Genomic DNA, 56,824 nt, shown 5'->3' on the forward strand with positions numbered 1-56,824 from the left:
TTGGCCGTTCCTTCCGCCTACGGCTTGGCGCGCTTTCGGATCAAGGGCAAAAAAATGTTCATTTTACTGTTTCTCATCACGCAAATGCTGCCTGCCACCGTTGTTTTGACTCCGCTGTTTATCGCCTTTAATCAGCTGAACATATTAAACACGTATATCGGACCGATTTTGACGGGAGCAACGCTCGGCGTTCCTTTTTCGGTATTAATGCTCAGAACTTTTTTTCTCGGGATTCCCAAGGACCTTGAGGATGCGGCCAAAATCGACGGCTGCAGCCGTTTTACCGCATTCATCCGCATTATTTTGCCTATCAGCGTACCCGGGATTGCCGTCAGCGGAGCGGTTTCCTTCTTTTTCGCATGGGGAGATTTGATTTACAGCATGACATTCAACCGAAATCAGGAGCTGTGGCCGCTGACGGCCGGCATTTACAATGTGATCAGCCAATACGGAATCCAGTGGAATGATCTGATGGCATTTGCCGTTTTATCGGTTTTGCCTGTCATCATCATTTTTATACTGCTTCAAAAGCAGCTTGTTAAAGGTCTGATCAGCGGATCCATCAAGTAAAAATAGAAAGGGTGTTTTCGATCATGAAATTTTCAGACGGCTACTGGCTGACGCGCGAAGGATATCACATCAACACGCCAAAAGAAGCCTACGCCCGAATGATTGATCAGCAATCATTGACTGTATACGGGCCTGTCAAAGCGGTTCAAAAGCGCGGGGACACGCTGGACACCCGCATGCTCACCGTCAGATTTTCGAGTCCTCTTGAAGACGTGATCCGTGTGCAAGTGTCCCATTTTCAAGGGGAAACGCCTCGCAAGCCCGAGTTTCAGCTGGATATGACAGACGTTGAGCCGGTTATCTCCGAACAAGATGATGCGCTGACCTTCCAAAGCGGCAGCCTGTGCGTTGAGGTGAGCAAAAGCGGTTGGCGCTACCAATTTTCACGTGATGGACAGAGCCTGACCGCAAGCGAATCGAATAGCCTCGCCTATATCACGAGCAATGACGGGCGCACCTTTATGAGGGAACAGCTCAACATCGGCGTCGGCGAATTGATCTACGGTCTCGGCGAGCGTTTTACGGCATTCGTGAAAAACGGCCAAACCGTAGACATCTGGAATCAGGACGGCGGCACAAGCACGGAGCAGGCGTATAAAAATGTGCCGTTCTATTTGTCAAACAAAGGGTACGGTGTTTTTGTCAATCATCCCGAGCTCGTTTCGTATGAAATCGGTTCTGAAGTCGTATCCAAAGCGCAGTTTTCGGTCGAAGGGGAAACGCTTGACTATTTTATCATCAGCGGTGCTGAACCGAAGGATGTTTTGAAACGCTATGCGTCGTTAACGGGAAAACCGGCGCTTCCCCCGGCCTGGTCTTTCGGCCTCTGGCTGTCCACATCGTTTACAACCGACTATTCTGAGGAAACCGTGACACGTTTCATCGACGGGATGACCGAACGCGGCATCCCGCTCAGCGTGTTTCATTTTGACTGCTTCTGGATGAAAGAATTTGAATGGTGCAATTTCGAATGGGATGAACGATATTTTAAGCAGCCTGAAGCTATGCTCAGCCGCCTGAAAGATAAGGGGTTGAAAATATGCGTCTGGATCAACCCTTACATCGCCCAAAAATCGAAGCTTTTTCAGGAAGGAAAAGAACACGGCTACTTTTTAAAAAACAGCCGGGGGGATGTGTGGCAGTGGGACCGGTGGCAGGCCGGCATGGCAATCGTCGACTTCACCAATCGAAAAGCGCGTGACTGGTATTGTTCAAAACTTGAAAGCCTGCTCGACATGGGCGTCGACTGTTTCAAGACCGATTTCGGAGAACGGATTCCGAGAGACGCGGTTTACTTTGACGGATCAGACCCCGACAGAATGCACAATTATTATTCTTTTTTATACAACAAAACCGTATTTGACCTGTTGAAGCAAAAGCGCGGCGAACGGGAAGCGGTCGTGTTTGCAAGGTCGGCGACGGCCGGAGGCCAGCAATTTCCTGTACACTGGGGCGGGGATTGTTTTGCCAGCTATGATTCAATGGCTGAAAGCCTTCGCGGCGGCCTGTCGCTTTCCCTTTCAGGCTTCGGCTTCTGGAGCCACGATATCGGCGGATTTGAAAGCACGGCAACAGCCGATTTGTATAAGCGCTGGACCGCATTCGGCCTCTTGTCGACGCACAGCCGCCTGCACGGGAGCGAATCATATCGCGTTCCGTGGCTGTTTGACGAAGAAGCGGCCGATGTGATGCGGTATTTTGTCAAACTGAAGCACAGGCTGATGCCTTATTTGTACGCCGCCGCGCATGAAGCGCACGCTGAAGGCATTCCGATGATGCGGGCGATGCTCCTCGAATTTCCCGGGGACAACACTTGCCACTGGCTTGACAGACAGTACATGCTCGGCGGAAGACTCCTCGTCGCTCCCGTTTTTCAGGAAGACGGTGTTGTCCGTTATTATTTGCCAAAAGGCACCTGGACACACCTTTTGACGGGAAAAGAGACGGAAGGCGGAGAATGGAAAGAAGAACAGTACGGGTATATGGGGCTTCCCCTGTTCGTCAGGGAAAATACGCTGCTGCCGCTCGGGCAGGAATCCGGGCGACCTGATTATGATTATCTCGACGGTGTGACGTTCTGCCTTTACCAATTAAAAGACGGCTGCACAGCCGAACAGACGATTTACAATGAAAAGTGCGAAGCAATGACAGTCAGAGCTTCACGGCATGAAAATACGATTACCGTGAAAACAACAGGCGTCCAAAAGAAATGGAAGCTGCTCATCCGCGATCTGTCTGTCACTTCTGTCATAAACGGCGCAGCGGAAGCGCTTCAGGAGGGAACAGCAATTCAGCCAAAAGAAAAGGACCGGGATGTCTTCATTTTTTTCTAAAAGGAGTGATCAGGATGCTGAAAACGGTCCGCACCATCATGTTGGCGGCAATGTGCACGATCCTTTCCGCCGCCGCTGTCAATCCGCCGCCCGCGGCCGCTAAAACCCAGGCTGATGAATATGAATATCCCTTTCAAGATCCAAGTCTCCCTGTTCAAAAAAGGGTCAGCGACTTGCTTTCTCGACTGACCCTTGAGGAAAAAGTGTCGCTGATGCATCAATATCAGCCTGCCATTCCCCGGCTGGGCATTCCCGCTTTTAAAACAGGCACAGAAGCGCTTCACGGCGTTGCCTGGCTCGGGGAAGCGACCGTTTTCCCGCAGGCTGTCGGGCTCGCACACACATGGGACCGCTCTTTAATCAAACAAATCGGCTCAGCGGTCGGCGATGAAGTCCGCGGCTTCCACCACCTTGATCCCGCGGCAAACGGAGTCAATGTCTGGGCGCCGGTCGTTGATCTGCTGCGGGATCCAAGGTGGGGTAGAAATGAAGAAGGCTATTCCGAAGACCCTTTTTTAACAGGGGAAATAGCAACCGCCTATGCCTCCGGTTTAAGGGGCGAGCATCCCTTCTATTTGAAAACAGTTCCTACCTTAAAACATTTTCTTGCCTATAACAACGAAACAGACCGGGGATTCAGCTCCTCAAGCATTGATCCCAGGAACATGAACGAGTATTATTTGAAGCCCTTCAAAACGGCAATTTCCGCAAAAGCCGCGTACAGCCTGATGCCAGCCTACAATTCTGTCAACGATAAACCGGCCATTTTGAGCCCGCTGCTCAACAGCACAGTCAAAGGAAAATGGGCCGGAGACGATTTCTTCATCGTCAGCGACGCCTTTGATCCTTCAGGAATCGTCACTGACCACAAGTATTATGACAGCCACGAAAAAGCGCATGCCCACGCCGTAAAAGCCGGCATTGACAACTTTACAGATCAGGGAGAAAATCCCGGGCTGACGAAAACCGCCTTAACCGGCGCCTTAAAGAATGGCCTTATGTCTGAGAAAGACCTTGATCAAGCCTTGGCCAACACATTCAGCATCCGTTTTCGAACAGGCGAATTCGATCCGGACGAACTCAATCCGTACAGCCGCCTGACAGATGGCGTCATCAACAGTCCAAAGCACCGGCAGCTTGCGAAAAAAGCGGCTGAAAAAGCCATTGTTTTACTGAAAAACGACCGGAATCTGCTGCCCTTCAATACCCGAAAAAATGAAAACATCGCAGTTATCGGACCGTTCGGAAATGCGCTTTACGAAGATTGGTACAGCGGAACGATGCCGTATCGGAAAACCCCGCTTGACGGAATCGCGGACAAAATCGGCAAAGACCGCGTCTCCTTTGCCGAAGGGCTGGAACAAAGCGGGTTCAAATCCGCCCTGACAGGAAAGTTTGTAACCGCAGGCCGGGACGGCAAACAACCGCTCACAGCATCGGCTGACAAGCTTGAGAAAAGCGCGGCATTCGATGCGGCGGATTGGGGAGAAAGCATTTTCACCCTCCGCGCCCAAGCGAACGGTCTCTATGTCTCGCTTCAGGATGACGGCAAACTGATCGCTGATCAGAAACAGCCGAACGGCTGGACCGTCAAAGAAACTTTCCAGTTTGAACAGCAGCCTGACGGGACATTCGCCATCAAAAATACGGCAAACGGCAAATATCTCACCGCTGGAAAAGACGGGACATTAACAGCCGCTGCCGAAAAGCCGGCGACAGCAGCGGAAAAGTTTTCAAAGGCGATCATCAAGAGCAGTACGGAGGAAGCGGTTCGACTGGCAAAAACCGCGGACAAAGCCGTCGTGTTTGTCGGCAACAATCCTTACATCAACGGCCGGGAAACCGAAGACCGGAAAGACATTACACTACCTCCGGCCCAGGAAAATCTGCTGAAAGCTGTTTCTAAAGCCAATCCCAATACGGTGCTTGTCGTAACGAGCAGCTATCCGTTCGCTCTCAACTGGGCTAAAGCGCACATTCCTGCGATCATATACTCCGCACACGGAGGCCAGGAGGCGGGAAGCGCATTGGCGGACATTCTCTTTGGAGATGAAAATCCGGGCGGACGGCTGACGCAAACTTGGCACACGTCAGTCAAAGAACTGCCGGATATGATGAATTACGATATCATCAAAGGGAAAAGAACCTATAAATATTTCGAAGGCAAGCCGCTGTATCCGTTCGGCCACGGGTTATCCTATACAGCGTTCCACTACAGCGGTTTAAGCGTTTCCTCTGACAGCATCAAAAAAGACGGCTCCGTCACGATCCGCGTCAACGTCACCAACACAGGCGGAAGAAAAGGAGATGAGGTCGTTCAGCTCTATACTTCTCCTCTGTTTAACACGCGGGTTAAACAGCCCAATCTGGACTTGAAAAACTTTCAGCGCGTTGAGCTGGCACCGAAAGAAACGAAAACCGCGACATTCAAGCTGAAACAGGCAGACCTTGCCTTCTGGGATGTAACGAGCGAAACGTTTGCCGTTGAAAGAGGCGCATACAAAATAGCGGTCGGGAGCTCGGCGGCGGACATCCGCAAGACAAAGCGGATTTTCGTCCAAGGTGAAACGATTCGAGAACGGAACTTGCGGCGGCAGACAAACGCTGAAAACTACGACGACTACAAAGGCGTGCTCATCACCGAAGAATCCAAATACGGCGGCGATGCGGTAAAAAGCAGTACAGCAAACGCGTGGATCGCCTTCCATGATGTCCGCTTCAAAGGCGAAAAAAGGATAAAAGCAAAGGTTGCAAGCAGAGGCGGCGGCGAAATCGGCATCTTCCTCGATCATCCTCAAAAAGGAAAGCAAATCGGCTCGTTAAAAGTGCCTGACACATCCGGATTGCATAACTGGAAAACGATAAAAGCTTCCGTCCGAAAATCGGCAGGCACCCATCGCATCTACTTTGTCTTCAAAGGGAAAGTCGCAATCGATACGTTTCAATTTGAACGATAAACCGGCACAGAAGAAATTTTTTTAAAGCCATGCAGCTTGATCTGCATGGCTTTTACCGTTTTTCAGCAATTTTAGTGCTTTACAACTTAGGAATGATATATTAGAATTCAATCAAAAGTTGCATTAGGTAAAAAAAATGTCTTAAGGCAATAAAATATTACCGCAACAAAAATATTGTATTCAGGTTAACTTTCATATAGACATAGAAAGGGGTTAATGAACCTATGAAACCCGCGATTACTGTAAAAGATTTATATGTTTCTTATCACGGCGCAGAAGCGCTTCGCAATATCAATTTCTCGCTTGATCAAGGAATGATGGCGGGCGTTATCGGACCGAACGGCGCAGGAAAATCAACACTGTTAAAAGCCATGCTCCAATTGATTCCAAAAGATAAAGGCGACGTCCGTCTGCTCGGAAAACCGCTCAAACATGTACGCAAGCAAATCGCCTATGTTCCGCAGCGGAATGATATGGATTGGACGTTCCCGATCAATGTGCTCGACACCGTCATCCTCGGCACGTATCCTGAACTCGGCCTTTTCAGACGTCCGAAAAAACGCGATAAAGAATGGGCATATCACTGTCTTGAAAAAGTCGGGATGGAAGCATACGCCAAGCGCCAGATCGGTGAACTGTCAGGCGGGCAGCAGCAGCGCGTTTTTCTCGCCCGGGCGCTCGCCCAAAAAGCAGAGCTGTTCTGTCTTGACGAACCGTTCGTCGGAATTGATGTGACGAGTGAAGAAATGATCGTCAGCATCTTAAAGGAACTTCGTGATGAAGGAAAAACCGTTCTTGTCGTCCATCACGATTTGAGCAAAGCGGACAGCTATTTCAATGAATTAATTTTGCTGAACAAAGAGCTGATTCAAAAAGGCCCGGTCTCCGACATCCTCAATCCCGACGTGATGATGAAAGCCTACGAATCTCAGCTTCCGTTCCTGCAATCGAAAAGGGGTGCGATGTGATGGAATTTATCCATGGTTTGATGGAATATTCGTTTCTGCAAAAATCGCTGTTCACATCGATTATGGTGGGCATCATTTGCGGCGTCATCGGCTGCTTTATCATTCTCAGGGGAATGGCGCTGATGGGAGATGCGATTTCACACGCGGTCCTTCCCGGCGTCGCCATCTCTTATATGCTCGGCGTCAATTTTTTCTTCGGCGCCGTCTTTACGGGCATCCTGACGGCTCTCGGAATCGGCTATGTCAGCCAAAACAGCCGGATTAAAAACGATTCGGCCATCGGTATCGTCTTCACAGCCTTTTTCGCCGTCGGGATCATTTTGATCACGCTTGTCAAAAGCTCAAGCGATCTGTACCACATCTTATTCGGAAATGTGCTGGCCGTTCGTTCATCCGACATGTGGATCACGCTCGTCATCGGAGTCATGATTCTTACCGCCGTCTTTTTGTTTTACAAAGAGCTGCTCATCACCTCTTTCGACCCGACGATGGCGGCCGTCTACGGCTTGCCGAACCGGCTGATTCACTACTTTTTAATGACGCTTTTAACGATGGTCACGGTCGCATCGCTTCAGACCGTCGGCATTATCCTCGTCGTCGCGATGCTGATCACGCCTGCCGCAACCGCTTATTTATTAACGGACCGACTGTGGGTGATGATCTATTTGTCCGCTTTCCTCGGCGCTTTGTCAGCGGTCGTCGGTCTTGGATTAAGCTATACGTACAACCTCTCCTCAGGAGCGGCGATCGTGCTCGTGGCTACGATTTTGTTCGGACTTTCCTTTACATTTTCACCGAAACAAGGCGTGCTTTGGAGAGCTTTGAAATCAAGAAGAAAGCGGGCAGCACTTCAATAATCCACAATATAAAGGGGGAACACAAAACATGAAATGGAAGCAAACATTAGCCATTGCGGCGGCATTGATTCTTGTTCTCGCCGCCGGCTGCTCATCGAAAAGCAGCAGTGAAGAAAACGGAAAGCTGAAGGTCGTCACCACCTACTCCATTCTCTATGACATCGTCAAACAAGTCGGAGGAGATCACATCGATTTATACAGCATTGTACCTGTTGGAACAGACCCGCACGAATACGACCCGCTGCCAAAAGACGTGCAAAAAACGACGGACGCCGATGTCATCTTTTACAACGGCCTGAATTTGGAGACAGGAAACGGCTGGTTTAACAAGCTGCTGGAAACAGCTGAAAAAGACGGCGATGACGCCCCTGTCTACAAGCTGAGCAAAGGGGTCAAGCCAAAGCATCTCACTGCCAAAGGTAAAGAAACGGAAGAAGATCCCCATGCATGGCTCGATATAGAAAACGGGATTCAATATGCCAAAAACGCGAGAGATGCGCTGATCAAAAACGATCCCGACCATAAAGAAGATTACGAGAAAAACGCTGAAGCCTATATCGGCAAGCTGCAAAAGCTTCATAATGAAGCGGTGAACCGCTTTAAAGATATACCGAAAGAGCGCCGCGTCCTTGTGACGAGCGAAGGTGCTTTTAAATATTTCGCTTCGGCCTACGGCGTCGACGCGCAGTATATTTGGGAAATCAATACCGAAAATGAAGGAACTCCCGGTCAGATGAAAAAAATCGTCGACACGGTGAAGAAAAAGGAAGTTCCGGCCTTATTTGTGGAGACAAGCGTTGACCCGCGGAGCATGGAAAGCCTGTCAGCGGAAACAGGCGTGCCGATTAAAGCAAAAGTCTTCACCGATTCGATCGGAAAGCCTGGTGAAGCGGGAGATTCCTATTATAAGATGATGAAAGAAAACCTTGACCGGATCCATCAAGGTCTCGCCGAATAACCAAAACTGCTGTACAGGATGTACAGCAGTTTTTTTCGCATGTTTTCCCGATTTTAAAGCAGGGTACAACGAAGGGAAAACGCAGAAAAAAGGAGTGTATTTCGTGAAATCTGTATACGAGGAATGCATCAAAGCCTGCCGGGAATGCCTTGAAGCCTGCAATCACTGCTTTGACAAATGTCTGATGGAAGAAGACGCGGGGATGATGGCCGAATGCATCCGGCTTGACCGGGAATGCGCTGAGATGTGCGGATTCGCACTTCAAGCCATGACGCGCAACAGCCCGTATGCCGAAGACATTTGCCAGCTTTGCGCAAAGGTTTGCGAAGCTTGCGGCAATGAATGCAGCCTGCACAAGCATGACCACTGCCAGCTTTGCGCTGAAAGCTGCTTTGCATGTGCTGAAGCATGCAGAAAAATCGCTTCTTAACTTGAAATATCCGGCTCTCGGGCCGGATATTTTTATGTCGGAAACGTTTATTTTTTCTCCTCCCCCCTTACTAAACTGATACAATATGACTATAAAAGGGGGTTTTAATATGAAAGACAGCGTGTTTCAAATGACTTCTGACACATATCAGTCGCTCAGCGATTCAGAACGGCATTTGCTCGAGTACATTTATCAGCACTTAGATGTCATCGCCACTTTATCGATTGTAAAATTAAGCGAGGATGCAAATGTTTCAACAGCCACGATTGTCAGGTTAATGAAAAAGCTCGGTTATGACGGCTACACTTCTTTTAAGTACGCATTAAAAGAAAAACACCACCTCGGCCACGCTCCGCTGATGGATGATATCGACAGCCAAATTAAACAGGCCGTGCTCAAGAATGAAAGAGAAGTTCTGGATACGATTAAAATGCTTGATATCGGGTTGATCGAAGATGCCATTCAAAAAATCAGCAATGCCGAAAAAGTTTACATTTTCGCAAGGGGATTGTCTGAAATGATTGGGACCGAGATGACGATCAAGCTTCAGCTGCTCGGCAAAAACTGCGAGATGCACAGCGACCCGAATATTATCAGAGGCAAGTCAAAAACACTGGCAAAAAAAGACCTCGGCCTTTTTGTTTCCCTGAACGGCGAGACAGAGGAGCTTGTTGAAGCCGCGCAAAATTTCAAATTGCAAGCCATTTCCACCATTACATTAACAACAAGGATCGATTCGCGTCTTGCGAAATTATCAGAGATCGTACTAGTCGGGTTTAAAGGTGAACAATCATTTTTTCCCGATTATGAAGTCCGCTCGCGCCTCCCTCTGCAAGTCCTCTCCCGCATCATGCTGGACTCATACGTCATCCGCACCGCTCATAGCTGAAAACCTTTACACAACCTGTAAACATCCCCCCTTTTATCTGTGACATAATGTCTGTGAAGCCACAGATAAAGGGGGGATACAGCATGATCTATACATGCACGATGAATACCGCGGTCGACTTATTCGTTGAAACCGACGAGCTGCTTCCCGATGTCGTCAACCGCACTAAAGATGAAGATTATCAGCCAAACGGAAAAGGTGTCAATATTTCTTTTATGCTCAAGCGCCTCGGCCTTAACAATACCGCGCTTGGATTTACAGGCGGATTTACCGGGCGTTTTATTGAAAATGAACTGCTGAATGAAAAAATCGTCACAGACTTTGTCGAAGTCGAAGGCATCTCACGGATTAATATTTTTATTAATGCCACCCGGGAATTCAAAATCGTAAACAAAGGTCCGCTCATATCTGAAGGCCGAAAACAGGAGCTGATCAACAAAATCCGTCAAATTCCGTCCGGCCGCTTTTTATTTGTTTCAGGCAGTCTTCCGAGAGGAGTCCCGGATGACATGTACCTTTCGCTTTCCGAGATTGCCGCCGAAAACAAACTGAAGTTGATCTTGGATATCAGCTCTCCCGTCCTATTAGATTGTCTTTCATACCATCCTTACCTGATTAAACCGAATGAACAGGAGCTTGCCGCTTTTTTCAGCCGGAAGAAAGCGCTGTCTGAAGAAGAAATCATCCACTACGGAAAGGAGCTCCTCAATCGCGGCGCTCAAAGGGTTCTCATCTCACGCGGCAAAGACGGCGCCCTTTATTTGGACCGCCAAAGAACCTTAAAAGCGACAGCCGCCAAAGGCAAAGTTGTCAATACCGCGTGTGCCGGCGATGCCATGCTTGCCGTGTTCGTCGGAAAACAGGAGCTGGGCTGTTCTGTTCCTGAAGCACTCAGACACGCCTCTGCCGCCGGATCCTTGACGGCTTTCTCGAAAGGCCTCGGAGATGTGTCCAAACTCGATCAAACAGCTTCACAAATTCAAATCACTCATTTATAAAGGGGGTTTTCTTATGAAAAAGTTCAAAATCATCGCGGCAACCGGCTGTCCAACAGGCATTGCCCATACATTTATGGCTGAAGAGGCCTTAAAACAGGCCGCCGCCAAACTGGGTGTAGAAATCAAAGTCGAAACACACGGACAAATCGGAGTTCAAAACGAACTATCGCCAGAGGACATTAAACAAGCCGACGGAGTCATTGTCGCGGCTGACAAAGATGTAGGCGCCGAGCGTTTTGCAGGCAAACGCGTCCTTGACGTCCCGGTTGCGCGGGGCATCCGAGATGCGGAATCTTTAATTCGGGCGCTGCTGAACGGCGAAGCGCCGATTTACCGCGAACAAACAGCGACAAAAACAGAGGATGAACTCCAAACAGGCGAAGCCGCTTCCATCGGCCGTAAAATATATAAACATTTGATGAACGGGGTTTCCCACATGCTCCCATTTGTCGTCGGCGGAGGGGTTTTAATTGCACTTTCCTTTTTATTCGGCATCCATTCAGCAGATCCTGAACATCCAAGCTACAACGCTTTTGCCGAATTGCTGAATAAAACGGGCGCATTCGGCTTCCAGCTGATGGTTCCGATTTTATCCGCTTATATCGCCGCTTCAATGGCCAAACGTCCCGGCCTGATTGTCGGGTTTATCGGCGGCATGATCGCCAGCACGGGGGGAGCGGGTTTTCTGGGCGGCATCGTATCCGGTTTTTTGGCGGGACTGATCATTTACGGTCTCTCGTATGCACTTAAAAAAATGCCTCAATCCCTTGAAGGGCTAAAAGCAATTTTTCTTTATCCGGTTATCGGCATTTTTCTGATCGGTGCGGTCATGTTTTTCCTCGTGGAGCCGATGACGGCCATCAATGAAGGGATGAAGGACTTTTTAGCCGATTTTCAAGGAGCGAATCCCGTCATTCTCGGCTTAATTATCGGCTGTATGAGCGCATTTGACATGGGCGGTCCGGTCAATAAAGCCGCTTATGTCACCGGCACTGCTCTTCTCGCTGAAGGGAACCAATATTTCATGGCAGGCGTTTCCGCCGCGTGCATCACACCGCCGCTTGTCATTGCGTTTGCCACTTTGCTTTTCCGCAAATATTTCAGCCAGCAGGACCGAAATGCAGGGCTTGTCAATTTTATTCTCGGCGCCACTCATATTACCGAAGGTGCTATCCCGTTCGCCGCAAAAAAACCGATCCCTGTCATTCCGATTTTGATGATCGGCTCTTCGATATCGGCGATATTAACATACTCATTCGCAGTTCAAGTACCTGCCCCGCACGGCGGATTCCTTGTACTTCCCGTTGTCACAGGAGCCTTTCAATGGGTGTTGTCGATTATCATCGGATCGCTTATCGGCGCCTTCTTATACGGTTTTTATCAAAAACGGACATATGAAAAACAGAAAGGCTGATCAAACATGGGCACAACAGCTTTAATCAAAAAAGAGCACATCTATCTTCAAGAAACGTTATCTTCCCAAGCGGAAGCATTTGACCGGGTGGCTCAGGTCGCATATGAATCGGGAGCCGCCCAAACAAAACAAGCGGTCATACACGGATTGGCACAAAGAGAGGCTGAAAGTACGACCGGCTTCATTGAAGGCTTTGCCATTCCCCATGCAAAACTGAAGGACATCACAGAAGCATCTGTCATCATCATTCAAAACCAGATGGGCATCGAATGGAACGCGCTTGATCAAAACCCTGTCACATTTATCATTGCTTTATTGATACCAGATGCCGAGGCAGGCAGCACACATCTCAATCTATTATCATCGGTGTCTCGCATGCTTGTTCACGAAGATGCGAGGCAGCAGCTGATTAAAGCCTCGAGTCCTGACGACATTCTGAACACCTTTTCGAGCTATATATCCTAATTTTGATCAGAAAGAAGGAATCGATATGCTGACAAATACGAAGAAAATGCTGTTGGACGCACAGACAAACGGCTATGCGGTACCGGCCTTTAACATTCACAACCTGGAAACCGTGCAAGCCGTGACAGAAGCGGCTGAAGCCCTAAGGTCCCCCGTGATTCTTGCGGCTACTCCCGGAACCTTCAGCTATGCAGGCCGCGACTATATTCAAGCGATTGCAGAAACGGCCGCAGCGCGCTGTTCAATCCCGGTCGCCCTCCATCTCGATCATCATGAAGAGATTGATGATATTCGCGAGTCTTTATCATTAGGGACAAAATCGGTGATGATTGATGCTTCGCACCATCCATTTGCCGAAAATACCGCAATTGTAGCGAGCGTCGTACAATATGCCCGGCAAAAAGATGCCACTGTAGAAGCCGAGCTCGGAAGGCTCGGCGGACAGGAAGATGATTTAATCGTGGATGAAGCCGACGCTTATTACACCGATCCGGATGCAGCAAAAGAGTTCGTCGAGAAAACCGGAATCGATTCGCTTGCGGTGGCAATCGGTACAGCCCACGGGCTTTACTCAAAAGAACCCAATATCGATTTTGACCGGCTGGCCGCGATTCAAAAACGGGTTTCAGTTCCGCTTGTCCTGCACGGCGCCTCAGGAATTCCGCAAGAAGATGTAAGAAAGTGCATCAAGCTCGGCTGTGCAAAAGTAAATATCGCGACTGAATTAAAAATTCCTTTTTCAGATAAACTGCGCCGTTATCTGCATGAACACACTGATGCAAGCGATCCAAGAAAATATATGGCCCCCGCCAAAGAAGCCATGAAAGAAATCGTTCAGGAAAAGATTTTGATGTGTATGAGCAATAACAGATACTAATGCAAAAAGCCGGATGTTCTTTAACATCCGGCTTTTTCAAATCATTTGGCATGCTCTTCTAAAGCATGACCGTCATGAGGCTTTTCATCGGGTATCGGTTCCTGAGCGGCCAATATGCTGTATACGAGCATGACAATTCCTACATAAACAACCGCCGAAACCGTCCAAACGAGCACTGTTTTATCCTTCAAGACGGATTCCTCCAATCAAGCTTCACCTTTTGCAGCCTGAGTGCATTCAGAACGACCGAGACCGAACTGAACGCCATCGCGGCACCTGCGATCCACGGGGCCAAAAGCCCGACGGCCGCGAACGGAATGCCGATGCTGTTGTAGGCAAACGCCCAGAAAAGGTTTTGTTTAATGTTTTTGATCGTCAGCCTGCTCATGAGGATCGCATCGGCGATGCTGTTTAAATCGCCGCGGATCAAGGTGATATCGGCGGCTTCCATGGCGACGTCAGTCCCCGTTCCGATCGCCATTCCGGTATCGGCTGCCGCCAGTGCCGGCGCATCATTGATGCCGTCGCCGACCATCGCGACGTTTTTGCCTTTTGCCTGGATTTTCTTCACTTCATCTGCTTTTCCTTCAGGCAGGACTTCTGCAATGACATGCTGAATGCCGGCTTCAGCAGCAATCGCTTCTGCCGTCCGCCGGTTGTCTCCGGTGATCATGACGACTTCAAGCCCCATATCATGCAGCCTTTTCACCGCTCTCTTCGACGTGTCTTTTATCGTATCGGCGACGGCGATCAGCCCGGCAAACCGACCGTCGATGGCGGCAAGCATCGCTGTCTTTCCTTGTGTTTCAAACTTCTCCATTTCGCTGTGCGCCTCTTGAATGTCAATATCACGGCTTTCCATCAGCCGTCTTGTGCCGATCAAAATCCGTTTTTCATTGACTGCGGCTTCGATACCATAACCGGGTATCGCTTCAAAGCTGTCTGCGGAGGCCGGTTCTATCTCTCTCTTTTTAACGCCTTCGACAATGGCTTCAGCAAGCGGATGTTCAGAGTTTTTTTCCGCAGCACCGATAAGCTTGAGAAACGATGTTTCATTGATCCATGGTTCAGTGCGCACATCTGTGAGCTGAGGCTTTCCATTTGTGACCGTCCCCGTCTTGTCAAGCACGATCGTCTCCAAGCGGTGAGCCGTCTCCAAATGTTCGCCGCCTTTGAATAAAATTCCGAATTCAGCCGCACGGCCCGATCCGGCCATGATCGAAGTCGGTGTTGCCAAACCGAGCGCACACGGACATGCGATCACAAGCACCGCAATCAGCTTTTCCAGCGCCGTGCCGAATTCACCGGGGCTAACCGCCAAATACCAGACGAAAAATGTGATGACTGCGATCGCCACGACAATCGGCACAAAAACCCCGGAAATCCGGTCTGCGAGCCGTTGAATCGGAGCTTTTGAACCTTGCGCCTCTTCCACGACTTTTATAATCTGCGCCAGCGCAGTATCTTTGCCTACTTTTTCTGCTCTTACTTTTAAAAATCCATTTTTATTGATTGTAGCACCGATAACCGGATCTCCAACCGTCTTGTCAACAGGGATGCTTTCACCGGTGATCATTGATTCATCCAGCGCAGAACGTCCTTCGACAATCTCTCCGTCTGCCGGTACTTTTTCACCGGGCTTCACGTACATGATGTCGCCTGCCAATACGTTTTCAATCGGCACGGTCATCTCTTCGCCGTTTCTGACGACGGTCGCCGTCTTTGCCTGCAGCCCCATCAGCTTTTTGATCGCTTCGGATGAGCGCCCTTTCGCTTTCGCTTCAAACAGCTTTCCTAAAATGATCAAGGTTAAGAGGATGGCGCTTGTTTCATAATAAAGTCCGTCCGGATGCCGGTTCGTGCCGAGGCTTTCAATGCTTAAATACAAGCTGTAGAAATACGCGGCAGACGTGCCGAGAGCGACCAGCACATCCATGTTCGCGCTTTTGTTCCGAAGCGCTTTATAAGCCCCTGTGTAAAACTGTTTCCCGACGATAAACTGAACCGGTGTCGCCAACGCGAACTGAACCCAGGGATCCATGAACATCCCCGGCAGCCATATAAATGACGTGAATTTGAAATGGCTGACCATTGCCCAGAGCAGCGGAAAAGATAAAATGGCCGAAAAAATAAACTTGCCGGTTTGACGCTGAATGCCTTTTTCTCTTTGTTCCGCCGCTCCATCCGCAGTTTGGTCTTTTTTCAGCTCGAGTTTGTAGCCGAGCTTTTCAACGGCTTCGATCATTTCCTCCGGCGAAACCGCACCGGTATGATAGTCGACTGCCGCAGTCTCTATGGCAAAGTTGACGGCGGCGTTTTTGACGCCCGGCAGCTTGTTGAGGCGCTTTTCAACCCGGTTGGCGCAAGCCGCACACGTCATGCCGGAAATTGCGAATTCGGCTTTTTCCGCTGGAACTTGATAGCCGAGCGATTCGACTTTTTCAGCCAGCTGTCCGACTTCGATTTGCCCCGGATCATAAACGATTTTTGATTTTTCCAGCGCCAAGTTCACATTTGCGTCCTGAACGCCGTCAAGCCTTTTCAACCCTTTCTCGATCCGCGCCGCACAGGCGGCGCAGGTCATGCCAGAGATTTGGAGGGTGGCTTCTTTTTGTCCGTCCATATCCTTCACTCCTTATATACCCCTTATAGGTATACATTAGCCTGCGACATCATACCCCTGATCTTCGATCGTATCGATGATTTCTTTCAGCGATACTTTGCCTGAATCAAACGAAACTTCGACCTTGCCCTCGCTTAAATTCACTTTAACGGACTCTACTCCGCCAAGCTTTCCGACGTTTCCTTCTACTGCCTGAACACAGTGGTTGCAAGACATGCCTTCGACTTTCAGTGTTTTTTGTTCCATATTGAAAACCTCCTATGGTTTGATGATATTGATCGGTTTTATATTACCATACCCCTGTAGGGTATTTCAAGAAAACGATTTTCCCTTTTTTCGTTCACGACTTTGAAAAACGCTTAAACACATCAAGCAGCTCCTCGATGGCCTCTTCGCCTTCACCGCTTTTAATCGCGTTTGCGACACAATGGTGGGTATGATCTTCAAGCAGGCTGAAAGCCACCTTTTGCATCGCGGCTTGCACAGCTGAGATTTGAACAAGAATATCGACGCAGTAGCGGTCATTTTCGATCATGTTTTGAATGCCTCTGACCTGCCCTTCAATCCGCTTTAAACGGTTTGTGATTTGTTCTTTTCCTTTAGAACTTTTGGGATTTAATGTGTGTTCATGATGATCTGCTGACATCGGAGCACCTCTCTTTCCATTGTATTTTGTCCAAGTTACCCGTTTGTACCATTATAAAATGCGAAGCGAAACATGTCTAAAAAAAAGAGACAACCCCAATTTTCTGCGGGGTCGTCCCTGCATATTATTTGTTTAACGCTTTAAAAAATTCTCTCATAAACTCCGGCAGATTGGACCAGTCATGGCCTGAGACCAGATTGGCGTCGACATGAAGCTTCTCCTCTACATAAGTCGCGCCCGCGGCTTCGACTTCCGGTTTGCAGGCGATGTAAGCCGTCAGCTCCCGACCTTTCAGATGTTCTCTCAGGCTTGTGAAAATCAGGCTCGCGTGACAAATCGCGCCGACCGGTTTATTTTCCTCAAAGAAATGAGCAACAATTTTCAGCAGGGAATCGTACATCCGGATAAATTCCGGCGCGCGTCCGCCCGGAATGATGATGCCGTCGTATTCGGACGGATCAATCTCATCAAATGAAGCATGCGCGTCAATTAAATAGCCCGGCTTTTCGGTGTATGTATCCCAATCCAGAAAGTCATGAACAACCGTATGAATCTTTTTCTTTTTCGGTGCGGCGATCGTCGTTTCATAGCCCTCTTCAAGACAGCGGTAATAAGGATAATACACTTCCAGCGCTTCAACTGCGTCGCCCGTTACGATCAAAATCTTTTTCGCCATCAAAAACATCTCCTTTCCTTTTTTACTCTTCTATTTTATCCCATTTGCGCCTGATTTTAAAATCAAGTGCTTGAGGAGCTTGATTTCAGCCGACGATCGTGATGGTCTCTGTAATGTCTTTCAAGAGGGCAAGGTTTGCTTTGTCAATTCCTGAATCTGTGATGATCCTGTATCCGTTATGAAGGCGGTCGATTTGCGAGAAAGCACGGGTCCCGAATTTGCTGCTGTCCGCCATCAAGATCGTTTCGTCCGCAATCTCGATCATCCGTTTTTTCAACAGCGCCTGCATTTCGTTTGAATCGCTCAAACCGCTCGCAGGGTCGACGCCTTTGCAAGACAGAAATGTTTTGTTGACGTGATACATATCAAGGGAGCGCTCAGCCAAAGGACCGACATATGACATCGATTGCGGCAGCAGCATCCCGCCGGTTGAAATGACCGTCACCTTTTCTTTTTTGCTGAGTTCAATCGCGACTCTGACTGAATTGGTGATGACGGTCAGCGGGATGTTTTCAAGCGCTTTTGCCATGTACCATGCCGTCGTGCTGGCGTCAAGAATTATTCGTTCCCCGCTTTTCACGTGCTTAACGGCTTCAAATGCAATCATCTTTTTTTCGTTTACGTTTGTAATTTCGCGCTCGCGAAAATGCACCTCCGCTTCTTCGGTCTGTACGCTGACAGCGCCGCCATGACTTCTTTTCAGCTTATTTTCCTTCTCAAGCTTTTCCAGATCGCGCCTGATCGTTTCTTCCGTGACGGAAAAAAGCTCGCTCAGTTCTGTGACGCGTACGCTCGAGCGCAGATTGACAAGCTCGACGATTTTTTGGTGTCTTTCAGCTACAAGCATCCGTTTACTTCCTTCCTTTTTTGGTAAAAGTCACTGTTACTTTCATGATAGCGCATCAGCGCCGATACAGGAAATGTTTTCAGCGGGAAGCGGCGCCGAGAATCTGACTTGTATAGCGGCGGTATGCCGCCTCCCACGCTTCTGTATCTTCCGGTACATACGTTTTTTGAGGGAAGGAAGTCCTGATCGCTTTTCGGGCGCTTTGAATATCCCAAAACATGTCGAGTGCGATAGCCTGTACGGCAATGTTGCCGATGGCGCTCGCCTCTGACGGTCCGGCCCATACATTTCTGGCCAGTACATTCGCCGTGTATTGGCACAGCAGTTCATTTCGAATCCCTCCGCCCGCCATGTGAAGTCCGTCATATTCTTTTCCTGTCAATGTTTCAATCCGTTCAAGCGTAAACCGGTATTTAAACGCAAGGCTTTCCAGCACGCAGCGGATCATCTGTCCGGGCGTTTCCGGCACGTGCTGCCCAGTTGCACGGCAATACTCCCTGATCGCCTCAGGCATATGCACGGGATTAAGAAACACCGGGTCATCCGGGTCAACCGCCGACCTGAATACTTCCGACTGTCCGGCAAGTTTGACAAGCTCAACGCTCGAATAGCTGACCCCGTCTTTTTCCCAATCCGCCTGACAGCGCTGGAACAGCCACAATCCCATAATGTTTTTTAAAAAGCGGAATGTACCGCCGGCACCGCCCTCATTTGTAAAATTCCAATCGAGCGCCTGTTTTGACATCAGCGGAATGTCAAGTTCAGTTCCAATCAGCGACCAGGTGCCGCAAATCAAATATGCAAAGTCTTCCGTTTCAGCGGGAACGCCGACAACTGCAGAAGCCGTGTCATGTTCGCCGACGGCAATGACCGGTACGGCAGGCACCGACAATTCGCTGCACACTGATTGTGACAGCCTCCCCGCTTCGCTTCCTGGTTTTGCTATATCCTTCGGAAAAATATTGGCCGGGAGTCCCATAAGGCTGATGAGCTCCCAATCCCAATCTGACGTTTTCGGGTTGAACAGCTGAGTTGTCGTCGCATTTGTAAACTCGCTTTTTTTCTCGCCCGTTAAAAAATAGCGCAGCAAATCAGGAATCATTAAAAGCGTTTCCGCGTGTTCCAACAGCGGAGAATTCGCTTTTTTCAGTGCCCGGAGCTGAAAGATGGTGTTGAACGGCAAAAGTTGAATACCGGTTCTTGAAAACAGCTCTTCTTTTCCGATTTCATTCAGCACCTCCATCATCATTCCGTCCGTGTAAGGGTCTCGGTAATGATAAGGGTTCCCCAACAGCTCTCCGTTACGATCGAGAAAGCCGACATCAACCGCCCATGAATCGATTCCGATACAGCTGATTCGTCCGCAGCCGTTTTTCGCCTTTAAAATGCCTTGTTTGATTTCATGATAAAGCCTGAGAATGTCCCAATAAAGGTGTTTTCCCGCCTGAACGGGCTGATTTGGAAAACGGTGAATTTCCTCCGCTTTGATCAGACCGCCGTCCACATGACCTGCATAAGCTCTGCCGCTCGACGCACCAAGATCAAAAGCGAGAATCGTCACCAGCTTGCACCGCCTTTGCCGCGTGCCAGTATTTTCTCCGCATACCCGCTTTCCGCATAAGCTTTGAGCGGATCAGGCGGGACGTTCATTTCCTCCCGCACGGCGTAAAGGAGCGGTTTGACGTCAATTTCAAATGCTTCGCGGATCGCAGCCTCTGCGGCAAGAACGTCATGATTTTCCTGCGCTTTCTTCACTTCATCGAAGTTGATCAAAAGCGCTTTTGCAAATTGAGTCTGCACATTCATGACCGAGCGCAGTACAGCCGGGATTTTAGGTTCGAGATAATGGCATTGATCAAGCATATACGAAATATGTTCGGCCGTCTTCCGGACACTCGGGTCGGAATCGCGGCAGGCGTCCAAAATTTGATAAAAAATGAGAAACAGTTCGTACGGGTTGTGCGCGCCTGCGATCAAATCGTCATCAGCGTATTTGCGGCTGTTGAAATGAAAGCCTCCGAGACGTTTTTCGTCAAGCAAATAAGCGACAATGTGCTCGATGTTCGTCCCTTGGGGATGGTGGCCGGTGTCGACGAGCACCTCAGCCTTCGGCCCGAGCTTTTGCGCCAAATTGTAAGCCATCCCCCAATCCGCCAGGTCTGTATGATAAAATGCCGGCTCAAAAAACTTGTATTCAATCAAGAGCCGCATATCATCGTCAAGCGCTTCGTATACTTCAGCCAGACACTCATACATCCAATTTTTCCGTTTTCTGATGTCGCCCTGACCGGGATAGTTGGTTCCGTCGGCAAGCCAGAGGCTGATTTCCTTGGATCCTGTTTGTTTTGCAATATCGACGCATTCGAGCAATTGCTCAGTCGCTTTTTGGCGAATGTCCGCTTTAACGTTTGTGACGCTTCCGAATTTGTAGTCATCGTCCTGGAACAAGTTCGGATTCACGGCGCCGACGGCAAGGCCAAGCTGCTCGGCGTGCGCTTTCAGCTTTCCGTAATCATCAACTTGATCCCACGGAATATGGATGGCGACGGAAGGACAAGTTCCGGTTAATTTGTGAACGACTGATGCATCTTCCATTTTTTCAAATGGATCCCTCGGTACGCCCTCTTGCTGAAACACTTTGAAGCGCGTGCCCGAGTCCCCGTATCCCCATGAAGGCGTCTCGATTTTAAGCGCTTTCAATTTTTCCTTTACTTCAGAAAGGCTGATGCCTCTGTCTTTCTGCTGTTCTTCAAATAAAGCGTAAGCCCGGTCATTCATCATGTACACCCTTCCCCCTTGTTTTTAACGGATATGCCATGGTTGACATTAACGCAAGTTCCGGCTGGGTTGTGTCCAGCCGGCTGTACTGGACGATCACAGGTACATCGCTTGCGATCTCGATCGCATAAGGAACATTTTCAGGAATGCGTTCTCCTGCTCGGTGCAAAGAACTTGTGCGAATATGCTTCGTTCTCTTGCCCTGAACCGTCTCGGGAATGCCTTCGAGCGGCGGACGGTCTTCAAAGTATACTGTGATCGCAAGGTTTGCGTCTTCTTCATGGCAATTTAAAACACAAATGGCTTCATGGCTCGTCAAGCTTCCGGAACTTTCCGGAGGAATAAAACCGTCCGGTATGATCCAGTGGGTCTCGCCCTTCATCTCCCTTTTCCCCCTTTGTTTTCTGAAAGGACGGCCGAAGCCGTTCCTTTCCAATTACCTTGAAAATGCGGCCGGCACTCCCCCGTCAACCGTCAGCATGCATCCCGTCGTTTTTGCCGTTTTTTCTGAAGCGAAATAAGCGATCGCTTCGGCGATGTCGGCGGGATAAATGTTGACGGAAAGAGTCGTACGTTTGCGGTAATGCTCTTCAAGCCGATCGGGTTCAATCCCGTAGGCGGCGGCTCTTTCTTCGCGCCACTTGGAGTCCCAGATGGCCGACCCTTGAAGCACCGCATCCGGAAGCACTGAATTCACGCGGATTCCATACGGTCCGCCTTCAGCGGCGATGCATCTCGCCAAATGAACCTCAAGCGCTTTTGCAGAGCTGTATGCCGAAGCGTTTTTGCCTGCATAAACGGAATTTTTCGAGCCGATAAACACCATGCTGCCGCCTGAACCCTGTCTTTTCATTTGCTTAAAAGCTTCTCTGGCGACGAGAAAATATCCTGTTCCAAGTACATTCATATTCAAATTCCATTCTTCGAGAGTCGTTTCATCAAGCGGGCTGGATGTCGCAAGCCCCGCGTTGTTGACGAGAATGTCGATCCCGCCGTAATTAAGGACGATTTCCTCGAATGCCGCCTGAACGTCCTCTTCTTTCGTCACATCCATGCGGACGGCGGATGCTCGTTCCGCACCGTATTGTTCATTAATCTCTGCGGCTGTTTTTTCTGCGCCTTCTATATTAATGTCAGCAACAGCAACATGCGCACCTTCTGAAGCAAGGCGGCGGCAGGTCTCGCTGCCGATTCCGCCCGCTCCTCCCGTCACAAATGCGATCTTGCGGGAAAATTCGGCTTCCGGCGGAGCAAGCGTTAATTTATAAAGCTCAAGCGGCCAATATTCGACATTGTAGGATTCTTCCTCATTTAGAGATACAAAGTTTCCAAGGACTTCTGTTCCCTTCATGACAGCAATCGCCCGCCGATATAAATCTCGGCTGACCTTTGCCATCGCCAGGCTTTTACCTGCTGCCACCATGCCGATTCCCGGGATTAGCATCACGCGCGGCGCCGGTTCAAACATCTCGTCTCCTTCATGCCGGTTTCTTTGAAAATAGGCGGCATACGATTCTTTAAACCTAGCAATCTCGGTTTTGATCCGTTCGACCAGCTTCTCTGTGTCCTGTTCAGCGGGATTCCACGGAATATAGGCAGGCGTCCGCTTTGTATGCACAAGGTGATCCGGACATGCTGCGCCGACCTGTGAAAGCGATGGAGCGCGCCTGCTGTTCGTGAATTCGAGTACATCATCAGCATCGCACCATGTGAGCAGCATGCGTTTCTCTCCGCTGACAGCGCCGCGGATAATTGGCAAGATATCGGCTAAAATCCGTTTCCGGTCCTCCGGTGCAAGCGGCTCGACCATCTGTCCGCCAAACGGCTGATGATCTTCTGAACGGCTTTTAATGTATGCTTCCGCTTCGCGAATCACAGCAATCGTCTGATCATAGCTTTCTTTCGCCGTTTCCCCCCAGGTGACGAGCCCATGCTTCTCCATTAAAACAAGCTCTGCATTCGGGTTGTTTTTCACACCTTCTGCTATCAGCTTCGATAAAGCGAAGCCCGGTCTGACATAAGGCACCCATACAAAGCGGCTGCCGAATATCTCCTCTGCGATCTCTTTTCCATTATCAGCGCAGCAGATGCTGATGATCGCATCGGGGTGGGTGTGATCGACATGCGGAAACGGCAAAAAAGCATGAAGAAGTGTTTCGATCGACGGCCGCGGGTGCTTTCCGTCCATCATGCAATGGGACAAATATGCCGTCATTTCTTCATCGGTCATGCTGCTCCGTTCCATCAGCGGACGAATATCATCGAGCCTCAGCCCGGTAAATTGGCCCGCTGACATCGTCGCCAAGTCCGAGCCGCTGCCTTTCACCCACATCACCTCGATGTCCCTGCCCCTGAAATCCTTTTCCGTCGTTTTCATCGATGTGTTTCCCCCGCCCCAGTTGCAGACCGATCGGTCAGAGCCGATCAGGTTGGAACGGTAGACGAGTTCGTCAAGACCCGGACGCAGCGATGCAGCCTCAGTTTCTGACCATAAATATTCCACCATACGTATCACTCCGTTTTTGTTTGTTTATTTTTGAATATGTTTGTTTAAAGAGTAACATATTTTGTTTTGTTTTGTAAGCGCTTTTTTCAGAAGCCATTTTATGATAGAGCTGTTTCAATCGGTCTATAAATAAAAAACCCCCAACAGCAGGCAGCCGTAGGGGGGGCAGGAATGTGGAATGTTTTAACCTTTGAAAATAAAACGTCAGATTTTAAGAAAGCGCTGGCATCATGATGATGACGCTTTTTGTCCCGACGGCTAACCGTTTTGGGAACATATTGATCCACAACAAACGGTTGAAAATCGGCTTTTAATCTTTTAATATATAAACTCATGTTTTTTAAAAGGAGGGGTCAGGATGAATAAAACACTGCACGCACCAGTCAAACTGATCATCGCAATTTTTATGATTTGCACATTTTCTATCGGCTTTACAGAGTATGTCGTTATGGGTATATTGACTTCCATTTCAAAGGATCTCTCTGTTCCGATTTCATCTACTGGCTTATTGGTAACGGCATATGCGGGAAGCGTTTGTCTGACGGGGCCGATCGTCACCATATTGTCGGTCAAAATGCCGCGAAAACCGGTATTGATCGGCTTGATGAGTGTGTTTGTACTGTCGAATGCGCTCAGTTTCCTGGCGCCGAACTTCACCGTTTTGTTGATCTCAAGAATCCTATCCGCTTCCATTCATGGCGCATTTTTTGCAACGACGATGGTGTTCGTCAGCGAAATGGTACCGCCCGAAAAGCGGGCCGCCGCTGCCGCTTCAATGAACGGCGGCTTGACCATCGCCCTGATGCTCGGCGTTCCGTTCGGTTCTTATTTAGGCGACCTTTTCAACTGGCGGATCGTTTTTCTGATGATCGCATTCCTCGGATTGATCGGCCTCGCCGGCATTTGGCTGACGGTGCCGCACAGAAAACCGAAAGTCGTCCCTAAATTGATCCATGAATGGGATGTGTTTAAAAATAAACAAGTTCTTTTCTCTTTTGCTATCACAATTTTCGGCTATTCAGGTGTATTCATCGCCTACACGTTTATTGAACCGATGCTGCGGCATTCTGCCGGTTTTGGCAGCCTCGGCATTACAGCCGCCCTTTTCGCCTACGGATTTGGCGGAGTCGTCGGCAATTTCTACGCCGGAAAGGTGCCGTTTCACCTGTTAACCCGCTCCATGATCGGCGTGATGATCGCGCTCATGGCGATCCTTGCGGCCTTCCCTTTTGTCAGCGGACACCCTGCCGGCGCCATCATCGTGACGTTTTTATTCGGAGCCGGCGCTTTCGGAACGGTGCCCCTTTTGCAAACAAAGGTCGTGGCTGCGTCTGAACACGGAACAACGATCGCCACCTCTGTCAGCATCGCTGCATTTAACTTGGCCAACGCGCTCGGCGCATGGATCGGCGGACTCATTCTTCATGCATCAGAGTCCTACACATACCTTGCCACAGGCGGTGCGCTTATGACCATGTGCGGACTGACGCTGACGATGTTCGCCTTTGTGTCTGAGAAAAGACAAGTGAAAGAAGAAATGTGGAGAACGGATCTGTAATTAAAAAAGCTGCCCGGTTTTAAGACCTGGCAGCTTTTTTGTTTGGTTCTTGCAGCGTCTTTGTCTGAGCTGCTTTCCGCATGATCGCGAACATCAAAAGGGCGGCCGCGGCATAGACGATGCCGAAACAGCCGAAAACGAAAACAGAAGATGACATTCCTAATAACACGCCTGATAGAACAGGACCGCAGGCCATTCCCGTATACCTGATAAAATTAAACATGCCCATCGCACTGCCGCGGTTCTCATCAAATTCATTTGCCATCATCGTAGAGAACAGCGGCGGGATCAGCCCCATTGTGACGCCGAAAAGAACGAGGGCCGCCGACAACGCGAAAAGTGAAAACGAGTGGGTAAAGCCAAAACAGACGACGCTGGCCGCGGCGGTCAGATTGCCGATCAGAAACAGGCGTCCGAGCGACAATCTCTTTTGTATCCACTTAAACAGCACGCTGCCGGCAACTGTACTGACCACTATCGGCAAATACAGCAAGCCGACGATCTGCAGATCAAGGTGATAATGATCAGTCAGCAAAATCGGCAAATATACGATCACTGAAAAATAAATAAAGAAAAGAAGATAGCTTAATATCAAAACGGCATTTCCTGTCCTGTTTTTGAAAATATCCTTATAATGCGACAACAGGCTGCCGGCGCTGAGATTGGTCTTTTTCTCCGCATGGCTCTGCGGAAAGCAAAACGCATTTCCGAAAAGCAAAAGAACAGACAAGACTGTCAAAAACCAAAAAATTCCCGGATAATTATAGCGCTCCCCGATAAAACCGCCGAGAATAGGCGCCGCTGCCGGTGCAAGGGAAAGCAGCATTTGATAAGTCCCCATCGCACTGCCCCGCTTCGTTCCCTGGAACAGAGATCCGATTGTGGTTGCCGCAATTAATGGAAGCGCTGCCGTCCCTAAAGCCTGCAGCACCCTAAAAAAAAGAAACAGTCCAAAATCCCTTGCGACGGCGCAGCCGATTGTAGCAATGACCGTTACGATCATGCTCGCCATCATCACAAACCTCGATCCTTTAAAGTCGACAATTGAGCCTACAATGATTTGCATCACAGCTGTAATGAAGATGAACAGCGAGACGGACAGGTTGACCATCGATACGGAAACGTGAAACGAATCTCTGATTAACGGAATGATGGGTGAATAAATATTTTGATTCAACGATGCGAAAAAGGCGCTGATACACACAAAATACATAATGAAAGAAGCATTTAATTTCATTGGTCTCATGTCAAACCGCCTGCCTTGTTTTTGTTTATTCGTTAACAATTCCTTCAATATCGTTCACCAGTTAACAATATTAATTGTAGATGACTCCTTTATCAATGTCAACGAACATTTCTTACTGCAGCTTTAAAGTTTTTACAAATTTTTTACTTATCGGGTTTCTTCACTCGAAAAACGCCTTAAAAAAAGGTTCCTTCTGATCAAAATTCCTCAGATTCACAAAAAACGTTACGAATATTTTCATATTTTGAATTTGATTTGTGTTGACAACTGGAAAAGATAGGGATAAAATGACTATTGTTTACTAGTAAACTTTCATGCTGTACCTTGCCTGATTTTGAGCTCAAACTCTTGCCCTGCTTTAACTATTGAACAAATGTGATACCCCTTCATCATGACCCGCACCATCGCTTATTCTTCTCGATTCATCGTGAAGTTGAGACCAGCCTATTCCCAGCTCGATAAACCGCACGTATCCCATCATTGATTGCAAAAGAAGTCATTCTATGTCCGTTAAGGAGGAAATCAATGACAGAGCTTACAATGGAGAGCAAACACCGGCCATTCAAAACTGAAACTCTTACCCGAAACTGCAATGAAATACTAAAACGCAGACACCATGTTCTCATTGGCATCAGCCCGTTCAACAGCCGATTTTCCGAAGATTACATTCATCGGCTTATCGGCTGGGCCGTCCGTGAATTTCAACATGTATCCGTGCTTTTAGCCGGAAAGGAAGCAGCCAACCTTCTCGAAGCGCTCGGCACCCCGAATGGGAAGGCCGAACGGAAAGTCAGGAAAGAAGTCTCACGGAACCGGAGATTCGCTGAAAAGGCGTTGGAAGCGCATGGCGGCAACCCCGAGGCCATTCATACATTTTCCGATTTCGCGAACCAGACCGCATACCAGCGTTTGCGGATGGAAGTCGAAGATGCCTTTTTCGACCAGCCGCATTTTCGGAAAGCCTGCCTGGAGATGTCGCATGCGGCGATCCTCGGAAGGGCCCGGGGTATTCGCATGGATGTCCAGGAGGTCAGCGCCGCCATGCTGGAGCTGGCTGTTGAATACGTCATCGCTGAACTTCCGTTTTTCATCGCCGCCCCTGATATTTTAGGCGTCGAAGAGACGCTTCTTGCTTATCACCGTCCATGGAAGCTCGGCGAACAGATCTCCCGTCATGAATTTGCCGTCAAAATGCGCCCAAATCAAGGATATCTTATGGTTTCCGAATCGGACGAAAGTGTGGAATATAAAAGCATGCAGGAGGAACGAGTATGAATCAATCGCTAAAAACATTCAGCGTGTTGTCAGAACAATATCACGAGAATCCGTATCAATATTTCTCATACCTTCGGGAATCTGATCCCGTCCATTATGAAGAATCGCTAGACAGCTATTTTATCAGCCGCTACCAGGATGTGCGCCGCGTGCTCCAGAATCAGGACGTCTTTACAACGAAATCGCTCGCCAAACGGGCCGAGCCCGTCATGCGCGGACCTGTGCTCGCCCAAATGAAAGGCAAAGAGCACACGGCGAAAAGGAGAATCGTTCTGCGCCGTTTTATCGGGGAATCCCTTGATCACCTCACACCGCTCATTAAAGATAATGCACAAAGGCTTTTGGCCCCTCATCTGGAGAAAGGGCGGATCGACCTTGTCAATGATTTCGGCAAAACGTTCGCCGTTTGTGTGACGATGGACATTTTAGGTTTGGACAAGAACGACCACCAAACAGTGAGAAACTGGCACAGCGGCGTCGCCGATTTCATTACCAGTTTGAATCAGGCACCTGAAGACCGGGAACATTCCCTCAAATGCAGTGAACAGCTCGCTGAATATTTGAATCCGATTATCGAGGAAAGGCGCAAAAATCCCGGACATGATTTAATATCCATCCTTTGCACTTCCGAATACGAGGGAGTAGCGATGTCTGACCGCGACATCCGCGCGCTGATTCTCAATATATTGCTTGCCGCCACGGAACCGGCGGACAAGACGCTCGCATTAATGATTTATCATTTGCTTCATCATCCCGATCAAATGAATGACGTGCTGGAAGACCGTACGCTCCTGCCTCAGGCCATCGCAGAGACGTTGCGCTACAAGCCGCCGGTGCAGCTCATCCCGCGCCAGCTTTCACAGGACGCGGTGATCGCCGGAGTCGAGCTCAAAGAAGGGACGACTGTATTTTGCATGATAGGCGCGGCAAATCGCGATCCTGAAGCGTTTGAGAATCCCGACGAGTTCAACATCCATCGCACCGACCTGGAAGTCAAAAGCGCATTCAGCGGCGCAGCCAGGCATCTCGCATTCGGTTCAGGCGTCCACAACTGTGTAGGAGCGGGGTTTGCGAAGACGGAAATCGAGCTTGTCGCAAATATCGTCCTGGATCAGCTGAAGAATATCCAGCTGGAGGAAGACTTCGTTTACCGTGAGACAGGCCTTTACACACGCGGCCCCGTCTCGCTCAACATCAGATTTGATACGAAACATTAATCTTGTGAAAAAGCCTTCTCCTCCCGAGAGGAGGCTTTTTCAATTGCCGCCTCACTGATCTTCGCCAGCTCTTCAAAATCCTCCTTCCCTTCGATCGCATGTGAAAGTTCGTGGCATTGAACGATTTTAAAACCATTCATTTTAAACATCGCGATGACATCAATTCTCCCCCGGTCTCCGTTTGTTTTGACAACATTGACCGTATACCTGACCGCTGCGCTTTGCAGTCGCTCGTCAAACAAAAACTCATGAAAGGGCGACACCGTTATGGTGCGGGCAACCTTTTTCAGCGTCCTCATGTGATCTTTAAACTGCACAAGGTCAATTTGACTGCCGTCGGTTACTTGAACATAATTCTCGCTGAAATAATCGGGAATTTTTTCAGTATTCATTTCACTCAAGATGTCCTGATACATGCTGCTTAAAAACTGTTGGGCTTCACTTTTATTCATTCGCTGCTCCTCTTGATTAAATGTGTTTTGACCATTCGTTTAAAAAGCGGATGACGGTTTCCAGCTCGGATTCGGAAAACCGCTCAAACATCTCGATATAGCGCTGCTTTGCAATTTCGTGCATCCTGTCATGAATGTCGGCCAGTTTCTTCCCCTCGTCTGTTAATCTGTAATACAATTCTTTGTTGTTGTTCGGTTTTTTGTGCGATTCGATCATCCCGTGCTTTGTAAGCACATTGACCGCTTTTGTCACTGCCGCTTTTGATATTTGAAGTTTTGCTGCTAGGAAAGCGTTGTTGACGTCTGCCTCGTTTTCGCTGATAAGCGAGATAATGTGAAGCTGGGTCAGTGTCCAATGCTTCCGGATGCTGCCGTCTTCTTGAAAAGCTTCCTTTGCGAGCGCCTGCTGTTCATGCTGAGCCCGCTTTTCTCTTTTGAGAATAAAATCCTGAACGGCTTGAAATGCTTGCTCATACGTCTTGTTTTCCACGATCATCATATCCTTTCCATCATCGTTAACCGGTTAACTATTTAATAGTTTACCAGTTAACAATAATTAAAGCAAGCAAAAAGCATATGATGCAGAAAAGATCCGCAGCATATGCTTCCCTCATACTTGAAGAGATAACACGTGCTTTTCAGTCCAAGCCAGAAGCTTCAGGTCCTGTTTGCGGCCGGCGATGAATGAAAGCCCCAAAGGCTCGCCGTTTTTTGCCGGTAACGGAACGGTGATCTGCGGAAGCCCGCCAAGCCCGGCAATACACGTCAGTTTCATCGTGCGCGCCCTTCTCTCATGTAATTCGTTTTCCGGTAGCCCGCGGAGCGGCGGCGTGCCGGGAGCAGTTGGAATGACGAGTAAGCCGTCTTCCGCGAGCCATTCCGACAGTCTCCTTTTCACCGCTTCTCTTTTCATCAACACATGCTCATGATCGCTTTTCCTAAGACTTGACGTCCATTCAAATCTTTCTGCGATTCCAGAGCCGAACACTGGATTTGTGCGCTCGATCCAAGCTCCATGCTCCTCCCAAATATCCAGACCCTGCAGCAACTTGAACATCTCCGCCCATTCCGCGAGGCCTCCGTCAGCGGCAATGCACCAGTCGAATTCGCCGTCTATCAGGCCTAATGCATGAGCGTATACTTGTGTCCGGTCGCTTTCTTCAAGCAGGCTCCACGCCTCTTTTTCAAAATAAATCCGCTTGAAACAGGCCCCTGCCTCCTCCTGTCCGCTAAGCAGGACGCGGCCTGCCGCATGAAGAATTCCGATATCTTTTGACATCCATCCGACAGTGTCAAAGCTTTTCGCCAGTGGTATGACTCCATTAACCGGCACCTCGCCGTGCGTCGGCCGAAATCCGAAAATTCCGCAGTAGGAAGAAGGGATTCTGACAGACCCTCCGGTGTCTGTTCCAAGGGCAAAATCGGCCATGCCGGAAGCTGCCGCCACGGCCGAACCGCTTGAAGATCCTCCAGGAATGTTGTCCTTGGCACAAGGATTGACTGGCGTACCATAATGGACATTTTCTCCGTCAAGGCTGTACATCAGCTCATCCGTGTGAGCAGCACCTTTAAGCCTTGCCCCTTCACGCAGCAGCAAGTCAACGGCTTCCGCGTTTTTTTCGGCAGGTTCGTGCGTCCTCAGCCAATCAGGATTTCCCGCCGCATTTGTATGGCCTTCTACCGCAAACACATCCTTTACCGCAAACGAAAGGTTTTTCAAGCTTCCTTCAGCTGATGCCGGCTCGACAGCCAAATCCTTGTTCATAAAAGCGCCCCAATCATACTCCATTTTCAAAATCCCCTCTTTTTGTTTTTAACGATAACCGGACACCTCTTCAAATTGAACAAAATTGTGACAAAATCTTCCGTTCTCCGGTTGAAAAGGGTCTTTAGGTTTGTTCCTATAGGCAAACAGGGTAAAATAAAGGTGTGTTGATTACATATTAAAAACGAACATGGGAGAGGAGAATGAATGGTGAACAAGGTTCGCACAGGAATATTAGGATACGGTTTGTCAGGTTCGGTGTTTCATGCGCCTTTATTATCTGTGTTAGAAGATTTTGAGATTCGAAAGGTGATGACTTCAAGAAAAGAACAAGTCAAACAAGACCTCCCCGAAACAGAAGCCGTCAGCTCGATCGAAGACATCACAAATGACCCTGACATTGATCTCGTCATCGTGACCACGCCGAGCTGCCTTCATTACGAAATGGCGAAAGAGTGCATCCGCGCCGGAAAGCATGTCGTCCTGGAAAAACCGATGACGGCAACAGCGGAAGAAGCTGAAAAGCTCATCAATGCCGCGAAAGAAAAAGGGGTGCTTCTCAGCGTCTACCACAACCGAAGATGGGATAACGACTTTTTGACGATCAAACAGCTCATCAAAGAAGGGCGACTCGGAGAGGTTAACACATTCCACGCCTCCTACGACCGGTTCCGGCCGAATGTCAGACAGCGCTGGAGAGAGCAGAAAGGACCGGGCTCAGGCGCACTGTACGATTTGGGTTCACACCTGATCGATCAGGCGCTTCATTTATTCGGCATGCCAAACAGTGTCACCGCTCAAGTGACCGCTCAAAGAGCCAATGCGGAAACAGACGATTACTTCCATGTCGTCCTTCACTATGATCAGCGCCAAGTGATTCTCCACTCGGGTTCGATTGTTCCGGCCAACGGTCCCCGCTACCAAATCCACGGTTCAAAAGGAAGCTTTATTAAGTATGGTATCGACGGCCAGGAGGATGCACTCAGAGCGGGTCAAAAACCTGCAGGCGATGAGTGGGGAGCCGATCAACCCAAATATTACGGGGAACTGGCCACAGTCAAAGGCGACGAGGTCATTAAGGAAACAGTGGAAAGCATCCCGGGTTCATACTTAACCTATTACAAGCAGCTTGCTTCAAGTATTCTTGAAGGCGGCAGCCTGCCTGTCACGGCGGAAGAAGGACGCGACGTCATCCGAATTATCGAAGCCGCTCAAAAAAGCAGCGAAACGAATCAAACGGTGTTCTTACACAAATAAAATAAAACCGCGGATCACGTCCGCGGTTTTTTCAAAAGGTCCGGCCCAATTCTTTGGCGCGGGCAATTGCATTTCGTTTAATTTCTTCGGCTTTATCCGGCTCTGCATTATGCCCTTCTATAAATAAACCTTCAAATTCCGGCACTCCGAAAAACTGCATCATGATGCTGATATAGCGGTGCCCCATCTCAAGTTCCGCAGCCGGCCCTTCTGAATAGTAGCCACCTCTCGCCTGGATGTGCAGGGCTTTTTTATCGGTTAACAGCCCGATCGGTCCCTGTTCGGTATATTTAAACGTCTTTCCCGCTACAGCGACCGCATCAAAGTACGCTTTCATCACCGGCGGAAAAGAGAAATTCCAAAGCGGCGTGACAAACACGTATTTGTCTCCCGCGATAAATTGCTCGCTCAGCTCATTCAAACGGCCGACTTTTGCCTTTTCGTGTTCAGAAAGCTGTTCAAATCCCGATCCCGACTGCAATTTTCCCCAGCCGCTGAAAACATCCGCATCAATCTGCGGAATGTTCTCCTTGTAAAGATCAAGATGTATGACTTCATCATCCGGATGAGCTTCTTTGTAAGATTCGATAAAAGCTTTTCCCGCCGCCATGCTGTATGATGCCCTTTCGTCATGCGGGTGAGCGGTAATGTAAAGGGTTTTTGTCATCTCTTTTGCTACCTGCCTTTTTGTATTGTTATTGGATAGTATGGGACGTTTTCAGGCAAATATTCAGAAAAACTCGGCTTATGCTGGAATCATCCGCCGGTCCAAAAACGTATAGCCGGAAATAGCTCGCAGACAGGATGCAAACTTCCCATACGGAAGTTTTACGACGCAGTTTGCACATATTGCTGATCGCCTGTTTCGCATTTTTGCACTAGCGGCTGGATCAAAAGCGTTAATTGATACTTTCGTTCAGCAGTCTGATCGCCTGCAAATACTTTCATTCTGCTTGCAATTCACGAATAAAAAAAGGAACGCCTCGATTTTTCAGGTCAAGGCGTTCCTCCATTCAAAACGAAAGCAGACTCCCTTGCAGGAGCAATGCCATTTCTTAGATGCTTGCGGCATCTTCGTTTTTTAGATGATACTTTTATATACAGCTTTTATGACTGCGCTGTATGCCCCTCTTCTTCCAGCTTTTCGAGTCTCTCTTGCACCTCTTCTTCTGAAAGGCCGTGCTCTTTGACATACAGGTTGCGCGGATGAACCCGGCACTCGTGCGTGCAGCCCCGCAAATAGCGGTGTTCATTTTCTTCAGAGCAGATGATCTGCTTGTTGCATTCAGGGTTGGCGCAGTTGACATAGCGCTCGCAAGGCTCGCCGGTGAAATAATCCTTGCCGACGATGACATGCTCTTTCTGGTTGACCGGAACGCTGATTCTTTCATCGAAAACATAGCACTGCCCGTCCCACAGTTCACCTTGAACTTCAGGGTCTTTTCCATACGTCACAATCCCGCCGTGAAGCTGGGACACGTCTTCAAATCCTTCTTTTTTCAGCCATCCCGAAAATTTTTCGCAGCGGATACCGCCCGTGCAGTAAGTCAATATTTTCTTGCCTTCGAGCTTTTCTTTGTTATCACGGATCCATTCAGGCAATTCGCGGAACGCCTTAATGTCCGGTCTGACCGCGCCGCGGAAATGTCCCAAATCGTACTCATAGTCGTTCCGTGCGTCGACGACAATCGTATCTTCCCGCTGCATCGCCTCATAAAATTCTTTTGGCTCAAGGTATTTTCCCGTTAATTCATTCGGATCGATATCATCTTCCAGACGGAGCGTCACAAGCTCATCGCGATGGCGGACATGCATTTTTTTGAAAGCGTGCCCTTCTGATTCATCGATTTTAAACACCATATCTTCAAAGCGGGGATCGTTTTTCATTTCACTCATATAGCGGTCTGTCTGCTCTACGGTTCCTGACACGGTTCCGTTTATTCCTTCACCCGCCACAAGGATGCGCCCTTTCAGGCCCAAATCTTTGCAGAACTTGAGGTGATCTTCGGCAAATTGCTCGGGGTTGTCGATAAGAACATATTTATAATACAACAATACTCGGTATTGATTTTTCATGATATCTTACCACCTATCTGATGCATGTTTTTATAGGAGAAAAAATGGAATATCCATCCATTTATTTTATCAAACCTTTGTTCATATTAAAACAAATCATCACCATGATTTCAATGAAGCTGCTTGAACATTCCCTTAATCAAATGCTAGAAATTTTAACACTTCCGGCCGTTTTACGCAAGCAAAACAACTCAGGTTAAAGGACTTTCAGTAATTCTGTTATAAACTCCCAAAACCCAGGAACTTCTTGACATAAAAGCATCTCCGCTTTTTCGCAAATTTTCATCTTCAGCTCCTGTTCAAGATCCTCCCTCTCTTGATAGGATGTGTTGTTTAATTTGCTTTTGATCATCGGCGTGAAATTTTCCAGCAATTTCTCAATCTCTTTTTCGTCGTGCAGACTCACTGTTATCATTCCCCTCTGCTTTAGAATTCAGCAGCTCTCTTATCTTTTCGAGTGCCCTTTTATGAATTCTTGAATATTTTGCCTTGATTCTCCCAAAGAGTCAGCCATTTCCTGCATGGATACCCCGTGAATGTAAATTTGCGCAAGCACTTTTTTCTGCTTGTCCGTCAATTGCAAAAAAGCTTCATAAAGCATCGGGTCTTGCAGATGTTCACTTAAATCCTCTTCCTGTTCCAAGACATCGTCTAACAGGTCCCCTCGGGGCGGCTCGGGCAAAGTCGGACTGTCGTCGATCATCAATGGAAAACGCTCTCGATTTTTCCGGACTCTTTTATCAAAGTCGACGGAGAAAATCCGGATCATCGAGTTGATGTATTTGATCATGCGGATGTTTTTGTAAAACCGCTTAAATTCGCGATCGAGACACTCTGCCTCTTCAGAATCCGGATGTTCCAAAACGTGGTTGAAAAGCCGCTCATACCGGGGGTTGCTCAAAAAATGCTTCACAAGCGGATGCCCTGTGATTTCCTTGATTTTCGCACGCAGTAACGTTTGATCAATCATAAAAACCGCCTCCTATTTATTTAGATGAAAGAAATGTAAAAAAAGTAAACTCATCTCTTCTTATTAACATGCAAACATAAGTTCCCATTCAGAGAAAATAGTTCTTTGCTTACATTTTTCAGACTTTCTTCACTTCTTAACATAGGAGGTGGTAAGAATGGACAGTGCATTCATTGAGGAAGCAGCGAAACAAATCGGCAATGTCGGCTTTCCAGCTGTATTGGCAATTTACCTGCTGACGCGTTTTGAAAAGAAAATCGATGAACTGATCGAATTGATCAAAGAAAAAAGTGACACCGATGATTGACATCGGCCTCACTTTTTTCACTTAACATGACAGAAGGGGAAAACGAAAGGCCTTTCAGCTCTCCTTTACATTTTGAGAAAGAGGGGATATCACATGGAAAAAAACAAATCAATTCCACAGCCGATCAGAGGAGAAAAAGGAGCGGAAACGAAAATTCCGCATAACGTTGAGCGCGATCGCCAAAATCCGGACATGCTTGCGCCGCCGGAAACCGACCACGGAACGGTGTCAAACATGAAATTTTCATTTTCCGATGTCCATAACCGACTCGAAAAAGGCGGATATGCACGGGAAGTCACCGTTCGCGAGCTGCCGATTTCAGACAAGCTTGCCTCTGTCAACATGAGGCTGAAACCTGGAGCCATCAGGGAACTTCACTGGCATAAGGAAGCCGAATGGGCATATATGCTGTACGGAAAAGCACGGATTACGTCTGTTGACCAAGACGGCAGAAACTTTATTGAAGATGTGAAAGAAGGAGATCTCTGGTACTTCCCGTCAGGTCTGCCGCATTCAATCCAAGCGCTTGAAGACGGCTGCGAATTCCTGCTCGTCTTCGATGACGGCTCTTTCTCTGAAAACAGCACCTTCCAGGTGACAGATTGGCTGGCCCATACGCCTGATGAGGTAATTGCCGCAAACTTCGGCATTTCAAAAGACGTCGTAGCATCTCTTCCAGATAAAGAAAAGTATATTTTCCAAGAAGTGATCCCTGGATGTCTTGAGAAAGACAAAGTCGAAAGCCCGAACGGAACGGTGCCTCAATCTTTCAGCTACAATTTGCTTGAACAGGAACCGATCGTATCTAGCGGCGGTAAAGTATGGATTGCCGATTCCACGAATTTCAAAGCGTCGAAAACAATCGCTTCTGCGCTGGTGGAAGTCGAACCTGGAGGCATCCGGGAGCTGCACTGGCATCCGAATACAGACGAATGGCAGTATTATATTTCCGGACAAGCGAAAATGACCGTTTTCGCGTCCGACGGGCATGCCAGAACATTTAACTACCAGGCCGGAGATGTCGGCTATGTGCCGTTTGCAATGGGACACTACGTCCAAAATACAGGAGACGAACCGCTTCGCTTCCTCGAAATCTTCAAAGACGACCACTATGCTGACGTTTCGTTAAACCAATGGCTCGCGCTCGTTCCGGAAGAGCTTGTCCGCCAGCACCTCGACGTCGGCAGCGAGTTTACAAACATGCTCTCTAAAGAAAAGCATCCGGTCGTGAAATTTGATAAGAAATAACCAGCCAGGCTTGCAGGAGACATATCCTGCAGGCCTTCGGCTGCTGTGTACATATTTAAAAGGAGTTGTATCATGAAACATTTCGTTATTTGCTGCTTATCGGTAATGTTCGTTTTTTTCGCCCACTTTCTCGGCATTTCGATCCTGTTTCATCTGCCGGGCGCATTTTACCAAACTGTCGGGTCCCTGCTTTTGTTTACGCTTTGTTATACCGCACTGACCTTTGTCCTGGAACCGGCTGAAAAGCTGCTCATCCACAGTATGAAGCTGCTGGGCATCAATCGGCGGATCACGTTTTTTGCAGCCGAAATGCTCACGATCGGATGTTTATGGGCCGCGATTTTTACAGCGGACGAATTGCTGGACGACGTTCTGCTGACCTCTTCGGCGGAAATCATGATTGCCGTTTCGTTTTTTACCATTGATAAAATCCTTTATCCACGGCAGAGGTCCGGTTCGCTCTTATATTGAGAATCCACTGTGCAGGAGAATGTTATATAATGGATTTCAAGTAATCAAAAGGAGGTTTTCGTTCTTGTATAAGGTACGTTTTAGACCCGACATGTCGATCAAAGAAATCGGCGAACAGGTGCAAAGCTATGTCGCCGCCAATTGGAAACAAACGCTTGAAGATCATCGCGAAGCGCTTTTAAAGGTGTTTCCCGAATTGGAAGACGCGACTTACGGCGTCTACTTGGACCACCTGCTGCCTCCTGTATTTGAAAGTCTCGAACAGTCCGGCTTTACAACGATTCAAGATGCGGGAAAAGGTGATTTTTTCATCGGAAAAGGCTTAAACTTTAGACAGTCCATGGAAAAATGGGGAGCTGACGACTGCCGCTCACGGGTGTTTTGGGCTGTCATCTCCGATCAGCAAGAAAAGCCTGCCGGGACGCTGCTCTTTGACTTTTTTCACTCTCACGACGGGTTTGACGTGCCTCTTTCTCCGAAGATTTACACATTGGAGGAAACAGAGAGAGACAGAATTGTCGCTCACGTGAAACAGATAAAGGAAAACTAGCTGATAGCGACCCACAACATCATAAGCTGCAACCGCTGGGTAACCCGGCGGTTTTTTTAATGCAGCACAAGGAATATTTTTGCAACCAATCAAACCACACATTCGTTATGTATAAGACCACCAACATCTTACATAAGGGAGAAAATCATGAGAACTTTCGAAATATTATTAACACTCCTGTCTTTTGTCATGCTGTTTCAGCAAAAAATGCCGAGAAAACTTGCGGCGGCAGCCGGATTTGCGAGTATTGGCGTGTTGGCGGGACAGCTTTTTTTTGAGGGATACAGATGGCAAATGGTTTTGATCTATCTGATCTCCGCCGCCCTCGCCTTTATCGCGATCTTCGGTAAAAGGCTTCAAATCAAGATGTGGAAGCCGCTGAAATATGGCTTGTATGTTCTAATATTCGCCATGCTGGCAATCTCCGTCTTCCTGTCTGTATACCTGCCCGTCTTCGATTTGCCTAAGCCTGACGGCGCTTATTCTGTCGGGACGAAGACGTTTCATTTGACCGACCGCGACAGAGAAGAAACGCTGACAAAAAATCCGCACGATAAAAGAGAACTGATGATCCAAGTATGGTACCCCGCCCAAGGTTTGCATGGACAGAAACGGGCACCTCTCTTTCCCGAAGACGCAAGCACATTTCACGAATATATCGAGAAGTTCGCAGATGGATTCGGCCTTCCCGCGTTTGCTTTGGACTATTGGCGCTACATCAAAACAAACTCATACGAAAACGTTGCGATTTCATCAGCTGAAGCCCGATATCCAGTCGTCGTAATCAGCCACGGCTTCGGAACAAGCCGGCTGCTGCACGCTTCCCAAGCCGAGCATCTGGCAAGCCATGGATTTGTCGCAGTGGCAATCGATCATACTTTCAGCACGATGGCAACGGCTTTTCCAGACGGACGGGTGACAGGCTTAACAACCGAGCCATATATGAACGGCGTTTCCGAAAACAGCAGCAAGCTCGGGAACATTTGGACGCAGGACGCCGACTTTGTCATCAACCAGTTGGATCAGCTGAATCGCGATGCCTTTGAGGGAAAACTCGATATGGACAACATCGGGATGATGGGTCACTCATTCGGCGGCGCCACGGCGTTTAACGCCGCATATTCAAATCCCAAAATTAAAGCCGGAATCAACATGGACGGTTCACTGTACAATGTCAACGGCAAGCAGGCGATTTCAAAGCCGTTTCTATTCATGGAATCGAGCAGCTTTATGAACATTAAAGACAAGGCGCTCAGCGGAAAAATTTCTGATGAAGAAATCAAAAATTCGGGTTTAACGAAAGAAGAATTCAACAAGATGATTGAGGAACGAAAAAAGGAATACAAAATCATTGATCAAGCGTCAATGGTGTATATTGAAGGAACGGAGCATTACAACTTCACCGACTTGCAGCTTTATTCAAAACTTTTGAAGCAGCTCGGCATGACGGGCGACATCGACGGCGAACGAAGCGCGGATATCGTGAACCGGTACGTTTTGGATTTTTTCAACAAGCATTTAAAAGAAACCGGCGGCGGCTTGATCAGCAAGCCGAATCCGTCATATCCGGAGGTGAAGTTTCCGAAGGAATAAACCGAAAACGACAGAAAGGGTGCCGGCGGCGGCACCCTCTTTGTCTCATTAACAGATACACCCTGGATTGCGAGAACTAAATATTTTTCGTATGCCTTTTCACTAAATGGCCGCTAAGCCCGGCATATCGGAACTGTGCGGCTTGTAACTCCGCTTCATGCGCGGCGTCGTTAATATTAGCGGAGGTTAGCGACAAATGTTGTCACACTCTGAGCCGGAAGATGCGCCCAAAAATGATTGTCTGTTACATTGAGATTCGTTCCAGGTTGAAGGTTGCTGCTGCTGCTCGTGATCCATCTGGATACTTGAGAAACAGATCCATTCTGCAGAACGAAGTTTTGGTTAACCCCTGAGTTGTTTTTATTAATGGCAACTATAACGACTTTGTTGTCACCTTTATAGGCAGATACGTAAACGTTTGAAGCGGGGCTCTTTGTCGCATCAACCCTGACATAACCGGGACGGACAAACTTCGAGAAATGAGCCATATTGTAACCGCGCTTGCTGATCGTACCGTCTTCTTTCATAGGACCGTATGATCTGCGGATGTACCACCATACATAAGCCTGAAAATCTCCCTCTACCATCGAATTGTGAATATGGTGCGAAACATCCAATGCCTCAGGCCAGCGGTCCGCAGAATTATTGTCACTGTTCGGATAATATACTTCCGTCATCCAAAGATCTTTTCCTGCTCCTTTTTGTTTGAACAGTGGATAAGCGAAATTGTTAAGCTGTGTACCATAAAGATGAGCGCCAAGAATATCCATATTGGCAAGCGCCTTCGGATCATTCAAAATCGGATCCGATATATTTTTTAAGTATTGAAACGACTCAGGCGCGATGACACGGGCATTAATCGAGCCGGCGTTCTCTTTCATAAAGCGAAGTATTTCTTGCGGTGTCCACCATGTCCAGTCGTGTGCGTAATCAGGCTCGTTTTGGACGGAAATCGCATACAGATTCACGCCATTATTTTTCATGAAGGTAACAAAGTCGTTAAGATGCTTCGCGTATGCGGCGTACTTATCGTATCTCAGCCGTTTAGCTGATGTGTCTCCATTCCGATTGAAAGTCTCAACCATATCGCTTGGCGGATTCCAGGGAGAAGCAAAAACGATTGCTCCGTGTTTGATCGCACTCTTTGCCGTCTCCACTTCTCTGTACCAATTGTTTCTATTTTCATCAACATGAATTCTTAAAATTGAAAAGCCTAACTGATTCTGTCCATTGCCAAAGGCGGTTTCTCTTTGAGCTGCTGTAAGATCCCCGATCCAAGCCGGGTGATTCATCCCTCCAAAACCGCGAATCACTTGTTTTTCTGCAGATAGACGAACTGTTGCGTCACTGGCTGCTGAAACTTCAGAAGCGGCAGGCCCGGTTAACATGAGCGACAGCATCATTACATATGCCAACAATACACAAATTATTTTTTTCACATGCTTTCATCCTCTCATTGTTGTGGTATATGAAAACCCCTCTGAGACCACCTTTTTGCTGTTACCGGTGCTCATTTTGTGTAAACTGCCAGTAATCAAAATTAAACAAGTTGCCTGAACTGTTTCCGGTAAATACAAAATAGACGTTGTGAACACCGGTTGCGCCGCTCACAGTGGATTCTATTTCTCTCCAAGTCTGCGCTCCGCCTGTGGAAGGTACATTCAGAGTTCCCACAAGCTTACCTGTTACACTGTCGAGACGGACTTCAATTTTACCGCCTGCAGTGGAAGCGACATTGGCTTTAAATGTCCTCGCTCCGCGCGTGCCGAAGTCAGCATTTCCTACAGCAATCCAGTCTCCGTTATGAATGCTTGTGACGTTTTGATTATTTTCCGGTCCGCCGGGTGCTGAGGATTTCTCCGTCAAAATGCGTCCATTCCAGGCAAACGTTTCAGCTTCTACCCGGTTATACGGATTCAAATTGGCAAGCTGAGACACTCCCCTATAATTTGCCGCCACCTCTTGAATGGACCCGTCTGCAAGATGGACCAGCTTATTGATATGGGGAGAACGGTATCCTTTGCCGGCTCCGAACAAAGCGAAACTGACAGTTTGAGCATGGTACACCACATACCACTCGTTTTTAAAATTGAAAACAGCATGATGGTTGTTTCCGCCAGCCCCGAAGAATGCACCCGGATTTTTCAGGAAATGCCCTCTATACGTAAAGGGCCCCATGGGACTTGAGCTGGTCATGTAGCCGATTTCACCCGGTGGTATATTGGCCGGGTGCGCACCGCTGAAATTGATGCAATAGGAATAGTAATATTTTCCGTTATGTTTATGAATTCCCGAGTCTTCAAACATGAAAGGCGCATCAATCACAGACGCGCTTCCAACAACGCTCGTCATATCGGTCCCCAATTTTATGACTCGTGCTGTTTTAGGATTTGCCCATTGCTCCTGCGTTGGATTTGAACCGCCAGGGATGCCTCCGCCGGCATACAGATAACCGGTGCCGTCGTCATCTACGAACACTGCCGGATCAAATAGCCAAACAACGCCGAACATTCCCGGTGTACTTGTTGTAACCAACGCTTTTCCGATCGGATCTGTCCACGGCCCGGTCGGGCTGTCTGCGGTGAGGACCCCGATACCTCCGCCGCCGTTTGCAAAGTAAAGGAAGAATTTATCCTTACCATTTATCTTTTTAACTGCAACTGACGGGGCCCAGGACGCGCCTGCCCATTTCGCAATCCCCCGACCGCCATTAGCCCCGTTGGCACCTGCCACCGGAATGGCTCCGTGATCTGTCCAGTTCACCATATCCGCTGAAGAGATGACGAACACTTTGTTCAAATTGGCAAATGAATTATCCTTAATCGTTCCGTTGCTGTTATATTCATAATCGTCACTGGACATATAGATGTAGACTCTTCCGTTATAGGTCAGCGCAAAGGGATCCGCTCCTAAATGATGGTCTATAAGCGGGTTAGAATTCCCTACATGTTTTGCAATGGTTGTGCTGGCAGCAAGTACAGATTTCCCAGGTATACAGCTCATGAATAGCACAAGAACCAATAAACATGCACCGCACTTCATTTTCATGACCAACATCCTCCTTTTATCTATAAAATCAGGCGAGTTGCCGATTTTTCCGGCAGAAGCCCCTGTCTTTGGAAAGTGCGATCCGGCTTTGGGACGATTTCTAATCTTGAAGCAGCTTCTTTCATAGCTCTATTCCTTCGCGAAGCCGGGCCTAGCCCTCTTCCGGAAGAACGCGTTCAGAATCTTGGCCAACCGCAATAACCTGACCGGTGATTTATCTGCCGGCGCTTTGCTCTTCTTTCTCCGCATCCCCTCCTGTAGTTCATATTTAATAACCGTTTTGCATAAGCGTTGATCATACAAACTTTTACATTTAGCACCTTCAAAAACTTACCATAATTTTTTAAGCATATTAAGTGTCTTTTATCATTTCTTTTTCATAATCTAAAATTGATTCTTATGAACTAATTTCATTTTTCTAAAAGAAAATAGGGTTGTTTTATAGACATCCGTACGTTGCCTAGAGGTGATTCTTAATCACGGAAAGAAAAAGAGTTTAAGTTGAATCAGCGGAGCATTACAGCTTCCCCGAAGACGGAAAAGCGGAGATATTATAAATCATCATGTTTTGGATTTTTTAAGGAACGGGCGGCGACTTGACAAGCGAGCTGAATCCGGAGGAATGACCGAAAAGCTGAGTGCCGCTGAGGAAAGCGGCAACCTCTTATAATCAGGAGAAAATAAAGAAAAGACTTAAAGCAATCGCAGTCTGAACAAGCGAAATCAAAGCCAAGTGTCCAAACGGAGTCTTGGCTTTTTTGATGTATGTATCATAAATGGCATTAACAGTAAAGAAACAAACGTATCCTATTAGCGATTCAATGATGAGCATGGTAGACCTCCTTTTGGTCAGCTCCTTCGAATGTATATACAATCAAAGTTCGACATAATACCCTCTGATCCTTTTTTAGCGATCCCTAAGTCGATTACACGGTGCCTCTGCTATACCGATTCCAAAGAAAAGCCAATTTCTGAAAATAAATGAAACTTTATGCTAAAATTAAAGGAAAACAGGTTTGAGGTGCAGTAAACTTATGATCCAACACAGTGTCTTTCTTGAGGGAGAATATACATTACAGGATATGAGATACTTCTTTTTTTATTGGCTTAAAAAATACGCATTCCTTTATTTTATTCTTATTTTTCTATTGTTGGTCTGGGTGTTTTCCGTCGATGGGAAGATGCCGATTACCGTTTATCATAGTGAAACACTCGAATTGTTGTTGAATGGACTTCTCATGATTGTACTTTCAATAATATTAACCTCACTTTTAATTGGTTTTTTTTATATCCGGATGCAAATTGTCTATCGGAAAAATGAACGGCTAAAACGTAAAAGAACTTACACTATCAATCCACAAGGAATTCAGATTCAATTTAAGAATTTCGATACGTTGTTTCAATGGTATGAAGTGACAGCAGTAACAGAATATAAACGCCTCATCCTCATGAAAACGTCAAGCAGCCAGATGATTTTGATACCGAAACGCTTTTTCACATTTGAAAATGAACTTCATTCTTTCAGAGAGCTTGTGACTACATATGGGCAGGCCAAAAAATTGAAATTGCAATCTTAAGAAGATGGATTTCTCTTTTTTGTATATCCATTTTCATTTCGTAAAAGGAAGCTTTATTCTTTAGTGATTGTAACCAAATGTATCAGAGGAGAATGCTATTTTTAGAAAACCATTAATAATAAGAATGTCCCTATAATGAATCCAGTCGATAAATAAAAGGCGGTTGATAGTAATGAATAATGCAATACTAAAAAAATTACACCCACATATAGAGGAAGAGGTTACACTTGAAATAAACGGATTTGAATTCACTGGATTTTCAACTATTTGCCCCTATGTCATTGAAGAAGGGAGAGAGTATCCTGTTTTTATTAGCTTCACAATTTTAGATCAGTCAGACCTTCTTGAGTTAGATAAGGAAATCAAAGAATTAGCACGAATTGATGATAGTTATAGATATTATATACGCGGAATACTACATGAAGATTATATTGATGCAGGAATAAAAATTTATGATGACAATGGATATTTTAATGATTATAAATATCTGGCAGGTAAACCCGTAGAGTTATTAGTTGACAGAATAGCAGTTGATTTTCTTGATAATAACTAATGACCAATCGGCAAGAAACCATTCAAAATAAAATAGATTGATGAAAGTCAAAAAAGTTTTAAAACAGTTCTTTAATCTCGAGTTTATAGAATTTGAAAATTATGATCCTGAGTGGTTGCAAGTATTTGACGCACCATTGGAACGATTTAGCCTAATTTTCTCCACCCTTCTTCCTTCCTCTTCATTATGATTCATTTTCAGTGAACCACAGGATTTATTGTCCATTCTTTTCTATAAAGTGGTAAACTTTTTTCTGAATAAGTCTTTTGAAAGGGTTTGACGTATGAAAGTCTTTGAAGCGAGTTCTTTAATTGAAGCAGCGAACAAACGTAAGAAAGAATATGAAGCCTTTGAAGAACAACTGCAAACACTGAAAAAAGCGTTTCTGGGCGTTGCTGATTTAGGTGATGACTTTGAGGGAAAAGGCGCGGACAACATCAAAGACTTCTTTAGAGGACAGGCCGAGATCGTTGATAGTTGGCTCAAGCTTGTCGATGCACAGATCGCTTTTTTTAAAGGGGTTTCCGGCGATATTAAAGATCAAAAGCTGTCCAATTCATATGTGGAAGTCTCCTTTCTGGATCATGAGCTGAAAAATGCGGATTTGAAAGCAACGGAAATCGTCTCAGGGCTCAAGCTGGAAATGGATAAGATCATCGCCAGCGTAAGCGATATTGTTGACTTGGATAATTGGACGCTAGATGACTATATTGATAAAATGGGCAAGGCACAAGAAACTCGCCAGAACACGATCGATGCTGTCAACAAGCTTGACGAATCGTTAAAAACCGAATACTCAAATTTAGAAGCTCTTGACAATACAGTGCTCGCTAAGTATTCCGGTCTAATGGAAGCAACAAGCCATGGAAAAAGTGCGGCTCCGATGCATTTTAGTTTGAAGTCGTTTCATTCCAGTGAAATCTACAAGAATACGATGGAAGTTGAAAAACAGGCCACTAATTACATCGACTCCAAAAGCGAACAAGCCGAAGCCCGGCAACTGCAGGAAAAACAAGAAGAAGAAGCAAACAAGCCTTGGTATTTAAAAACGCTTGATGCTGGTGGAACATTTTTAGGAGAAATCAGCGGGTACTATGATTATAAAAGAGCTGCTGAAGGGATTGACCCGATCACAGGCGAGAAATTAACGGATGGCCAGCGAGTCGCCGCCGGAGCGATGGGTGCGGCCGGCTATATCCCGGTTGTCGGCTGGTTAGGCAAAGGTGCAAAAGGGATCAAAGGTGTATACAGCATGTACAAGGCCGAAAAAGCAGTCACAACTGTAGACAAAGCTCTGGCTGCTTACAAAACCCCGAAAACCTTCCACGCTCTGAAAAACTCTGAAAAAGGCCTATATGGACTGGCCGCGGCTAATGGCTTCAGCGAAACCATCACCGGACGGGATATGCTCGGAAATAAGATTTCGGATGAACAGCGACAGGATAGCCTAAATCGTGCAATCGCAATGATAGCACCTTTCGGTATGCAGAAAGCCGGAAAAGTGCTGAGTGTAAACTCACATAACGGTAGGGCCACTAATCTTTACAGAGGTGAAGACTTTCCTTATGAGCCTAAAAGACCAAACGGCATAGGCAAGTCTCATATTTCCCCTGAAACCGGTAATCTTGTACCTGCCAACAAAACTGGTATGTACCAAGGTCGTCAGGTTACTGTAACAGAGCACGTCCTTGGAGGATATAGAAAAGGCGGGAAATCCAACAGCCCATATACAAGTTTTACAATAAATCAAAAAGTTGCAAAGGGATACGGTGAAAATACAATAGAACTCGACATATCTGCTCTCCGTAAAGCCATCAGGTCTGGTGAAGTGAAGGATATTGTAATTTTATCTCCTAAACAAATCGAAAGGTTAATCAAAAATGATACTCGACAGTCTGAATACTGGAAAAACAAAGCTTTAAAATGGACTCAAAGAGACACTGAATACTTTGTAAAAGGTGAAGTTCCAAAACAATTTATCAAAGTACATCCGAAGGAGTGATAAATATGCTTCTATATTATAAAAATGAATGCTTGGGTGAAATAAAAGGCGCTACTGTTGAAGGTGTCTGGATGTATGGAACAATCATTCCTAATGAAAACATGGAAAAGTTCAAAGATTTCTTTAAGGCTGTAGTAAACGAGGATGACCCTTTTGCCATTGAACAGTATAGTGAAGAATGGTTAGATGATGAAAATTGGTTTATTATTGATGAAAAGCAAAAAAAGGTTGGTATATCCCTTCCAGGGATTTACGAAAATGATAATGAAATAAATTGGAGATGGAGATAAGAAGGCCCTTATTAGAGGCCTTTTTGTATTACTTCAGTAGTGATTCAAGTTTTGCTTTCGTTTTCGGTCCGTAAATACCATCCGCAGACAACTCGTACATCAGCTGGAACCGTTTGACCGCGTTCGCCGTTTTCGGCCCGCAGCAGCCATTTCTATGTCGTTATTCTTTGCCTCTTTGTATGGATAGAAATAGAGGGCAGCTAAAGCCTCTTGAATCCGCCGAACGGCCGTTCCTTTCATGAGTGGGCTTTTTATCTTAAAGATGCCCGCAGGCAGCGTGTAGGATGATTTTTTGTCGCTCGAGGAAAGCTTTTTTTTTTCCGCTGCAATATGAGGACCGATGACCCGCCATACATGTTCATTAAGCCTTTCAAAGGCTCTTGCACAAACATCAAAACTCCCCCAAAAACAAAAAAACCACCATCATATGTATGGTGGAGACGGTGGGAGTCGAACCCACGTCCAGAAACGTCGATTGCTTCAGCGTCTACGAGCGTAGCCCTGCATATTTAGTTTCGCTCATCTTCGTGCCTGCGGGCAGGCCCTCGGAAAGCTAGTCTGATAAGTCTCTTCCTGCGCTCTCAGACGGGAGCGCAAGCGTAGCCTACTTCGTTATGGGCTCTTAACCGGCACATAGGCGATGCGGGCAAGAGCTCGCTGCGCTAATTAGGCAGCTAGTGCTAAGTTCTGGTTAGATTTGCCAGTTATATTTAGGTGCGTTTTTACGAGATCGCCTCTCGGCTCGCAACTCAAGCTCGATCCGTCCCTGTCGAATCCGTAACGTCCCCTTGGATGAAAAGGAAGTCGGATAACTGGCTGCATCACTATTATAACAAGATCACGCGTCAATTCCAAATGGTAATGTCTGTGATCACGTTCATATAGGATAACATGGGTTCCGGCTTTAGATCAAGCCTTTTTGCCTGTCGCGGAATGCTCTTTCGATTTCACGTTTGGCGTCTTTGCGCTTTAAGTCTTCGCGTTTGTCGAATTTCTTCTTCCCTTTTCCGAGTCCGAGCAGCACTTTCGCAAAACCGTTCTTCAAATAAATCTTGAGCGGTACGAGCGAGTATCCCTGCTCTTTCGTCAAACCGATCAATTTGTTGATCTGCTTGCGGTGCATCAAAAGCTTTCTCGTCCGCAACGGATCATGGTTGTAGCGGTTCCCCTGCTCATACGGGCTGATGTGCATATTGTGAAGGAACACTTCCCCGCGCTCAATTTTGGCGAACGCGTCCTTTAAATTCACCCGTCCGGCGCGAATGGACTTGATTTCCGTACCTTGAAGCACGATGCCTGTTTCGTATGTTTCTTCTATAAAATAATCATGATTTGCTTTTTTATTTTGGGAAACAACCTTCCCTTCTCCCTTTGGCATACGGCAACCTCCTCCCGCCTTCAATCTCACATTCAAAAGGGCGGCGAATACGTATTATTCTATCAAATGAACGTTCGCCTTACAATTTCGCCGCCCTTTTTTTGACGTGTGCCGTCTATTTTTTCTTTTTCTTGCGTTTTTGTTTCGGCGCGTTTTGAAAACCGCGTTTTTTCTTTACTTTTTTCTTTTTCGGCTTGGTGAACCATTCCCCTTTGTCAGCCGATGGAGCATCCTTTTTAGGACCCTTTTTCTGTTTTTGCTCCGGTTTCTGCCGGCGGCGGGAGCCTTTCATGCCGACGATTTCAAAATCGATGTTCCGCTCGTCTTTATTGACGTCAACGACGCGGACCGTAATCTCATCGCCGATCCGGTAGACGTTGCCCGTACGCTCGCCGATCATGGCATAGTGCTGTTCATCATAACGGTAAAAATCGTCCGTCATAAAGCTGACGTGGACAAGCCCTTCGATCGTGTTCGGCAGCTCGACAAACATGCCGAAGTTCGTAACGGAACTGATCACACCGTCAAATTCTTCACCGATCTTATCCAGCATAAATTCGGTTTTTTTCAAATCATCCGTTTCCCGCTCGGCATCTACGGCATTGCGTTCCATATTTGACGTATGCTCGGCGATCTCAGGCAGTTTTTCGGCCCATTTCTCCCTTGTCGCTTCGTCTGTCTTGCCCTGAATCAAATACGTCCTGATCAGCCTGTGGACGATCAAGTCAGGGTAGCGGCGAATCGGTGACGTGAAATGGGTGTAGAATTCAGTCGACAAGCCGAAGTGTCCGAGGCTTTGCGGATCGTATTTCGCCTGCTTCATCGATCTGAGCATAACCGTTGAAATTACGGCTTCTTCAGGACGATCCCTGACTTCTTCAAGCACGCTTTGCAGCGCTTTCGGATGGATGCTTCCGGCCGTCCCTTTGACGACATAGCCGAATGTCGTAACGAACTCAAGAAATCTCTGGAGCTTTTCTTGATCCGGATCTTCGTGAATCCGGTAAATAAACGGAACATTCATCCAATGAAAGTGCTCGGCGACCGTTTCATTGGCGACTAGCATAAATTCTTCGATCAGCTTTTCTGCTGTCGACCGTTCTCTCAAGACGACGTCCTTCGCTTTTCCTTCTTCGTCGACGAGTACCTTCGCTTCCTTAAAGTCAAAGTCGACGGCACCGCGTTCCATCCGCTTGCCGCGCAGAATCGCAGCCAAGTCTTCCATGTCTTTGAACATCGGGACAAGCGCCTCATATTTCTGCTTCAGCTCTTCATCGTCATCGACTAAAATCTTGTTCACGTCAGAATAAGTCATCCGCTCGGTCGTTTTAATGACACTTTGAAAAATTTCGTGTTCGACGACTTGCCCTTGAGGATTAATGAGCATTTCGCACGACAAAGTCAGCCGGTCAACCTTCGGATTTAAGGAGCAGATTCCATTCGACAGCCTGTGCGGGATCATCGGAATCACCCGGTCGACAAGATAGACGCTCGTGCCGCGTTCATATGCTTCCTGGTCAATCGGAGACCCTTCTGTGACATAATGGCTGACATCGGCAATGTGGACGCCGAGTTTATAATGGCCGTTTTTGAGTTTTGTGACGGTAACGGCATCATCCAAGTCTTTGGCATCTGCGCCGTCGATCGTGACGATCGTTTGATCGCGCAGATCCCGTCTGCCTTCAAGATCTTTTTCATCGATTGTATCAGGCGTATTGCCGGCTTGTTCCATCGCCTCAGCCGGAAAGTCTCCCGGGAGGCCATGCTTATGAATGATGGAAAGGATATCGATGCCGGGGTCGTTTTTGTGGCCGAGAATCTCGATAACTTCCCCTTCCGCACTCATCCGGCCTTCAGGATAGCTTGTCAGGCGGACGACGACTTTGTGCCCCTCGACGGCGCCGTTTTTGGCGTGCTTCGGAATAAAGATGTCATTCGTGATTTTTTTATCGTCGGGAATGACGAAGCCGAAGTTTTTCGTCTCTGTATACGTGCCGACAATCTTCTGAATGCTGCGCTCAATGATGCGGATGATGGCCCCTTCTTTTTTTGTACCTCCGGACTCCGTACTCAGGCGGACAAGCACGGTATCTCCGTTCATTGCCGTATTCAACTCAGACGGCGGAATGAAGACATCGTCAAGCGAGGAATCTTCGGGGAGAACAAACGCGAAGCCTTTCGCGTGCGCCGACACCTTCCCTTTGATCAAATTCATTTTTTCGGGCAAACCGTAGCGGTTGCTTCTCGTTCTGACGACAAGCCCTTTTTCTTCAAGGGTTACAAGAGCTTTGACAAGCTCTTTGTATTCGTCCGAATCGGTGATTTCCAGCATCTCTTCCAGTTCCTGAACTGTAAGAGGTTTATACGCTTCTTCTTTCATAAAGGAGAGAAGCTTATCCATAAATTCTTCTTTTTCCACTAACCAGACCTCCTTATGTCTGCCAATCCAGCGTTTCTAAAAATTGATACACATCCTTGTGCAGTGCTTCGCGTTCTTTATCCAATGTGATGGCATGACCGGATTCTTCATACCATTTCAGCTGCTTATCATCCGTTTCAACTTCATTGTAGATGATGTTCGCGCTGTCCGTATTAATCATATGATCGTGGCGCGCCTGCACGACAAATGTAGGCGAATAGATCATGTCCACATGCTCTCTGACATCGGCAATCAAATCCTGCAGTGCTTTCAACGTGTTCATCGGCGTTTTTTTGAATTCTTCCATCTCAGCGTCAATCTGTTCCGCTGTCTTGCCTTCAAATTTCTTATAATTGCGTGCATACTCAAGCACACCCTCGTACATCGTCTCTTCGCTTTTGATATACATCGGCGCGCACATTGGAACAATTCCCTTTATGGGTACAGTGTAACCCAATTTCAATGAAAAAACCCCTCCGAGAGACAGACCGCAAGCGGCGATTTGTTCATACCCTTCCGATTTCAAATATTCATACCCGTTCATGACATCTTTCCACCAGTCTTCCGGCCCTGTAGAAAGAAGTTCTTCCGGAGGCACGCCGTGGCCTTTATATTGGGGCGCATGGCATGTGTAGCCTTTTTCATTCAAATATCTTCCGAGCATTCTCACGTCCGCCGTGTTGCCGGTAAATCCGTGCAGCAGCAGGACGGCTTTTTTTCCGCCTTTAAATGTGAAAGGTTGTGGTTTGACGATTTTCATGATTCACTGTCTCCTTTTCATATGTATTCTTCCACGTTTAGTCTTGAAACAAACTTTATCAATCGGCCGGTCTCTTCATACAAAGACCTGCAAATAGGAAAAAGGCCTGACTTGAACATCAGACCTCATGCTTCATTGTCTTATACAAAGTAAGCAAGCGCAATCGTTAAGAAAAAGAAAAGCACGGTTAAAACGACCGTCATCCGGTGGAGAATCAAATCAAGTCCTCTTGCTTTCTGCTTTCCGAAAAGCTGCTCGGCTCCGCCGGAAATTGCGCCTGATAATCCGGCGCTTTTGCCGGATTGCAGTAAAACGACAACGATCAGTACGATACTTACAATCACTAATAAGACCGTTAAAAATGCGGCCATAACCTACACCTCCAGACAAACTGGCTGACAATAGTTTTATTTTACATGAAAAGCAAGCGCATGTCACGAGCGTTTCGAACAGCTTTTTTTATTTTTTCCCAGCGCCTGAATAAGGTATACAAAAAAAAGGAGCGGCTATGCTCCCTATCAGGCGGAATATGTAATCATTTTTCTGACAAGGCCGCCATCATATCTTCCAGCAGCATTTCTGCTCCCCTTGGGCTGAGTACGATTTTGCCGCCCGCATACGTTTTATTTTTGGTGGTGATGTCGCCGGTCATCAAGCATGCCATGTTGGCGGCGTATTTTGTCAAAATGATGTTTTCTCCGTCGGTGTATATTTCGAGCGGGTCCTTTTCATTGATATTCAGCACCCTGCGCATTTCGACCGGGAGAACGACTCTGCCGAGCTCATCGATTCTCCGGACAATTCCCGTATTTTTCACGTTTGAAAAGCCTCCTTTTTTCCTTTGTTTATTGACATTTGTCAACATCTTTATAATAAAAGAGATCTTCAAATTTTTTGTTGAAATACTGAATCATCTTTCCGATCACAAGCTGTCCGGGCCTCCTTTCGCCATTTAAAACTCTGCTCAGAGTCGCCGGGGATACGCCGATTTCAATGGCAAGCTGATTTAAGGAGAGATTGTGTTCAATCATATACTGGAGAACAAAATCTCTTTTGATATGAATCTTTTTTACCATGATTACTCCCCTTTCTAATCTCTTATGTTTCTTTTTGTCTATATTGAACATAAACGATTTGTTAACTTTTGTCAATACTTTTATCATCCATATGTTTCCTATAGGCAATATTCGTACTAAAATATTTTATAATAAGAGATTGCGAGGTTTTGGCCATGACGAACTTTGGATACCATTTACGACAATTAAGGGAACGGAAAAAACTGACCGTCAATCAGCTGGCGATGTATTCCGGCGTCAGTTCGGCCGGCATTTCGCGAATTGAAAACGGAAAGCGCGGCGTGCCGAAGCCGGCGACGATCAGAAAACTGGCGGACGCTTTGAAAGTCCCGTATGAGGAACTGATGGCATCCGCAGGCTATATCAGCGAATCTACAGTCCAGGAAGCAAGAAGCAGCTACGATTCCATTTACGACATCGTTACACAGTACGATTTAGAGGATCTTTCTCTGTTTGACAGCGAAAAGTGGAAGGTGCTCTCAAAGAAAGACATCGAAAACCTGGACAAATATTTCGACTTTCTCGTGCAGGAAGCAAGCAGCCGAAACAAAAACTGAATACCTTCTCCGCAGCGCACGCCCCCCTTTTTATCATTTTCGTCTGTTTTCGACCCTGCTGTTATTTTATCCCTTATGTTAACTTTTGTCAATATTTTTCCTGTCTAAGTATTTCCTTTAGTCAACATTTGTATTAAACTGTTTATATCATGAATTTGCGGGGGAGATGGCGATGACAATGTTCGGCGAACGACTCAAAGAGCTGAGGGAACAAAGAAGCCTGTCTGTTAATCAGCTTGCTATGTATGCCGGTGTGAGCGCCGCTGCCATTTCCAGAATCGAAAACGGCCACCGCGGCGTTCCAAAGCCCGCGACGATCAGAAAATTGGCCGATGCTCTGAAAATGCCGTACGAGCAGCTCATGGATATTGCCGGTTATATGAGGGCTGACGAGATTCGCGAACAACCGCGCGGCTATGTCACGATGCAGGACATCGCGGCCAAGCATGGCGTCGAAGATCTGTGGCTGTTTGAGCCCGGAAAATGGGACTGCTTGTCCCGCGAAGACCTGCTCAACCTCGAACAATACTTTCATTTTTTGGTCAATGAAGCGAAAAAACGCCAATCATAAAAAGCCGAATTTCTCTTTAGCAGAAATTCGGCTTTTTTCGGCTGCCATTTAAGCGGCATCCGGATTCGGCGTCTTGCCTTTATGATGCTTAACGGGGCTCAGCGCACGTTCAAGCCATCCCATGAACAGATCGGCGATGATCGCCATCAGTGCCGTCGGGATCGCGCCTGCCAGAATGATCGCTGTTCCGTTGGTCGCGTTTGACCCCCTGACAATGATGTCCCCGAGGCCGCCAGCGCCGACAAACGTGCCGATGGCCGTGATGCCGATCGCGATGACGAGCGCGGTTCTGAGCCCTGCCATAATGACCGACAAAGCGAGCGGAAGCTCCACCATCCGGAGCACTTGAAATTTCGTCATGCCCATCGCCTTCCCTGATTCAAGGTAGGCGTGCTCAATGCTGACGATTCCCGTATATGTGTTTCGAATAATCGGCAAAAGCGAATACAAAAACAATGATAGAATCACCGTGTTGGCGCCGAGTCCCATGACTAGCATCAAGACGGCGAGCATCGCAAGCGCCGGAATCGTTTGAATGACATTGGTGATGGAAAAGACCCATTTGCTGATCTTCCGGTATCTGGCGATGAAAATACCAACAGGGATGCCGACGACGGCGGCGAATAATACGCCGTATGCCGACATTAAAAAGTGTCGGTAAAATTCCCCCAGCACATAGCTCCCGTTTTGCGCATAATACGTCCAAAGCTGCTGCAGCACTTCCATTTGTCAGCCCCTCCTTTTACTCAAAATAATTGTGCTTCTTTAAAAATTCGGCCGCGACGACAGAAGGCTCTTTCAGTTTTCCATCAACTTCGTAATTGAGCTCCTGCATCGTTTCGGTATCGATTTTTCCGATCAGTTTATTGATGGTCTCTTTAAGCTCTGGATGTTCCTTCAGCACTTTTTCCGGCACGACCGGCGAACAGTCATACGGCGGGAAAAAGCGTTTATCGTCTTTTAACAGCTTTAAATCATAGGCTTTGATCCTGCCGTCCGTTGAATAGGCAAGAACGATATCCATTTTGCCGTTTTTGACGGCGTCATAAACGAGTCCGATCTGCATTGGAAAGGTCGAGCCGAATGAAAATCCGTATTCCTGTTTAAATCCCGGATATCCGTCGCCTTTTCGTTTCAGCCAGGCATTGTCAACGCCAAGCTTCAGTTTATCCGCGTCTTTTTTCAGATCGGATATGGTTTCATAGTTCCCTTTTTCAGCGAGTTCTTTCGTGACTGTAAAAGCGTACGTATTGTCAAATCCGTAAGAATCAAACCATTTGTAGTTGAATTTCTTTTTAAAGTCCTGCTGTACGATGTGAAGCGCTTTTTCCGGGTCTTTCTCCGCTTCCCTTCCTAGCGTACTTGTCAGATCGGTTCCCGAATAGCGCGTCGCTGAAATGTCGATGTCTCCGCCGAGCATGGCCTGGTGCTGCACATAGTTTGAGCCGAGGTTTTTGACAAGCACCGTATTGAGATCTGTATCATGCTCGATCAAAAGCGAGATCATATTGGCAAGAATTTCGGATTCAGTCAGGTTTTGCGCCCCGATTTTGATCGTTTTATCGGAAGCCCCGCCAAGACCCGGCAGCGCACAGCCGCTGATCAAAAGCGAGAAGACCAGCATGACGGCGCCGAGCCGTCTCAATTTTTTTGTTTGCATAAGAGCCAACTCCTTATGATACTTCCTTCATCCCTTTTAATCCTTGGGGCGTGACTTTGTCTTCGGTTTTCGACAGCATATAGTCGATCACAATGGCCAGTATCGTAACCGGCACCGCTCCGGCGATAATGTACTCAGGCTGGTACAGGTTGAGCCCGATAAAAATATAGTCGCCGAGTCCGCCGCCGCCGATAAAAGCCGCGAGCGTCGCCCAGCCGATTAAGTAAACGGTGGAAGTCCGGATGCCTGCCATGATCACCGGCACCGACAGCGGCAGTTCGATCAGGCGGATTTGTTCCCATGCAGTCATACCGATTCCCTTTCCTGATTCAAGCAAATTTTGATTGACGCCTTTTACGCCCGTGTAAGTGTTTCTCAGAATCGGTAGGACTGAATAGAAAAACAGCGCGACAATCGCCGGAATCTTTCCCACTCCGAGGAGCGGAATAAAAAACGCCAGAATCGCCAAACTCGGCAGCGTTTGAATGATATTAACAATTCCAATCACGACGCCGGCCCCTTTTTTCATTCTCGTTAAAACGACACCGAGCGGAACCGCGATAATGATGCCGAGCAGCACCGCAAAAATGGATATATATAAGTGCTCCCATGTTTTATAAAGCATTTCCCCGCCGTTGTTCTGGAGAAATTGGACGATCTGATTCATGATTGATGCACCTCCCTGCATTTAACGTTGGACAAGGGTTTCTTCATCTCCCCAAATCGAGTCGTACACGATGTCGACAAGGTTTGCCCTTGTGACAATTCCGACAAGGCGCCCTTCTTCATCAAGAACGGGAACATATTTGAATCCTCTTTTCAAAATTTTTCGGACGGTATCTCTGATGAGCGTGCCTTTTTGAACGGAGTAGACATTCTCATTGACAACCTCTCCGACCGTGACGGCTTTTTTCCGGTATTGATCGATGATTTCAACATCGATATATCCTTTTAAGACATTGCGTTCGTCCACAACAAGCAGTGAATCGACGCGGCGCTCCCTCATCACTTGAATCGCTTCAGTCAGGTTTTTTTCACTCGTAATCGTGACCGGATTCGGATTCATCACTTGTTCGACATGCTCGATGTCAGGACGGGACTGAAGAAGCCGTTCTTTTCCGATGAACTCCTCAACGAATTCATCAGCCGGATTCCG

The 56,824-nt window shown here is 47.4% G+C and carries 57 protein-coding genes, 1 other RNA gene and 2 pseudogenes (2 of these 60 only partly in view); 27 read left to right on the forward strand and 33 right to left on the reverse strand.

Going from position 1 to position 56,824, the window contains the following annotated elements; translation table 11 throughout:
- From MKZ04_RS13155 to MKZ04_RS13210, 12 genes are all read left to right on the forward strand, one after another.
- Positions 1-570, forward strand: the 3' portion of a protein-coding gene (locus MKZ04_RS13155; RefSeq protein ID WP_023856275.1) for a carbohydrate ABC transporter permease. 252 nt of this gene lie to the left of the window's left edge; the window shows 570 of its 822 coding nt (coding positions 253-822); the start codon falls outside the window, past its left edge; it ends in the stop codon at positions 568-570.
- A 23-nt stretch (positions 571-593) separates the two neighbouring features.
- A complete protein-coding gene (gene yicI, locus MKZ04_RS13160; RefSeq protein ID WP_020452944.1) occupies positions 594-2,903 on the forward strand; it encodes an alpha-xylosidase in 2,310 nt (769 codons plus the stop codon).
- A 14-nt stretch (positions 2,904-2,917) separates the two neighbouring features.
- A complete protein-coding gene (locus MKZ04_RS13165; RefSeq protein ID WP_341046109.1) occupies positions 2,918-5,860 on the forward strand; it encodes a glycoside hydrolase family 3 C-terminal domain-containing protein in 2,943 nt (980 codons plus the stop codon).
- A gap of 224 nt (positions 5,861-6,084) precedes the next feature.
- On the forward strand, positions 6,085-6,828 hold the full coding sequence (locus MKZ04_RS13170) for a metal ABC transporter ATP-binding protein (protein WP_075212680.1): 744 nt from the start codon (positions 6,085-6,087) through the stop codon (positions 6,826-6,828).
- Positions 6,828-7,685 carry a metal ABC transporter permease gene (locus tag MKZ04_RS13175; protein ID WP_020452947.1) on the forward strand — a complete coding sequence of 286 codons (858 nt, stop codon included), beginning with the start codon at positions 6,828-6,830 and terminating at the stop codon, positions 7,683-7,685. Before MKZ04_RS13170 ends, MKZ04_RS13175 begins: the two co-directional genes overlap by 1 nt.
- Positions 7,686-7,713: 28 nt before the next feature.
- Positions 7,714-8,643: a metal ABC transporter substrate-binding protein gene (locus MKZ04_RS13180; RefSeq protein ID WP_020452948.1), complete on the forward strand. Its 930-nt coding sequence runs from the start codon at positions 7,714-7,716 to the stop codon at positions 8,641-8,643.
- A gap of 103 nt (positions 8,644-8,746) precedes the next feature.
- Positions 8,747-9,073: a four-helix bundle copper-binding protein gene (locus MKZ04_RS13185; RefSeq protein ID WP_020452949.1), complete on the forward strand. Its 327-nt coding sequence runs from the start codon at positions 8,747-8,749 to the stop codon at positions 9,071-9,073.
- 109 nt (positions 9,074-9,182) lie between these two features.
- Positions 9,183-9,962 (forward strand): MurR/RpiR family transcriptional regulator, encoded by a 780-nt coding sequence (locus MKZ04_RS13190; protein WP_003185233.1) that lies wholly within the window; start codon positions 9,183-9,185, stop codon positions 9,960-9,962.
- Between the two features lie 83 nt (positions 9,963-10,045).
- Positions 10,046-10,960: a 1-phosphofructokinase gene (pfkB, locus tag MKZ04_RS13195; protein WP_023856281.1), complete on the forward strand. Its 915-nt coding sequence runs from the start codon at positions 10,046-10,048 to the stop codon at positions 10,958-10,960.
- 13 nt (positions 10,961-10,973) lie between these two features.
- The gene (locus MKZ04_RS13200; protein ID WP_023856282.1) at positions 10,974-12,374 is read left to right on the forward strand and encodes a PTS fructose transporter subunit IIC; all 1,401 of its coding nucleotides are present in this window, start codon (positions 10,974-10,976) and stop codon (positions 12,372-12,374) included.
- A gap of 6 nt (positions 12,375-12,380) precedes the next feature.
- The gene (locus MKZ04_RS13205; protein ID WP_023856283.1) at positions 12,381-12,839 is read left to right on the forward strand and encodes a PTS sugar transporter subunit IIA; all 459 of its coding nucleotides are present in this window, start codon (positions 12,381-12,383) and stop codon (positions 12,837-12,839) included.
- Positions 12,840-12,864: 25 nt separating this feature from the next.
- Positions 12,865-13,716 (forward strand): tagatose bisphosphate family class II aldolase, encoded by an 852-nt coding sequence (locus MKZ04_RS13210; protein ID WP_020452953.1) that lies wholly within the window; start codon positions 12,865-12,867, stop codon positions 13,714-13,716.
- A gap of 41 nt (positions 13,717-13,757) precedes the next feature.
- On the opposite strand, the gene MKZ04_RS13215 is transcribed toward MKZ04_RS13210, so the two are convergent.
- The 10 genes from MKZ04_RS13215 to MKZ04_RS13260 form a co-directional block, all read right to left on the reverse strand.
- The gene (locus MKZ04_RS13215; protein WP_023856286.1) at positions 13,758-13,907 is read right to left on the reverse strand and encodes a hypothetical protein; all 150 of its coding nucleotides are present in this window, start codon (positions 13,905-13,907) and stop codon (positions 13,758-13,760) included.
- Positions 13,904-16,339, reverse strand: a complete 2,436-nt coding sequence (locus MKZ04_RS13220; RefSeq protein ID WP_195536901.1) for a heavy metal translocating P-type ATPase — start codon at positions 16,337-16,339, stop codon at positions 13,904-13,906. The genes MKZ04_RS13215 and MKZ04_RS13220 overlap by 4 nt, the downstream gene beginning before the upstream one ends.
- Before the next feature lie 36 nt (positions 16,340-16,375).
- A complete protein-coding gene (gene copZ / locus MKZ04_RS13225) occupies positions 16,376-16,585 on the reverse strand; it encodes a copper chaperone CopZ (RefSeq protein ID WP_020452955.1) in 210 nt (69 codons plus the stop codon).
- A gap of 94 nt (positions 16,586-16,679) precedes the next feature.
- Positions 16,680-16,985, reverse strand: coding sequence for a copper-sensing transcriptional repressor CsoR (gene csoR, locus MKZ04_RS13230; RefSeq protein ID WP_020452956.1), 306 nt, complete (start codon positions 16,983-16,985; stop codon positions 16,680-16,682).
- Positions 16,986-17,109: 124 nt separating this feature from the next.
- Positions 17,110-17,661, reverse strand: a complete 552-nt coding sequence (locus MKZ04_RS13235; protein WP_003185255.1) for a DJ-1/PfpI family protein — start codon at positions 17,659-17,661, stop codon at positions 17,110-17,112.
- 85 nt (positions 17,662-17,746) lie between these two features.
- Positions 17,747-18,508: a DeoR/GlpR family DNA-binding transcription regulator gene (locus tag MKZ04_RS13240; RefSeq protein ID WP_020452957.1), complete on the reverse strand. Its 762-nt coding sequence runs from the start codon at positions 18,506-18,508 to the stop codon at positions 17,747-17,749.
- A 79-nt stretch (positions 18,509-18,587) separates the two neighbouring features.
- Positions 18,588-20,069 carry a rhamnulokinase gene (locus MKZ04_RS13245; RefSeq protein WP_341046116.1) on the reverse strand — a complete coding sequence of 494 codons (1,482 nt, stop codon included), beginning with the start codon at positions 20,067-20,069 and terminating at the stop codon, positions 18,588-18,590.
- On the reverse strand, positions 20,066-21,286 hold the full coding sequence (gene rhaI / locus MKZ04_RS13250) for an L-rhamnose isomerase (protein WP_023856289.1): 1,221 nt from the start codon (positions 21,284-21,286) through the stop codon (positions 20,066-20,068). The genes MKZ04_RS13245 and rhaI overlap by 4 nt, the downstream gene beginning before the upstream one ends.
- Entirely contained in the window at positions 21,279-21,668 is a 390-nt protein-coding gene (locus MKZ04_RS13255; protein WP_023856290.1) for a sensory rhodopsin transducer, read from the reverse strand. The genes rhaI and MKZ04_RS13255 overlap by 8 nt, the downstream gene beginning before the upstream one ends.
- 54 nt (positions 21,669-21,722) lie before the next feature.
- Complete coding sequence (locus MKZ04_RS13260; protein WP_020452961.1) at positions 21,723-23,792, reverse strand: bifunctional rhamnulose-1-phosphate aldolase/short-chain dehydrogenase; 2,070 nt, start codon at positions 23,790-23,792, stop codon at positions 21,723-21,725.
- Positions 23,793-24,150: 358 nt separating this feature from the next.
- Between MKZ04_RS13260 and MKZ04_RS13265 the strand changes: the two genes are divergently transcribed.
- Positions 24,151-25,350: an MFS transporter gene (locus MKZ04_RS13265; RefSeq protein ID WP_023856293.1), complete on the forward strand. Its 1,200-nt coding sequence runs from the start codon at positions 24,151-24,153 to the stop codon at positions 25,348-25,350.
- A gap of 19 nt (positions 25,351-25,369) precedes the next feature.
- On the opposite strand, the gene MKZ04_RS13270 is transcribed toward MKZ04_RS13265, so the two are convergent.
- The gene (locus tag MKZ04_RS13270) at positions 25,370-26,596 is read right to left on the reverse strand and encodes an MFS transporter (protein WP_341046118.1); all 1,227 of its coding nucleotides are present in this window, start codon (positions 26,594-26,596) and stop codon (positions 25,370-25,372) included.
- A gap of 525 nt (positions 26,597-27,121) precedes the next feature.
- Here MKZ04_RS13270 and MKZ04_RS13275 point away from each other — a divergent pair.
- Positions 27,122-27,871: a tRNA-dependent cyclodipeptide synthase gene (locus MKZ04_RS13275; protein WP_075212682.1), complete on the forward strand. Its 750-nt coding sequence runs from the start codon at positions 27,122-27,124 to the stop codon at positions 27,869-27,871.
- Complete coding sequence (locus tag MKZ04_RS13280; protein ID WP_023856296.1) at positions 27,868-29,088, forward strand: cytochrome P450, cyclodipeptide synthase-associated; 1,221 nt, start codon at positions 27,868-27,870, stop codon at positions 29,086-29,088. Before MKZ04_RS13275 ends, MKZ04_RS13280 begins: the two co-directional genes overlap by 4 nt.
- Here the strand turns inward: MKZ04_RS13280 and MKZ04_RS13285 are convergent.
- The 3 genes from MKZ04_RS13285 to MKZ04_RS13295 form a co-directional block, all read right to left on the reverse strand.
- Positions 29,085-29,540 (reverse strand): nuclear transport factor 2 family protein, encoded by a 456-nt coding sequence (locus MKZ04_RS13285; RefSeq protein WP_023856297.1) that lies wholly within the window; start codon positions 29,538-29,540, stop codon positions 29,085-29,087. The two genes, MKZ04_RS13280 and MKZ04_RS13285, sit on opposite strands and share 4 nt — an antisense overlap.
- Before the next feature lie 16 nt (positions 29,541-29,556).
- Positions 29,557-30,036, reverse strand: coding sequence for a MarR family transcriptional regulator (locus MKZ04_RS13290; RefSeq protein WP_224146438.1), 480 nt, complete (start codon positions 30,034-30,036; stop codon positions 29,557-29,559).
- Between the two features lie 114 nt (positions 30,037-30,150).
- Positions 30,151-31,329, reverse strand: coding sequence for an amidase (locus tag MKZ04_RS13295; protein ID WP_048350125.1), 1,179 nt, complete (start codon positions 31,327-31,329; stop codon positions 30,151-30,153).
- 183 nt (positions 31,330-31,512) lie between these two features.
- On the opposite strand from MKZ04_RS13295, the gene MKZ04_RS13300 reads away from it, so the two are divergent.
- The gene (locus tag MKZ04_RS13300) at positions 31,513-32,562 is read left to right on the forward strand and encodes an oxidoreductase (RefSeq protein WP_341046121.1); all 1,050 of its coding nucleotides are present in this window, start codon (positions 31,513-31,515) and stop codon (positions 32,560-32,562) included.
- A gap of 31 nt (positions 32,563-32,593) precedes the next feature.
- On the opposite strand, the gene MKZ04_RS13305 is transcribed toward MKZ04_RS13300, so the two are convergent.
- The 4 genes and pseudogenes from MKZ04_RS13305 to MKZ04_RS13320 all read right to left on the reverse strand — a co-directional run bounded on the left by MKZ04_RS13305 (position 32,594) and on the right by MKZ04_RS13320 (position 35,608).
- Positions 32,594-33,229: an FMN-dependent NADH-azoreductase gene (locus MKZ04_RS13305; protein ID WP_020452970.1), complete on the reverse strand. Its 636-nt coding sequence runs from the start codon at positions 33,227-33,229 to the stop codon at positions 32,594-32,596.
- 440 nt (positions 33,230-33,669) lie between these two features.
- Entirely contained in the window at positions 33,670-34,638 is a 969-nt protein-coding gene (gene trhO, locus MKZ04_RS13310) for an oxygen-dependent tRNA uridine(34) hydroxylase TrhO (RefSeq protein WP_101561459.1), read from the reverse strand.
- 196 nt (positions 34,639-34,834) lie between these two features.
- Positions 34,835-34,990: a hypothetical protein gene (locus MKZ04_RS13315; RefSeq protein ID WP_228767692.1), complete on the reverse strand. Its 156-nt coding sequence runs from the start codon at positions 34,988-34,990 to the stop codon at positions 34,835-34,837.
- A 25-nt stretch (positions 34,991-35,015) separates the two neighbouring features.
- Positions 35,016-35,608, reverse strand: a pseudogene (locus MKZ04_RS13320) (sigma-70 family RNA polymerase sigma factor).
- 157 nt (positions 35,609-35,765) lie between these two features.
- On the opposite strand from MKZ04_RS13320, the gene MKZ04_RS13325 reads away from it, so the two are divergent.
- The 5 genes from MKZ04_RS13325 (at position 35,766) to MKZ04_RS13345 (ending at position 39,777) form a co-directional block, all read left to right on the forward strand.
- Positions 35,766-35,915, forward strand: coding sequence for a YvrJ family protein (locus MKZ04_RS13325; protein ID WP_020452973.1), 150 nt, complete (start codon positions 35,766-35,768; stop codon positions 35,913-35,915).
- A 93-nt stretch (positions 35,916-36,008) separates the two neighbouring features.
- Positions 36,009-37,163, forward strand: a complete 1,155-nt coding sequence (locus MKZ04_RS13330) for an oxalate decarboxylase family bicupin (RefSeq protein ID WP_020452974.1) — start codon at positions 36,009-36,011, stop codon at positions 37,161-37,163.
- A 72-nt stretch (positions 37,164-37,235) separates the two neighbouring features.
- On the forward strand, positions 37,236-37,634 hold the full coding sequence (locus MKZ04_RS13335) for a YrvL family regulatory protein (RefSeq protein WP_025810753.1): 399 nt from the start codon (positions 37,236-37,238) through the stop codon (positions 37,632-37,634).
- A 64-nt stretch (positions 37,635-37,698) separates the two neighbouring features.
- Positions 37,699-38,184: a DUF6022 family protein gene (locus MKZ04_RS13340; protein ID WP_341046123.1), complete on the forward strand. Its 486-nt coding sequence runs from the start codon at positions 37,699-37,701 to the stop codon at positions 38,182-38,184.
- Positions 38,185-38,331: 147 nt separating this feature from the next.
- The gene (locus tag MKZ04_RS13345) at positions 38,332-39,777 is read left to right on the forward strand and encodes an alpha/beta hydrolase family protein (RefSeq protein WP_075212686.1); all 1,446 of its coding nucleotides are present in this window, start codon (positions 38,332-38,334) and stop codon (positions 39,775-39,777) included.
- Between the two features lie 176 nt (positions 39,778-39,953).
- Here MKZ04_RS13345 and MKZ04_RS13350 read toward each other — a convergent pair whose 3' ends face one another.
- From MKZ04_RS13350 to MKZ04_RS13360, 3 genes are all read right to left on the reverse strand, one after another.
- On the reverse strand, positions 39,954-41,177 hold the full coding sequence (locus MKZ04_RS13350; RefSeq protein WP_105981375.1) for a glucuronoxylanase: 1,224 nt from the start codon (positions 41,175-41,177) through the stop codon (positions 39,954-39,956).
- Positions 41,178-41,277: 100 nt separating this feature from the next.
- Complete coding sequence (locus MKZ04_RS13355; RefSeq protein ID WP_145646002.1) at positions 41,278-42,825, reverse strand: glycoside hydrolase family 43 protein; 1,548 nt, start codon at positions 42,823-42,825, stop codon at positions 41,278-41,280.
- Between the two features lie 670 nt (positions 42,826-43,495).
- Positions 43,496-43,657, reverse strand: coding sequence for a hypothetical protein (locus MKZ04_RS13360; protein WP_153247050.1), 162 nt, complete (start codon positions 43,655-43,657; stop codon positions 43,496-43,498).
- 202 nt (positions 43,658-43,859) lie between these two features.
- On the opposite strand from MKZ04_RS13360, the gene MKZ04_RS13365 reads away from it, so the two are divergent.
- The 4 genes from MKZ04_RS13365 to MKZ04_RS13380 all read left to right on the forward strand — a co-directional run bounded on the left by MKZ04_RS13365 (position 43,860) and on the right by MKZ04_RS13380 (position 47,247).
- Positions 43,860-44,402, forward strand: a complete 543-nt coding sequence (locus MKZ04_RS13365) for a YcxB family protein (protein WP_020452980.1) — start codon at positions 43,860-43,862, stop codon at positions 44,400-44,402.
- A 172-nt stretch (positions 44,403-44,574) separates the two neighbouring features.
- Positions 44,575-44,955: a hypothetical protein gene (locus MKZ04_RS13370; protein WP_023856311.1), complete on the forward strand. Its 381-nt coding sequence runs from the start codon at positions 44,575-44,577 to the stop codon at positions 44,953-44,955.
- A 283-nt stretch (positions 44,956-45,238) separates the two neighbouring features.
- Complete coding sequence (locus MKZ04_RS13375) at positions 45,239-46,957, forward strand: ribonuclease YeeF family protein (protein ID WP_020452982.1); 1,719 nt, start codon at positions 45,239-45,241, stop codon at positions 46,955-46,957.
- A 5-nt stretch (positions 46,958-46,962) separates the two neighbouring features.
- Positions 46,963-47,247, forward strand: coding sequence for a hypothetical protein (locus MKZ04_RS13380; RefSeq protein ID WP_003185302.1), 285 nt, complete (start codon positions 46,963-46,965; stop codon positions 47,245-47,247).
- A gap of 28 nt (positions 47,248-47,275) precedes the next feature.
- Here MKZ04_RS13380 and MKZ04_RS13385 read toward each other — a convergent pair.
- From MKZ04_RS13385 to MKZ04_RS13420, 8 genes and pseudogenes are all read right to left on the reverse strand, one after another.
- A pseudogene (locus MKZ04_RS13385) lies at positions 47,276-47,571 on the reverse strand (peptidoglycan-binding domain-containing protein); the annotation flags it as partial.
- A gap of 108 nt (positions 47,572-47,679) precedes the next feature.
- Positions 47,680-48,035: a transfer-messenger RNA gene (gene ssrA / locus MKZ04_RS13390) on the reverse strand.
- A gap of 116 nt (positions 48,036-48,151) precedes the next feature.
- Positions 48,152-48,625 (reverse strand): SsrA-binding protein SmpB, encoded by a 474-nt coding sequence (gene smpB, locus MKZ04_RS13395; RefSeq protein WP_009329604.1) that lies wholly within the window; start codon positions 48,623-48,625, stop codon positions 48,152-48,154.
- A gap of 115 nt (positions 48,626-48,740) precedes the next feature.
- Positions 48,741-51,044: a ribonuclease R gene (gene rnr / locus MKZ04_RS13400; protein ID WP_020452983.1), complete on the reverse strand. Its 2,304-nt coding sequence runs from the start codon at positions 51,042-51,044 to the stop codon at positions 48,741-48,743.
- 13 nt (positions 51,045-51,057) lie between these two features.
- Entirely contained in the window at positions 51,058-51,804 is a 747-nt protein-coding gene (locus MKZ04_RS13405) for an alpha/beta hydrolase (RefSeq protein ID WP_035337713.1), read from the reverse strand.
- Positions 51,805-51,944: 140 nt separating this feature from the next.
- On the reverse strand, positions 51,945-52,175 hold the full coding sequence (gene secG / locus MKZ04_RS13410; protein ID WP_003185418.1) for a preprotein translocase subunit SecG: 231 nt from the start codon (positions 52,173-52,175) through the stop codon (positions 51,945-51,947).
- A 164-nt stretch (positions 52,176-52,339) separates the two neighbouring features.
- On the reverse strand, positions 52,340-52,621 hold the full coding sequence (locus tag MKZ04_RS13415) for an AbrB/MazE/SpoVT family DNA-binding domain-containing protein (protein ID WP_020452985.1): 282 nt from the start codon (positions 52,619-52,621) through the stop codon (positions 52,340-52,342).
- A gap of 28 nt (positions 52,622-52,649) precedes the next feature.
- Positions 52,650-52,883, reverse strand: coding sequence for a helix-turn-helix domain-containing protein (locus MKZ04_RS13420; RefSeq protein WP_164470226.1), 234 nt, complete (start codon positions 52,881-52,883; stop codon positions 52,650-52,652).
- Between the two features lie 152 nt (positions 52,884-53,035).
- Between MKZ04_RS13420 and MKZ04_RS13425 the strand changes: the two genes are divergently transcribed.
- Together MKZ04_RS13425 and MKZ04_RS13430 are read left to right on the forward strand one after the other, a co-directional pair.
- Positions 53,036-53,437 carry a helix-turn-helix domain-containing protein gene (locus MKZ04_RS13425; protein ID WP_341046128.1) on the forward strand — a complete coding sequence of 134 codons (402 nt, stop codon included), beginning with the start codon at positions 53,036-53,038 and terminating at the stop codon, positions 53,435-53,437.
- A 172-nt stretch (positions 53,438-53,609) separates the two neighbouring features.
- Positions 53,610-54,008, forward strand: coding sequence for a helix-turn-helix domain-containing protein (locus tag MKZ04_RS13430; RefSeq protein ID WP_023856314.1), 399 nt, complete (start codon positions 53,610-53,612; stop codon positions 54,006-54,008).
- A 48-nt stretch (positions 54,009-54,056) separates the two neighbouring features.
- Here the strand turns inward: MKZ04_RS13430 and MKZ04_RS13435 are convergent, their stop codons facing one another.
- The 4 genes in view from MKZ04_RS13435 to MKZ04_RS13450 are tightly spaced (at most 21 nt apart) and all read right to left on the reverse strand, a layout consistent with a single transcriptional unit that may run on beyond the window.
- Entirely contained in the window at positions 54,057-54,734 is a 678-nt protein-coding gene (locus MKZ04_RS13435) for an ABC transporter permease (protein WP_020452989.1), read from the reverse strand.
- Between the two features lie 16 nt (positions 54,735-54,750).
- Positions 54,751-55,668, reverse strand: coding sequence for an osmoprotectant ABC transporter substrate-binding lipoprotein OpuCC (gene opuCC / locus MKZ04_RS13440; protein ID WP_020452990.1), 918 nt, complete (start codon positions 55,666-55,668; stop codon positions 54,751-54,753).
- A 13-nt stretch (positions 55,669-55,681) separates the two neighbouring features.
- Positions 55,682-56,335, reverse strand: coding sequence for an ABC transporter permease (locus MKZ04_RS13445; protein WP_020452991.1), 654 nt, complete (start codon positions 56,333-56,335; stop codon positions 55,682-55,684).
- Between the two features lie 21 nt (positions 56,336-56,356).
- On the reverse strand, positions 56,357-56,824 hold the 3' end of the coding sequence (locus MKZ04_RS13450) for a betaine/proline/choline family ABC transporter ATP-binding protein (protein ID WP_145654555.1). Its footprint extends 672 nt past the window's final position; 468 of the gene's 1,140 nt are visible here — the last part of the coding sequence; its start codon lies beyond the right edge, outside the window; it ends in the stop codon at positions 56,357-56,359.

It is taken from the genome of Bacillus sp. FSL W7-1354 (assembly GCF_038002405.1).
Classification (GTDB): Bacteria; Bacillota; Bacilli; order Bacillales; family Bacillaceae; genus Bacillus; species Bacillus paralicheniformis.

What these genes read in the sequence shown, in the direction of transcription:
- MKZ04_RS13240 (WP_020452957.1), bottom strand. Translation starts at nt 18,508, where the DNA reads ATGCTTGTAGCTGAAAGACACCAAAAAATCGTCGAGCTTGTCAATCTG.
- MKZ04_RS13360 (WP_153247050.1), bottom strand. Translation starts at nt 43,657, where the DNA reads ATGCTCATCATTGAATCGCTAATAGGATACGTTTGTTTCTTTACTGTT.
- MKZ04_RS13300 (WP_341046121.1), top strand. Translation starts at nt 31,513, where the DNA reads ATGGTGAACAAGGTTCGCACAGGAATATTAGGATACGGTTTGTCAGGT.
- MKZ04_RS13315 (WP_228767692.1), bottom strand. Translation starts at nt 34,990, where the DNA reads ATGATCAAAAGCAAATTAAACAACACATCCTATCAAGAGAGGGAGGAT.
- MKZ04_RS13190 (WP_003185233.1), top strand. Translation starts at nt 9,183, where the DNA reads ATGAAAGACAGCGTGTTTCAAATGACTTCTGACACATATCAGTCGCTC.
- MKZ04_RS13375 (WP_020452982.1), top strand. Translation starts at nt 45,239, where the DNA reads ATGAAAGTCTTTGAAGCGAGTTCTTTAATTGAAGCAGCGAACAAACGT.
- MKZ04_RS13275 (WP_075212682.1), top strand. Translation starts at nt 27,122, where the DNA reads ATGACAGAGCTTACAATGGAGAGCAAACACCGGCCATTCAAAACTGAA.
- rhaI (WP_023856289.1), bottom strand. Translation starts at nt 21,286, where the DNA reads ATGAATGACCGGGCTTACGCTTTATTTGAAGAACAGCAGAAAGACAGA.
- MKZ04_RS13175 (WP_020452947.1), top strand. Translation starts at nt 6,828, where the DNA reads ATGGAATTTATCCATGGTTTGATGGAATATTCGTTTCTGCAAAAATCG.
- MKZ04_RS13165 (WP_341046109.1), top strand. Translation starts at nt 2,918, where the DNA reads ATGCTGAAAACGGTCCGCACCATCATGTTGGCGGCAATGTGCACGATC.
- csoR (WP_020452956.1), bottom strand. Translation starts at nt 16,985, where the DNA reads ATGTCAGCAGATCATCATGAACACACATTAAATCCCAAAAGTTCTAAA.
- MKZ04_RS13170 (WP_075212680.1), top strand. Translation starts at nt 6,085, where the DNA reads ATGAAACCCGCGATTACTGTAAAAGATTTATATGTTTCTTATCACGGC.
- MKZ04_RS13285 (WP_023856297.1), bottom strand. Translation starts at nt 29,540, where the DNA reads ATGAATAAAAGTGAAGCCCAACAGTTTTTAAGCAGCATGTATCAGGAC.
- MKZ04_RS13280 (WP_023856296.1), top strand. Translation starts at nt 27,868, where the DNA reads ATGAATCAATCGCTAAAAACATTCAGCGTGTTGTCAGAACAATATCAC.
- MKZ04_RS13270 (WP_341046118.1), bottom strand. Translation starts at nt 26,596, where the DNA reads ATGAGACCAATGAAATTAAATGCTTCTTTCATTATGTATTTTGTGTGT.
- MKZ04_RS13265 (WP_023856293.1), top strand. Translation starts at nt 24,151, where the DNA reads ATGAATAAAACACTGCACGCACCAGTCAAACTGATCATCGCAATTTTT.
- MKZ04_RS13180 (WP_020452948.1), top strand. Translation starts at nt 7,714, where the DNA reads ATGAAATGGAAGCAAACATTAGCCATTGCGGCGGCATTGATTCTTGTT.
- MKZ04_RS13260 (WP_020452961.1), bottom strand. Translation starts at nt 23,792, where the DNA reads ATGGTGGAATATTTATGGTCAGAAACTGAGGCTGCATCGCTGCGTCCG.
- MKZ04_RS13210 (WP_020452953.1), top strand. Translation starts at nt 12,865, where the DNA reads ATGCTGACAAATACGAAGAAAATGCTGTTGGACGCACAGACAAACGGC.
- MKZ04_RS13380 (WP_003185302.1), top strand. Translation starts at nt 46,963, where the DNA reads ATGCTTCTATATTATAAAAATGAATGCTTGGGTGAAATAAAAGGCGCT.
- MKZ04_RS13435 (WP_020452989.1), bottom strand. Translation starts at nt 54,734, where the DNA reads ATGGAAGTGCTGCAGCAGCTTTGGACGTATTATGCGCAAAACGGGAGC.
- MKZ04_RS13200 (WP_023856282.1), top strand. Translation starts at nt 10,974, where the DNA reads ATGAAAAAGTTCAAAATCATCGCGGCAACCGGCTGTCCAACAGGCATT.
- MKZ04_RS13350 (WP_105981375.1), bottom strand. Translation starts at nt 41,177, where the DNA reads ATGCTGTCGCTCATGTTAACCGGGCCTGCCGCTTCTGAAGTTTCAGCA.
- MKZ04_RS13325 (WP_020452973.1), top strand. Translation starts at nt 35,766, where the DNA reads ATGGACAGTGCATTCATTGAGGAAGCAGCGAAACAAATCGGCAATGTC.
- MKZ04_RS13330 (WP_020452974.1), top strand. Translation starts at nt 36,009, where the DNA reads ATGGAAAAAAACAAATCAATTCCACAGCCGATCAGAGGAGAAAAAGGA.
- opuCC (WP_020452990.1), bottom strand. Translation starts at nt 55,668, where the DNA reads ATGCAAACAAAAAAATTGAGACGGCTCGGCGCCGTCATGCTGGTCTTC.
- MKZ04_RS13370 (WP_023856311.1), top strand. Translation starts at nt 44,575, where the DNA reads ATGAATAATGCAATACTAAAAAAATTACACCCACATATAGAGGAAGAG.
- MKZ04_RS13430 (WP_023856314.1), top strand. Translation starts at nt 53,610, where the DNA reads ATGACAATGTTCGGCGAACGACTCAAAGAGCTGAGGGAACAAAGAAGC.
- MKZ04_RS13335 (WP_025810753.1), top strand. Translation starts at nt 37,236, where the DNA reads ATGAAACATTTCGTTATTTGCTGCTTATCGGTAATGTTCGTTTTTTTC.
- MKZ04_RS13355 (WP_145646002.1), bottom strand. Translation starts at nt 42,825, where the DNA reads ATGAAAATGAAGTGCGGTGCATGTTTATTGGTTCTTGTGCTATTCATG.
- MKZ04_RS13220 (WP_195536901.1), bottom strand. Translation starts at nt 16,339, where the DNA reads ATGGACGGACAAAAAGAAGCCACCCTCCAAATCTCTGGCATGACCTGC.
- MKZ04_RS13255 (WP_023856290.1), bottom strand. Translation starts at nt 21,668, where the DNA reads ATGAAGGGCGAGACCCACTGGATCATACCGGACGGTTTTATTCCTCCG.
- MKZ04_RS13295 (WP_048350125.1), bottom strand. Translation starts at nt 31,329, where the DNA reads ATGGAGTATGATTGGGGCGCTTTTATGAACAAGGATTTGGCTGTCGAG.
- copZ (WP_020452955.1), bottom strand. Translation starts at nt 16,585, where the DNA reads ATGGAACAAAAAACACTGAAAGTCGAAGGCATGTCTTGCAACCACTGT.
- MKZ04_RS13345 (WP_075212686.1), top strand. Translation starts at nt 38,332, where the DNA reads ATGAGAACTTTCGAAATATTATTAACACTCCTGTCTTTTGTCATGCTG.
- MKZ04_RS13235 (WP_003185255.1), bottom strand. Translation starts at nt 17,661, where the DNA reads ATGGCGAAAAAGATTTTGATCGTAACGGGCGACGCAGTTGAAGCGCTG.
- secG (WP_003185418.1), bottom strand. Translation starts at nt 52,175, where the DNA reads ATGGCCGCATTTTTAACGGTCTTATTAGTGATTGTAAGTATCGTACTG.
- MKZ04_RS13205 (WP_023856283.1), top strand. Translation starts at nt 12,381, where the DNA reads ATGGGCACAACAGCTTTAATCAAAAAAGAGCACATCTATCTTCAAGAA.
- trhO (WP_101561459.1), bottom strand. Translation starts at nt 34,638, where the DNA reads ATGAAAAATCAATACCGAGTATTGTTGTATTATAAATATGTTCTTATC.
- MKZ04_RS13305 (WP_020452970.1), bottom strand. Translation starts at nt 33,229, where the DNA reads ATGACAAAAACCCTTTACATTACCGCTCACCCGCATGACGAAAGGGCA.
- pfkB (WP_023856281.1), top strand. Translation starts at nt 10,046, where the DNA reads ATGATCTATACATGCACGATGAATACCGCGGTCGACTTATTCGTTGAA.
- MKZ04_RS13365 (WP_020452980.1), top strand. Translation starts at nt 43,860, where the DNA reads ATGATCCAACACAGTGTCTTTCTTGAGGGAGAATATACATTACAGGAT.
- smpB (WP_009329604.1), bottom strand. Translation starts at nt 48,625, where the DNA reads ATGCCAAAGGGAGAAGGGAAGGTTGTTTCCCAAAATAAAAAAGCAAAT.
- MKZ04_RS13445 (WP_020452991.1), bottom strand. Translation starts at nt 56,335, where the DNA reads ATGAATCAGATCGTCCAATTTCTCCAGAACAACGGCGGGGAAATGCTT.
- MKZ04_RS13405 (WP_035337713.1), bottom strand. Translation starts at nt 51,804, where the DNA reads ATGAAAATCGTCAAACCACAACCTTTCACATTTAAAGGCGGAAAAAAA.
- MKZ04_RS13425 (WP_341046128.1), top strand. Translation starts at nt 53,036, where the DNA reads ATGACGAACTTTGGATACCATTTACGACAATTAAGGGAACGGAAAAAA.
- MKZ04_RS13290 (WP_224146438.1), bottom strand. Translation starts at nt 30,036, where the DNA reads ATGATCGTGGAAAACAAGACGTATGAGCAAGCATTTCAAGCCGTTCAG.
- yicI (WP_020452944.1), top strand. Translation starts at nt 594, where the DNA reads ATGAAATTTTCAGACGGCTACTGGCTGACGCGCGAAGGATATCACATC.